The organism is Curvibacter sp. GW821-FHT09D12 (assembly GCF_059416245.1).
Genome location: NZ_JBWKOU010000007.1, coordinates 266,490 through 321,641, shown reverse-complemented (window position 1 = coordinate 321,641; position 55,152 = coordinate 266,490). Strand labels below are relative to the sequence as shown.

The window sequence follows — 55,152 nt, the reverse complement described above, 5'->3', positions numbered from 1 at the left end:
GGGCCAGCATCAGGTAGGTGAGGTTGGCTTCGCGGATCTCGGCAAGCATTTGTTCGCTGGTCATGGTCAAACTCCTTCTGAGGCGCCTCACCCGGGGGCATGAAGCAATGTCGATCTGTTGAAATGGATTGTGAATACCCCCCAATCAAAAATTAAGTCGGCCTCTGCCTGTGCTGCTTGTCTCTTTTGTGTCGGGTGCTTGTCAGGTTTTTTCTGACAGGCTTGTCTCCTGAACCCGGTCCGGGCTGGGGCCCGGCAGGCGTGCGTCAGGCCGCCTGGGAGGCGGTGCCGACGTTGTCGGTGCTGCCTTGCGGTGCCGCGGGCACCGAGTCGGGGGGCTCGGCGGGCAAGGCCGCCACGGCCCGGTTGCGCCCCGCGTGCTTGGCTTCGTACAAGGCGTGGTCGGCCCGGTTGATGACCTGCTCCAGGCTCTCGTGCGGGCCCTGGCGCTGTGCGTACCCGGCTGACAGCGTGAAGTGCAGGGCCTGGCCGCCGGGCAGGCGCACGCTCTGGCGGGCGGCCTCATTCACCAGTTGCTGGGCCACCCGCTGGGCTTCGGCGAGCGTGCAATCCTTCAGCAACAGGCAGAACTCTTCGCCGCCATAGCGTCCGGCCAGGTCGGTCAGTCGGGTGTGCTGGGTGATCAGCCGCCCCAGCTGAGTGAGCGTGGTGTCCCCAGCAGCATGGCCATGGCGGTCGTTGATCTTCTTGAACCAGTCGATGTCCATCATCACCACGCCGAAGCGCTCGCCACCCGGTCCGGCCACATAGGCATGCGCGGCCTCGAAAAAGGCGGTGCGGTTGAGCAGTCCGGTCAGCCCGTCACGGCGGGAGTGGGTCTCCAGTTCGCGCCGCTGGCGTTCATTGACCATGGCCAGAAAGCCCAGCGAGCTGCCCACGGTGAACAAGGCCCCCAGCAGCAGCGACCCCACCTGGGGCAGCATTTGCGAGCTGATCAGCAGGCTGGCGCGCTCACCGGTGATGTTGTAAATGCCGCGCAGCGCCGAGCCGGTTGCCATGGCGGCCAGAATGCCGGCCGCCAGCAGGCCGGCACGGGAGCCGGTGCTGCGATGGCGGCGCCAGATCAACTGGGCGCTGATGGCAAAGTTGCCGCCCAGAGCCAGTGACACCGTGAGGATGGCCACCCCCCGGGGCAGCCAGCCCAGGTACACCGGCATGGTGCCCAGCACCCCCAGCAGGTTGGCCAGCGCCAGGGTGCGCCAGGGGGTGGGCTGTTCGAGCAGGCGCGCGTGCGCATCCACGCAGATCACCGAGCTGAGCAGCACCAGCGTGTTGGCCAGCACAAAGGTCAGGACCAACGGGGCATGGCCGCGCAGGAAGAACAGCATGAACCCCCCGCACAGCGACAGCATGGCCAGCCCCCAACTGCGCAGGCCCATGTCGGCGGCTGGCAGGCCATAGGCCGTGTTCCAGGCGAACACGGCCATGAACAGCGCCAATGCGCCAATCGAGAACACCAGCGTGGGTGTGTCCAACGTCAGGCCGGCGAACAGGTTCAAGAGGCCCCCCGATGCATGGGTCAGTGTGGACCCGGTCTGTCCATGTTTGTAACAGCATCCATCGTGGGGCCGTTTTGACGCGGAAGCCCAAAAACCCCACGCAACGATTGAGAAAAATATTTCAGCGCTGGATCAACCCACGGGCGGGATGGGCTGGCGCATGTCCAGGCCGGCAATCTCGCAGCCGCGGCGGTAATCCTGCAGGTGTTTGCGTGTCCAGGCCTCGGCCTCGGCGGCATCGTGGCGGCGCAGCGCGGCGGTCACCTGCTCGTGCACCTCCAGCAGGCGGGCACCCGACTGGGGCAACTTGGGCGCAATCGCGGCATAGCCCGCCAGCATCAGTTGGCTGATCGGGCCGCGGGCCAGCAGCAGCGCCTGGTTGTGCGTGGCCTGCGCCACGAGGGATTGGAACTCGATGTCGATTTCCACCGGCGAGCCGCCGGCCTGCAGCAGGTCTCGGGTGCGGCGCAGGTTGTCCTCCAGCGCGTCCAGCTCATCGTCGGTGATCTGGGCGGCCGCCAGAGCGGCGCACAGGGGTTCCAGGGCTGAGGCCACCTGCCACACGTCGAGAAAACTCACCTGCCGCATGCGCAGGGCACGTTCGGCGGCCTGCGACAGCGCGCTGTGCTCGGGCGTGGCCGCCAGCAGGCGTTTGCCGTCGCGCCGCAGCAGGCCGTCTTGTTCCAGCTGGCGCAGGGCCTCACGGATGGTGGATCGGTGCACACCGAAGCCCGTGGCCAGCTCGGTCTCGGTAGGCAGGGCATCGCCTTGCTGCAGGGACCCACTCACGATGCGCCGCCTCAGGTCCTCCGAAACCAGTCGGTAGGCGGGTGAGAACTGCAGCTTTTCGATGTCCATGGGCAGGGGTTTGACAAGGCGAATCACGGTGGGGTTGCGCAGTGTAGCCCGTGCTACCGCCCTGGCTGGACGCTGTCCCGGCCGTGACGCTCAGGGTTTCCTCCGGATTGGGCCTTATTGTCCAATTGTCCGACAATGCGACAAAAGGACGGATCATGCCCCCAGAAAACAATGCCAAAAGCCCGCTGTCGCCCGATGGACCTGCTCTGCAGGCCTGGCTCGCACCCCACTGGCCGGCAGCGGCGGCCGGCCTGCAGCTGAGTCGTCTGGCGGGCGGTCAGTCCAACCCCACCTGGCTGCTGACGCCTGCACATGGCGAGCCGCGTGTGCTGCGTGCCAAGCCTGGGCCGCAGGCGGCGCTGCTGCCCTCAGCCCACGCCATCGAGCGCGAGTTCGCGGTCTTGCAGGCCTTGCAGGGCAGCGAGGTGCCGGTGCCCCGGGTGCACCAGTTCTGCGCCGACGAGTCGGTGATCGGTGCCGCCTTCTACCTGATGGCTTTTGTGCCGGGCCGGGTATTCCGCGAGGCCTCGCTGCCGGGTCTCTGCGTGGCGGAGCGTGCGGCCATTCACGACGAGGCCAACCGGGTGCTCGCGGCCTTGCACCGGGTGGACTGGCGGGCCCAGGGCCTGCAGGACTTTGGTCGTACCGAAGGCTACTTTGAGCGCTTGATCGCACGCTGGACGCGTCAGTACCGGGCCAGCCAGACGAACGATCTGCCCGCCATGGAGCGCTTGATCGAATGGCTGCCCGCCCACATCCCCGCTTCGGCGCATGACACCGAGGCGCTGGCCTTGCTGCATGGCGACTACCGCATCGAGAACATGGTGTTCCATCCCAGCGAACCGCGGGTGTTGGCCGTGCTGGACTGGGAGCTGTCCACCCTGGGTCACCCTTTGAGCGATCTGGCCTACCACGCCATGGCCTGGCACCACCCCCCAGGCCCGTTGCAGGGCCTGGCCGGGCTGGATCTGGCGACGCTGGGCGTCCCGAGCGAGCAGGACTTTGTGGCGCGCTACCTCGACCGCATGGGCCGCGACGACCTCGCCGCAGTTCAGGCCGACTGGCCTTTCTACCTCGCCTGCAACCTGTTCCGCCTGGGCGCCATCCTGCAGGGCATTGCCCGCCGCGTGCAAGACGGCACCGCCGCCAGTCCCATCGCGCGGGAGGTGTCGGCCCAGGCCGGGGCCGTGGCCGAACGTGGCTGGCGCCTGGTGGGCGGCTGAGGCCTTCCCTTCTTTTTCTTCCCTCCCCTGAAAGAATCCCATGAACCTGTTCCAGGAACCCGAGAAGACCACCGCGCTGCGCCAGCGCCTGCAGGCCTTCATGAACGAGCACATCCTGCCCAACGAGGCCCAGGTGGCACGCGAAGCCGCGGCCCAGGGCGACTTCACCGGCGAGGGCTGGGGCCACTGCCCCACGGTCGAGCGCCTCAAGGCGATGGCGCGCGCACAAGGCCTGTGGAATCTGTTTCTGCCGCATTCGCCGCGCGCAGCCGAGGGGCTGTCGAATTTTGAATATGCGCCGCTGTGCGAGGTGATGGGCCGGGTGCATTGGGCCAGCGAGGTCTTCAACTGCGCGGCGCCTGACACCGGCAACATGGAGACCCTGGACCGCTATGCCACCGAAGCCCAGAAAGACCGCTGGCTCGAACCCTTGCTGCGCGGCGAAATCCGCTCGGCCTTTTTGATGACCGAGCCCGAGGTGGCTTCGTCAGACGCCACCAATATCCAGTGCGAGATCCGCCGCGAGGGCGAGGACTATGTGATCAACGGGCGCAAGTGGTGGTCCACAGGGGCTGGCAGCCAGCACTGCGAACTGTTCATCGTGATGGGCAAGAGCAACCCCGAGGCGGCGCGCCACCAGCAGCAGTCCATGATCCTGGTGCCGGCCAACAGCCCTGGCGTCAAGGTGGAGCGGGCCCTGTCGGTGTTTGGCTTCAATCATGCTCCCCATGGCCACATGGAGGTCTCGCTGACCGATGTGCGTGTGCCCGTGGCCAACCTGCTGCTGGGCGAGGGGCGTGGCTTCGAAATCGCCCAGGGTCGCCTGGGGCCGGGCCGCATCCACCACTGCATGCGCTCCATCGGTGCGGCCGAGCGGGCCTTTGAACTCATGTGCCAGCGCTTGGCCAGTCGCCATGCCTTTGGCCGTGCCGTGGCCGAACAAGGCGTCTGGCACGAACGCATCGCCGAGGCACGCTGCCTGATCGAGCAGGCCCGACTGCTCACCCTCAAGGCCGCCTGGATGATGGACACGGTGGGCAACAAGGCCGCCCAGGCCGAGATTGCCATGATCAAGATCGTGGCCCCCAGCATGGCCTGCAAGGTCATCGACTGGTCCATCCAGGCCCACGGCGGTGGCGGTGTCTGCGAGGACTTTCCGCTGGCTTTCTCCTATGCCGACCAGCGCACCCTGCGCCTGGCCGACGGCCCCGACGAGGTGCACCGCCAGGCTCTGGCCAAGCTTGAACTGCTGCGCCTGGGCCTGCGCCACAAGCCAGTGCAGACCCCGATCACGCGCGGTTGCTGAGATCTGCCTGACCTCGCTTTCACGACCCATCTGCAAGGAGACAAACCATGAAAAAAATCCATTCCTACACCCGTCGCATGCTGGCCTTCGGTGCCCTGGGCCTGCTGGGGCTCGCACTGGCGGCCCCGGCGCTGGCCCAGCCTGAAGGGCAAGCGGCCCGCATCCTGGTCGGCTTTCCGGCTGGCGGCTCGTTTGACGCCCTGGCCCGCGTGCTGGCTGAAAAGCTCAAGGACGAACTCAAGCGACCTGTGCTGGTCGACAACAAGCCTGGTGCCGGCGGCCGGCTGGCCATGGAGGTGCTGAAGAATGCACCCACCGACGGCAGTGTCGTCATGCTCGGGCCCGATGCCCTGGTGGCGCTCTACCCCTACACCCTGCGCAAACTCAGCTATGACCCGCAGCGTGATCTGCAGCCCATCGGTACGGTGTCGGAGTTTCCCTTTGCCTTGGCCGTGGGCACGGCCCCTGCGGCCAAGACTTTGGCCGAGTACGTGGCCTGGGCGCGCAAGAACCCGGGCCAGGCCAATTACGGCATTCCGGCACGGGGCGCGCCGCACCATTTCTTCGGCATGGTGCTGGGCGAGGCCATCGGCGTGAAGATGGAAGACATCCCGTTCCAGGGCAGCGCTCCGGCCGTGTTGGCCCTGATGGGCGGGCAGATCAGTGCCGACATCGATGTCATGAGCTCGCTGGTCGAGGGCCACCGCGCCGGCAAGATCCGGGTGCTGGCGGTGTCATCCGAGCAGCGCGTGCCCCAGTTGCCCGACGTACCCACCTTTGCCGAGCAGGGCTACCCCACGATTTCGGGCATGGGTTTCAACGGCCTGTATGCCCCGGCCCGCACGTCGGCCGCCGTGGTGACCGCCTGGAGCCAGGCCCTGGCCAAGGTACTGACCCTGCCCGATGTGCGCGAGCGCCTGGCCACCATGGGCTTTCTGCCGGTGGGCAAGTCGCCCGAAGAGCTGGCCAGCCGTGGTGCCGCCTCGGCCAAACGCTGGGAGCCGGTGATCAAGGCCTCGGGATTTCAGGCCGATTGAAAGATTGAACGATTGAATGCCCGGGCCCCAGGCGTTAGCGCGCCTGTCGCGATCCGGCTCAGATCACCTGGAAGCCATGCGTGCCGTCGCGGCCCAGTTGTTCGACCAGGCCGAACTCCCAATCCAGGTAGCCTTGCATGGCTGCGCGGGGCGCATCGGTGCCCTCGTAAGGGCGGCGGTAGCGGTCGATGCGCGGGGCGGCCAGGTGGGTTTCGCCGCTTTCCAGCGGCAGGCCGGCTTCGATCCAGGCCTGGGTGCCGCCATCGAGCAGCGACACGCTCAGGCCTGGGCTCAGGCGGGCGGTTTCGGCCACGGCGTAGGCGGCCAGGGCCGAACTGCCGCAGGTCAGTACCAGGCGTTGCACGCCAGGCACCTGAGCGCGGATCTGGGCCAGCCCCTGGGCGAGTTGCGAGCGCAGCGCCCACCAGGCGCCCGGAATGTGGCGTTTCACGTGGTTGGCGCTGGGGGTGAAGTCGATCACCACCGTGTCGGCCCCTTCGGCAAGCCAGCCCTGCAGCGTGGCCACCGAGGTCAGCGGGATCGGTTGCTCGGGCGGGGGCACGGCGGTTGGCGCCGTCCCGCTCTCGGTCAAAGCCTGGGCGGGCAGCGCGTCGATCACGTGCACCTCCCAGCCCATCTGGGCCAGCCACGAGGCGCTCATGTTGGCGCGCACGCCATCGGTGTCGCTCAGCACGATGCGGGCGCCACGCACCGGGGCCTGGTGGTCGGTCTCTTGCACCAGTTGCCCCCCCGGGGCGCTGCGGAAGCCCGGCAGGTGGCCCCGGGCGAATTCTTCAGGGGTGCGCACATCGAAACGGTAGGTGGTGCGCTGGGTTTCTGCCGCCCATGCAGGCAGATCGGCCAGCGTGGCGCGGCGCACCCCGGCGCGGTCGGCCACGGCCCGGGCCTGGGCGGCGGCGCGGGCTTGTTGTTCGGCGCTCACCTCGGGGGCGCGGCGGGCGGCACCGTGTTCCAGCGTCTGGCCGGCCAGCAGCCAGCCGATGGTGCCGTTGCGCAGGGCGGTGATGCGGTTGGGCAGGCCGGCGTTCACCAGCGACTGGGTGCCGATGATGCTGCGTGTGCGCCCCGCGCAATTGACCACGATGTGGGTGGCCGGGTCGGGGGCCAGGGCCGCGGCGCGCAGCACCAGCTCGGCCCCGGGCACGCTCACCCCGCTGGGGATGCTCATGGTCTGGTACTCGTCGAAGCGGCGCGCATCGAGCACCACCACATTGGCCTGGCTTTCGATCAGGGCCTTGACCTCTTCGGCGGACAGTGAGGGGGTGTGGCGCTTGGCCTCGACCAGCTCACCAAACGATTTGCTGGGCACGTTGACGTCGCGGAACAGCTCGCCGCCTGCGTCACGCCAGCCCTGCAGGCCGCCGGCCAGCAGCGACACCTGGGTGTAGCCCAGGGCCTGCAGGCGGCGTGCGGCCGTGTCGGCCAGGCCCTCGCCGTCATCGAACACCACCACCACGGTGTCGCGGCGCGGAATGCGGGTCCAGGCGTCCAGCTCGATGCGGCCCACCGGCAGGTTGGCGGCCCACAGCGGGTGGGCCTGGGCAAACGGGTCTTCCTCGCGCACATCAAGCAGGGCGATCTCGCGTCCGGCCAGCAGGTGCTCGCGGACTTGGGCGTAGGGGGTTGTGGGCAGGGCAGTGGTCACGGTGTCGTTTCTTCTGGTCGGCGAAGGGGGGCAGAAATTCAAAAATGGCGCGGCGGCAGGCGGTGGGCTCAGCCTTGCAGGCTGGCGCGCACCTCGGCCGAGCGGTCCCACAGATTGGGCAGGCTGCGGTTGCTGTAGCCCGATACAAAGGGCTTCTCGGTACCGTCCTCAAGGAACACCGAGCGCTTCACAGCCCCGATGTTGGCGCCATACACATGGATGCTGATCGACACCTGGTCGGCCAGCACATTGCTGACGCGGTGCACGTCGCCAATGCGGGGGGACACGGCATCGACCTCGCCGGGGTGCAGCTCGTGAGCCTCGCCTGTGGGGCGCCAGTGGCCGCCCGCATCGCGGGCATAGGGTTGCGAGCGTTCCTGGCCGCGCAGCATGCCGATCAGGCCCCATACCGTGTGGTTGTGGATGGGCGTGGCCTGGCCCGGCCCCCATACAAAGCTGACCACCGAGAAGTTCTCGCGGGCATCGGCGTACAGCAGGTACTGCTGGTAGTGCTCGGGGTGGGGTTGGCTCAGCTCGGCGGGCAGCCAGTCGTCATGGGCCACCAGGGCCGCCAGCAGCGTGCCGCCTTCTTGCAGCAGGCGTGCCTCGTCCGGGTGGGTGTCGATCAGGCGGGTGAACTGCTGCACGAAATCGCGCAGGCGCGGCAGCTGGGGCGGGGTGGGGTCTTGGTGGCTCATGGGCTTTGGGAGGGACAGCTGTTGGGGCTGAGGGGCAGCCTGTATTGAAGCGCAAAGCGCCAAAGCGTGCTGGCTGACTTCTTCATAAGCATGGCTGGTTTTCTCATTTCCATGGCGCGAATGATTTCTGTCAAATGCGCTCAACAGCGGAGCCTGCGGCGCATGCCGTGGTCCGCAACGGCCCCAACGCCCTGAACGCCCTGAACGTCCTGCCTCGACAGAAAGCCTCTCATGACCACACCTCATCCATCTTCTGCTTCTTCGATCATCGTGCCATCGCGCCGGCGCCTGTTGCGCTCGGTGGGGGCCCTGGGACTGTCGGCCGTGGCCGGCGTGGGGGCCTGCCAGGTGCTGGCCGCCGGCAAGCGCCGCCCGATCAAGCTGGCCTGGAACGCCAACGCGGTCTGCCTGGCCCCGGTGCCCGTGGCCATCACCCGCGGCATCTTCGAGAAAAACGGGCTGGATGTCGAGCTCATCAATTACACCGGCTCGACCGACCAACTGCTGGAGTCGATCGCCACCTCCAAGGCCGATGCTGGCGTGGGCATGATCCACCGCTGGATCAAACCACTGGAGTCGGGTTTTGACGTCAAGTTAGTCAGCAGCTCGCACGGCGGCTGCACCCGCCTGGTGGGCTATGGCCCGGCCGGCGTCACCAGCCTGCAAAAGCTCAAGGGCAAGACCATCGCGGTGTCGGACCTGAACAGCCCAGGCAAGAACTTCTTCTCGGTGCTGTTCACCAAGGCCGGCATCGACCCCGAAAAGGAGGTGACCTGGCGCCAGTTCCCGGGCGACCTGCTGGGCGTGGCGGTGGAAAAGGGCGAGGCCCACGCGATCGCCGACGGCGACCCGAACCTGTTCATCATCGAGCGCAAGACCAAGGGCCTGATCGAGCTGGCCACCAACCTCAGTGGCGAGTACGCCGACAAGACCTGCTGCGTGCTGGGGGTCAGCGGCAAGCTGGCGCGCGAAGACCGCCCCACCGCCGCCGCGCTGGCCCGCTCGATCAACGAGGCCTCCGACTTTGTGGCCAGCAACCCCAATGAAGCCGCCAAGATCTACAGCCCCTACTCCAAGGTGTCGGTGGAAGACCTGCGCACCGTGCTGGGCACGCTGACCCACAAGCACCACCCCAGCGGCGTGGCGCTGAAGAAAGAGATCGAGTTCTTTGCACGCGACTTCAAGCTGGTGGGGGTGCTCAAGCCCAGCACCGACCCGGTGCGCTTTGCCGAGTTCGTGCACGCCGACGTGCTGTCCTGAGGAGGCGTGTCATGAACAGCACCGTGCATTCCCCCCCGGCTTCGGCCGCGCTGCCGCTGCGGCGCGAGGCGGCCGCGCCCTCGGCCTGGTGGGCCACCGGCCTGGCCGCCGCCGTGGCCTGGGCGGCCCTGGGCGCGCTCACCCTGGGGTGGCCGAACAAGCAGGTTGGCTTCAGCGACTGGAACTACACCGCCGAGTTCGGCTGGGTCAGCCTGGGGCTGGCCGCCGCGCTGGCCGTGCTGAGCCTGGGTGGCCCGTTGGCCGCGCCGGTGGTGCAGCGCCTGCGCGGCTTCGGCCCCTGGCTCACGGTGCTGGGCCTGGGTTTTCTGGCCTGGGAGCTGGTCACGGCCAAGCTGGGCTGGTTGCCCACGCCGTTCTTTGCGCCGCCGCAAAGCCTCGCCGAGGTGTACGTCAGCGATTGGCGCCGCCTGGGTGACAGTGCGGCCAACTCGCTGATCCTGCTGGGCGTGGGCATCGGCTCGGGGGCGGCGGTGGGCTTTGTGGTGGGCGTGCTGATGGGCTGGTCGCGCCGGGCGCATTACTGGATTCACCCGGTGCTGCGCGTGCTGGGCCCGATCCCGACCACCGCGCTGCTGCCGATCTCGTTTTATTTCTTCCCCTCCAGTTGGTCCACCGCGGTGTTCCTGATCGCCATGGGCACGGGCTTTCCGGTCGCCATCCTGACCTGGTCGGGCGTCGCCACGGTGAACCGCCAGTTCTATGACGTGGCGCGCACCTTGGGGGCCTCCAACGCCTTTCTGGTGTTCCGGGTGGCCATTCCGGCGGCCATGCCGCAGGTGTTTGTGGGCCTGTTCATGGGCCTGGGCCATGCGTTTGCCACCCTGGTGGTGGCCGAGATGCTGGGCGTCAAATCGGGCCTGGGCTGGTACCTCACCTGGGCCCAGGGCTGGGCCAGCTACCCCAATATGTACGGGGCGCTGTTGGTGATGGCCCTGCTGTTCTCGGGCCTGATCACCTTGCTGTTCACCGTGCGCGACCGCGTGCTGTCGTGGCAGAAGGGGGTGGTGCAATGGTGAGCCCATCAAATGCCGTCCGCCAGCCGCAGGCGGGCGCGTCCAACGGTGCGGACATCCGCATCGAGCAGGTCAGCCATCAGTTTGACGGACCGGCCGGTACGCTGCCGGTGGTCGATGGCGTGAGCCTGCACATCCGCCCCGGTGAATTCGTGGCCCTGCTCGGTCCCAGTGGCTGCGGCAAGTCCACCCTGCTGCGTCTGGTGGCGGGGCTGGAGCCGCCGAGCGCGGGGCAGATCCTGCACGATGGTGAGCCGGTCGCCCGGCCTGACCCGTCGCGCATCGTGGTGTTCCAGGACCCCACGCTGTTCCCCTGGCGCACTGTGCGCGACAACGTGGCCCTGGGCCCGCAGGCGCGCGGCACGCTGGCGGCGCTGCAGCCGCGTGTCGAGGCCGCGCTCAAGCTGGTGGGCCTGCAAGACTTCGCCAAGGCCTACCCGCACCAACTCTCGGGCGGCATGGCCCAGCGCGTGGCGCTGGCGCGTGCCATCGTCAACGACCCCAGCCTGCTGGTGCTCGACGAGCCCCTGGGCAAGCTCGACTCGCTGACCCGCCTGACCATGCAGACTGAGCTGCTGGCGCTGTGGCAGCGCCAGGGCTTCTCGGCCCTGCTGGTCACGCACGACGTGGAAGAGGCCTTCTTTTTGGCTCAGCGCGTGATCGTGCTGTCCGACCGGCCCTCGCGCATCGTGGCCGAGCTGGTCAATGAGTTGCCCTACCCGCGCCACCGCGGTGACCCACGCCTGGCCGAACTGCGCCACCAGGCCCTGGCCCACCTGGGCCTGGACGCGAGCTGGTGAGGGCTGTGCTTGGGGCCGGGCTGAGCGCGTGATCGACTGGACCCCCACGCCCGAGCAGGTCAACACCGTGCTCGGCGTCTTGTACGAGGCGCAGGATGCCCTGCGCCGTCTGTGGTTTGCCCTGGGCCTGAGCGACAGCCTGGCCGGGCAGCCGGTGTGGCCCTGGGCACAGCGGCTGCATGGCGAACTGATGGTGTTTGAGCCTGGGCAGGCGCGCCGCCTGTTGCTGTGCGCGGCGGCCCTGGCAATCGCATTGCCCTTGACTGGACTGGCGGTCTTTTGGCGGCGCGCCCGCTGGCCCGCGTGGGCCGCTGCGGTGGCCTTGCTGGCGGCGGCCCCCTGGGGCGTGTTCGGCCTGTTGGCCGGGCCGGCAACGCCCAGCAGTTTCCATGTCAGTGACAGCGGCTTCAGCGCCCAGGCCATCGTGCGCGGCCAGACCGTGTACCAGCGGCATTGCCAGCGCTGCCATGCGGCGGATGGCGGCGGTGAGGGGCCCGATGCGCCCGCTTTGCCCATGTGGCCCCCGCGGCTCAACGGCAGTCTGCTGTGGCAGCGCCTGGAGGGGGAGCTGTGGTGGCGAGTGCGCCACGGCCTGCAAGACCGCGATGGCCAGACCACCATGCCCGGCTTTGCCGACGCCTTGAGTGAGGCCGACACCTGGAACGTGCTCGATTTTCTGCAGGCCCAGGCCTCAGGCCAGACCCTGGCCCGCGAAGGGCGTTGGGAGCTGCCGGTGCGCCTGCCCGATGCCCGGGTGCGTTGCGGTGTCGCAAGCGAGCTACGCAGTCTTCGTGGCATGCAAGGGCAGCGCTTGCTGGTGGCCGCTTCGCCCGGCACACCGCTGGTGCTGGACCCGCGCGTGCTGGGCATCGGGCAGGGCAGCGGTCTGGCCGAGGCCGGCACCGATTGCCGCCTCGTGGAGGCCGATGCGGCCGACTTCCGCCAGGCCCTGGCCCTGGTGTTGGGCCAGCCCGTCGCTCGCCTGCAGGGCCAGCAGGTGCTGGTGGACCGGCAAGGCTGGTTGCGTGCCCGGGCCCTGCCGGGCCAGAGCTGGTCGGCCGCCGATCTGGTGTGCCGATCTGAGAAGACCGTGGCCACAGCCCCGGCAGCGCCAGCCCTGGCCGATCCGCTCGGTGCGCTGGTGGCCGCCATGGACGCCGACCCGGTCGCTCCGCGCCGCGGGGGCATCCCGCACTGAGCTGGTGGGGCGGACATGCCGAAAGCGCATGTCCTCACGCGTTTTGCTTCGTTGTGGCGGGGGCGGGGGCGGCCTATCGTGAAGCCATCCGCGAAGCCCTTCACCGTTCTTCCAACCCAGGAGCCCCCCATGAGTGTCCAGTTCATCGGCATGATCCAGCCGCACGAAGTTTCTGAAACCTTCCCCCGCCGTGGCCCGGTGATCGACCGCGACTTTGTGCGCGTGTTCGCCCAGGCCCATGAGCACGCCGGCTTTGACCGCATCCTGGTGCCGGCGCATGCCACCAGCCCCGACAACCTGCTGGCGGTCACCTACGCGGCCTCGGTCACCCAGCGCATCAAGTTCTTGCTGGCGCACCGCCCGGGTCTGCAGCAACCCACCGTCACGGCGCGCCAACTGGCCACGCTGGACCAGTACACCGACGGCCGCGTGGCCGTGCACTACATCACCGGCGGCTCGGACGAAGACCAGCGCCGCGACGGCGACTTCCTGGGCCACGACGACCGCTATGCCCGCACCGACGAGTACCTGAGCGTGCTGCGCCAGATCTGGACCGCCGACAAGCCCCTGAACCACGAAGGCCGCTTCTACCGCATCGAGGGCGGCTGGTCCGAGGTCAAGCCCCTGCAGCAGCCGCACCTGCCGATCTATTTCGGTGGCGCCTCCGAGGCCGCACTGCAAGTGGCCGGCAAGCACGCCAGCGTCTATGCGCTGTGGGGCGAGTCGCTGGCCCAGGCCGGTGATCTGGTGCGCCGCGTGCGGGCCTCTGCCGCCCAGCACGGGCGCGACATCGGCTTCAGCATCTCGTTCCGCCCCATCCTGGGCCGCACCGAGGACGAGGCCTGGGCCCGCGCCGAACGCATTCTGGAAGACACGCGCCGCGTGCGCTCGCTGCAGGGCTTTGCCCGCGGCGGCCCCTTGCAAAGCGAGGGGGCGCGTCGCCTGTTGGCCGATGCGGCCCAGGGCGACCGGGTGGACGAGCGCCTGTGGACGGCGATTGCCCGCGAGACCGGCGGCCGCTCCAACACCACGGCCCTGGTGGGCACGCCCGAACAGGTGGCCGACGCCTTGCTCAAGTATTACGACCTGGGCATCAGCACTTTCCTGATCCGCGGCTTCGACCCCTTGCTGGACGCCATCGACTACGGCCGTGAACTGCTGCCCCTGGTGCGCCAGAAAGTGGCTGAGCGCGAGGCCGCCGCCGCAGCCCAAGCCCAACTCAAAGCCGCCTGAAAGAAAGTCTCCGATGTCTGCTGTTCTGCAAACCCCTTCGCTCACCCTGGTGCGCAACCCCCACCCGCAACGCAAGGACTGGTTTGATGAAACCCCGGCCCGTCCGACGGTTGAGGCCGAGCGCCGCCACCGCAAGGAACGCCTGGCCGTGGCTTTCCGCCTGTTCGCCCGCTTTGGCTTCGACCACGGCCTGGCCGGCCACATCACGGCGCGCGACCCCGAGCTGAGCGACCATTTCTGGGTCAACCCCCTGGGCCTGCATTTCTCGCAGATCAAGGTGTCGGATCTGCTGCTGGTGAACTCGCAAGGTGAGATCGTGGTGGGCCAGGGCCCGCTCAACCGGGCCGCCTTTGCCATCCACGCCGCGCTGCACGAGGCGCGCCCTGACATCGTCGCTGCCGCCCACACCCATTCCACCTACGGCAAGGCCTGGTCGACCCTGGGCCGTGAGCTGGACCCGCTGACCCAGGACGGCTGCGCCTTCTACCAGGACCACGCCCTGTTCGACACCTTCAGCGGTGTGGTGCTGGAGACCGACGAGGGCTTTCGCATCGGCAAGGCCCTGGGCCAGCGCAAGGCCGTGATCCTGAAGAACCACGGCATTTTGACGGCCGGCCCCTCGGTCGAGTCGGCCGCCTGGTGGTACATCGCGCTGGACAACGCCTGCCACACCCAACTGTTGGCCGAGGCCGCCGGCAAGCCGCAGCCGATCCCGCACGAGGTGGCCTTGCTGACCCACAGCCAGGTCGGCCGCCCGGGCGGCGCCGAGTTCTCGTTCAAGGGCTTCTACGACATCATCGTGCGCGAGCAACCCGAGGTGCTGCAGTGAACGCCCCGCTGAGCTGGGGCCAGACCGCACGCGCCCTGGCCGTCGAATTCGCGGTCCGAGCGCCGGCCCATGACCGGGATGGCAGCTTTCCGTTCCGCAACTTCGACGATCTGCACGCGGCCGGCCTGCTGACCCTGGCCGCGCCGGTGGCCTACGGCGGGCAGGGCGCCAGCCTGGGTCAGCTCACCGATGTGGTGGGCGCCGTGGCGCACGGCGACCCGGCCACGGCCCTGGTGCTGACCATGCAGTACATGCAGCACCGTGGCATGGGCCGGCGCCACAAGCCCTGGCCCGAAGCCCTGGCGCGCCGGGTGGTACAGGATTCGCTGCAGCGTGTGAGCCTGGCCAACGCCTTGCGTGTCGAGCCCGAGTTGGGCACACCGGCGCGCGGCGGCCTGCCGGCCACCATCGCCCGGCGTCAGCCCGATGGCCGCTGGCGCCTGTCGGGTCGCAAGATCTACTCCACCGGGGCGCCCATCCTCAGCTGGTACTTGGTGTGGGCCCGCACCGATGACGAGCAGCCCCTCACGGGGGCTTTCCTGGTGCCGGCTGACCTGCCCGGCACCCGCATCGAGAACACCTGGGATCACCTGGGCCTGCGCGCCAGCGGCAGCCACGACATCGTGTTTGAAGACGTGCTGTTGCCCGCGGACGCACCGCTGGAGCTGCGAGCCCCGACCGACTGGGGCCAGGGCGACCTGTTGATGCAAGCTGAAATGGCCGCCTTTTTTGCCGCTTTGTACACCGGCGTGGCCCGTGCCGCCCGCGACTGGGTGGTGGGTTTTCTGCACGACCGCCAACCCAGCAGCCTGGGTGCGGCGCTGGCCACCTTGCCAAGAGTGCAAGAGCACCTGGGCCAGATCGAAGCCTTGCTCACCGTGAACCAACGCCTGATCGACAGTTTGGTGACCGACCTGGAGGCCGGCCTGGAGCCCAGCTTTGCCGACAGCGGCATCGTCAAGTCGGTCACCACGCACAACGCCCTGCAGGCCGTGCAACAGGCGGTGGCCCTGAGCAGCAACCACGGGCTGGCACGGCGCAACCCGCTGGAGCGCCACCTGCGCGACGCGCAGTGCGGCGTGGTGCACACCCCGCAGGACGACAGCGTGCACATCGCGGCGGGCCGACGCGCGCTGGGGCTTTGACGCCTTTCGGCGCAGCCTCGGCGCTGCCCGCGAACGCCCCGGCCGGGCCCCGTGAGGGGCCTGGCTTTTGGCGCTGGCAGGGTGCCTTTGCATCCTCGTTTTGGGGATAAGGTGCTGCCCAAATATTCGTTTTCTGCCGTGGGCAACCGGCGAAGAATCGCGTCCTTTTCAGACCCTCTTGAAACTGTCGAGGCCATCGAAGCGCTCGACGGGACCCAACCCCCAGGACGCATCCGCCATGAACTTCCAGCAACTCCGATCGGTGCGAGAGGCCGTGCGACGCGGCTTCAACCTCACCGAGGTGGCCCAGACCTTGAACACCTCGCAACCTGGCGTGAGCCGACAGATCCGTGAACTGGAGGACGAACTCGGCATTGAGCTCTTCGTGCGGGTCGGCAAGCGCCTGACCGGGCTGACCGAGCCCGGCAGCCATGTGCTGCCCATCATCGAGCGCATCCTGCTCAACAGCCACAACCTGCGCAAGGCGGGGCAGGAGTACGTGGCCCCGCGCAGCGGCCAACTGTCGGTGGCGGCCACGCACTCGCAGGCCCGCTATGCCTTGCCCAGGGCGGTCAAGCAGTTCTCGCAGCATTTCCCCGAGATCCGCCTGCACCTGCACCAGGGCACGCCCCAGCAGGTGGCTGCCATGCTGTTGGCGGGTGAGGCCGATGTAGGCATTGCCACCGAGGCGCTGGCCCAGTTCGACGGGCTGGTGGCCTTGCCCTGCTACCGCTGGAGCCACTCACTGGTGGTCCCGCCCGGACACGAGCTGCTGCGGCACGACGGCCCGGTGACGCTGAGCCGCCTGGCCGAGTTTCCGCTGATCACCTACGACACCGGCTACACCGGCCGCTCGCACATCGACGAGGCCTTTGCCCACCACCAGGTGCAGCCCGAGATCGCGCTGACCGCCATGGACGCCGACGTCATCAAGACCTACGCCGAGCTGGGCATGGGGGTGGGCATCGTGGCCAGCATGGCCTTCGACCCGCTGCGCGACAAGGGCTTGCGTGCGCTGGATGCCAGCCACCTGTTCGGCTTCAACCTGACCCGGCTCGCCGTGCGGGCCGGCACCTACCTGCGCTCTTACGAAGAGTCGTTCATCGAGGCCTTTGCCCCCAGCCTGACGGCCGGCGTGGTGCGCATGGCCCTCGACGAAGGCCGGGCGCCCGCCCGCCTGGCTGCCACGGCACCGCCGCCGCCACCACCGCCACCCCCGCCCGAGCCCTGGCCCTTGCTGGGCAAAGCCTCGCCCGCAGCGCCGGTGCCGGCGACCCGACCGGCGCTGGTGGTCTGAAGAACGGCTGCGGTCCCTGTGTGCCCGGCACATATCGATCACCGCAAATCTTCGTTGGCATGGGGCACCGTGGCGCCTACGGTGTCGCAACCCTTCCCGCATTCATTCTCCGAAAGGCTTTTCATGACAACACGACAACTCAAATTCGGCTTTGTGCTGCATGGCGTGGGCGCCGGCTGGGGCGACTGGCGCCACGAGGCCGCACTGGCCGACGGCAGCGTCAACTTCAAGTTCTATGCCGAGCAGGCCCAACTGGCCGAGCAGGGGCGCTTTGAGTTCCTGTTCGTGGCCGACAGCGTGCACATCACCGAGCGCTCCAGCCCGCACTACCTGAACCGCTTCGAGCCGCTGACCATCCTGTCGGCCCTGGCGGCCGTCACCTCCAAGATCGGCCTGGTGGCCACCGTCACGGCCAGCTACAGCGAGCCCTACACCGTGGCCCGCCAGTTCGCCTCGTTGGACCACATCAGCGGTGGACGTGCTGGCTGGAACGTGGTCACCTCGTGGCTCGATGGCAGTGCGCGCAACTACAGCCAGGCCGAGCACTATGCGCACGACGTGCGCTACCGCCTGGCCAGCGAGCACCTCGATGTGGTGCAAGGCCTGTGGGACAGCTGGGAAGACGACGCCCTGGTGCGCAACAAGGCCACCGGCCAGTTCTTTGACTCGGCCAAGCTGCACCGGCTGGACCACCAGGGTGAGTTCTTCCAGGTTGAGGGGCCGCTCAACATTGCCCGTTCGCGCCAGGGCCAGCCGGTGATCTTCCAGGCCGGCGCCTCCGAGGATGGCAAGAACTTCGCAGCCCAGCGCGCCGATGCGATCTTCTTCCATGCCGACCAGCTGGAAGACGCCCAGGCCTACTACCGCGACGTCAAGGCCCGGGTGGCTGCGACCGGGCGTGACCCGGCCCAGGTCTTCCTGCTGCCGGGCATCCGGCCCATCGTGGGCCGCACCGCGGAGGAGGCCGAGGCCAAGTACCAGATCGCCGCCTCGCTGGTGCCGATCGAGAACGCCTTGGCCGCCCTGGCCCGGCCCTTCAATGACCACGACTTTTCGGTCTACCCGCTCGACCAGCCCTTTCCGGACCTCGGGGACATCGGCAAGAACAGCCAGCAGGCCGCCAGCGACCGCATCAAGCAGGTGGCGCGTGAGCGGGGGTGGACGCTGCGCCAGGTGGCCCAGTGGCATGCGGCGCCCAAGCGCACTTTTGTAGGCACGGCCGAGCAGGTGGCCGACGAGATCCAGCGCTGGTTCGAGAACGAGGGCGCCGATGGCTTCAATTTCTTCGAAGCCCTGCCCAACACCTCGCTGAAGGATTTCGTGTCGCTGGTGGTGCCGATCCTGCAGGCGCGCGGCATTTACCGCACCGACTACCCGCACGACACCTTCCGCGCCCACCTGGGCCTGCCGGTGCCGGCCAACCGCTACACCGTGGCGCGTGAACAGGCCCAGAAGGTCGCTGAGCCCGTGCACGAAGCGGCCGGCGAGGCGGTGGTGGCCTGATGGGCGCGCCAAGCCTTGAGCGCCTGGTGGTGCTGAACCCGCTGGGCGCGGCGGTGGGCGAGCGCATTGCCGCCGTCGACCCGCGCCTGGTGGTCATCAACGACCGCGAGGCCCCCGGCTGGGCCCGGGCCCACGAGGTGGATGTGCTGCTGACCGCGCCCGGCCACGGCTGGCGCCAGGCGCCAGCGCAGGCCCCGGCCGGCTGGCCGGGCACGCTGCGCTGGGTGCACACCGCCTCGGTGGGGGTGGACTTTTTTCCGCCCTGGCTGCTGCAGGTGCCCCAGGTGAGCTGCGCGCGCGGCGTGGCTGCGGCCCCGATTGCCGACTATGTGCTGTCGGCCCTGCTGGCACACAACCAGCCCTGGGCGGATCGGCGCGTCCAAAGCCCCGAGGCCTGGCGGCGCGAGTTCGAGCGTGCCGAGGCCCAGCCGCTGCGCCTGCTGGCCGGCCAGCACCTGGGCCTGCTGGGCTTTGGCGCCATCGGCCAGGCCGTGGCCCGGCGGGCGCTGGCCTTTGGCATGCAGGTCACGGCGCTGCGCCGCAGTGCGGCCCCCTTGGGCGAGCCGGGCGTGGCCCAGGCCCGCTCGCTGCCCGAACTGCTGGCCCAGGTGGACCACCTGGTGCTGGCGCTGCCGATCACGGCCGAGTCGCGCCATGTGATCAACGCCGAGGCCCTGGCCCATGCCCGGCCCGGCTTGCACCTGGTGAACATCGCCCGCGGCGCGCTGGTCGATCAGCAGGCCTTGCTGCAGGCCCTGGACAGCGGTCGCCTGGGCGCCGCCACCCTGGACGTGACCGACCCCGAGCCGCTGCCGGTCGGCCACCCGCTCTATATCCACCCTGGGGTGCGGTTGACGCCGCACATCTCATGGGCGTCGGGCGAGGTGCAGACCGCCACGGCCGACAAGTTCATTGACCAGCTCCAGCGCTACTTCAAGGGTGAGCCCCTGGCTGATCTGGTCGATGCCCAGCGTGGCTACTGAGCGCCCGCCTTACCGTTCTTTTTCCCCACTCCCAAACCATGAACAAAATCGACGCTTCGCTTTCCCGCCGCCACCTGCTGGGTGCCGCCCTCACCGCACCCGCCTGGCTGCAAGCCGGCCTGGCCCAGGCCGCCGGTCCGGCCCCAGCGGTGGACCCGGCCGAACTCTCCAAGGTGACCTTGCGCATCGGCACCTACAAGGGCAATTGGCGGGCCCTGCTGGTGGCGGCCAAGCTGACCGACACCCCTTACAAGATCGAATGGCGCGAGCTGAACAACGGCGTGCTGCACATCGAGGCCCTGAACGGCGACGCGTTGGACCTGGGCTCGGGCAGCGAGATCCCGGCGCTGTTCGCGGCGCGCCAGAAGGCGCAGGTGCGCTTTGTGGCCGTGGTGCGCGAAGACCTGAACAACCAGGTCACGCTGGCCCGCAAGGACACCGCCATCCGCAGCATCGCCGACCTCAAGGGCAAGCGGGTGGGTTATGTGCGTGCCACCACCGCGCACTACTTTCTGAGCAAGCAGCTGGCCGAGGCCGGCCTGAGCTTCTCGGACATCCAGGCCATCAACCTGAGCCCGGCAGACGGCCTGTCGGCCTTTGACCGGGGCGACCTCGATGCCTGGGCCATCTATGGCTACAACGGCCAGATCGCCCGCCTCAAGTACGGGGCGCGGGTGCTCAAGACCGGGGTGGGCTACCTGACGGGCAACTTCCCCATCTACGCCAACCCCAAGTCGATCAGCCAGCCTGCCACCCAGGCCGCCATCAGTGACTACCTGCTGCGCCTGCGCCGCGCCTACCTGTGGGCCAACCAGAACTACCTGGAGTACGCGCGTGTGATCTCTGAAGAGACCCGCATCCCGGTGGGCGACCTGATCGAGCTGTGGAACAACCGCAGCACCGATTTCGATCTGCGTGCGGTGTCGGACAGTGTGGTGAAGGGGCACCAGGAAGTGGCCGACACCTTCCAGAAGCTGGGCGTGCTGGACGGCCCGGCCGAGGTGGCCCCGCTGTGGGACCGCCGCTTCGACAAGCTGTTCAAGGTCTGACGCCCGGGGCTGCGGCCCCTGGCCCCATGAAAAAAAGCCGACCCGGGCGTCTGTCCGGGTCGGCTTTGTCTTGGGCGGCTTGGTATCAGCCGCGGCCGCTGCTCAGGCGCCGCACCACCGCGATGAAGCGGTCCACCTCTTCACAGGTGTTGTAGAACGCCAGCGAGGGCCGCACCGTGGCCTCCACGCCAAAGCGGCGCAGGATGGGCTGGGCACAGTGGTGGCCCGAGCGCACGGCAATGCCTTCTTCGTTCAGGGCCCGGCCCACCTCTTCGGTGGTGTAGCCCTTGAGCACAAAGGACAGCACGCTGGCCTTGTCGGCCGCGGTGCCGATCAGGCGCACCCCGGGGAGAGGGGCCAGCAGGTGGGTGGCATAGGCCAGCAGGTCGTGCTCGTAGCGCGCGATGTTGTCCAGGCCGATGCGCTGCACATAGTCGAGGGCGGCACCCAGGCCCACCGCGTCAGCGATGTTGCCGGTGCCAGCCTCGAACTTGTTGGGCGGCGGCTCGAACACCGTGCGCTCAAAGGTCACGTCGGCGATCATGTTGCCGCCCCCTTGCCAGGGCGGCATGGTGTCGAGCAACTCGCGCCGGCCGTAGACCACGCCAATGCCGGTGGGGCCAAAGATCTTGTGCCCGGAGAACACAAAGAAATCGGCCCCGATCTCCTGCACATTGACGCGCAGGTGGCTGACCGACTGGGCCCCGTCCACCAGGGCGCGGGCCCCGGCCGCGTGGGCCATGGCCACGATCTCGCGCACCGGCACCACCGTGCCCAGCGCGTTCGAGACCTGGGTCACGGCCACGATCTTGGTGCGCGGGTTCAGCAGCTTGCGGTACTCGTCGAGCAACACCTGGCCGGTGTCGTCCACCGGGATCACGCGGATGCGTGCGCCTTTTTGCGCCGCCAGCTGTTGCCAGGGCACGATGTTGGCGTGGTGCTCCAGGTGGGAGACGATGATCTCGTCGCCTTCGCCCACGTTCTGCACGCCCCAGGTCTTGGCCACCAGGTTGATGGCCTCGGTGGCGCCGCGCACAAAGATCACCTCGTTCACCGACTGGGCGCCGATGAAGGCACGCACCTTTTCGCGCGCACTTTCGTAGGCGTCGGTGGCGCGGGCGGCCAGCTCGTGTGCGGCCCGGTGGATGTTGGAGTTCTCGTGGGCGTAGAAGTAGGCCAGGCGGTCGATCACCGACTGCGGCTTGTGCGTGGTGGCCGCGTTGTCGAACCACACCAGTTGCTTGCCGTTGACGCGCTCCTGCAGGATCGGGAAGTCGCGGCGCACCGCGTTCACGTCCAGCCCCGCCGGCCGTTGTGCGGCCTGCTGGTGGGGCAGGGCAGTACTCGGGCCGGCCACGCTGTCGCCCGCGCTGGGCACGAAGTAGTAGCTGGAGCCCGGGCCTGCCGCAGAGGTGGCCTGGGATCCCGCTGGGCCCTTGCTGCTCAGCAGGGCGCGCAGCTCGTCGGCCCCGGGCAGGCCGAAGGACTGGGCGCTCACGCGGTCGTCCCGCGGGGCGGCCGCCGCCGGGCCGGTGCTCGGGTAGCCACTGGCTTCGCCGAGGAAGTAGTACGGCGTGGATGGCGTCGAATGGGGTTGGGCACTTGGCGCCGCAGCCACCTGGGGCACGCCCAACGCCTGGCCGCCCAGGCGGCTGTCCAGCGCTGGCGCGGCCACCACGGCGCTGTCGGGCAGGCCGTTGGGCGCGGCCGCATGCGGCTGCAGCGAGGGCGCGGAGGCCCCCAGCGACAGCACGCTTTGCGGGTTGTTGGGCGCCACATTGGCCCCTGGCGCCAGCGTGCCGGGCAATTGGGGGCCTTGCGTCAGCGGGCCGGTGGAGCTGCCGCCGGGCAGCACATTCGCCGGCGCCGGCACGCCCCCCAGGGCCTGCGGCGGCGCGGGCTTGGGCAGCCCACCGGGCAGGGCCGAGAAGAACTCGCCGGCCAGGCGCGTCAGCGTCGCCACATCAGGCAGGCCCGGCGGCGCCGAGCCGCCCGGCAGTGCGAGCTCACTTGTAGGTGTCAGGGTAGTCATGGAACTTGCCGATCTCAACGTCTTCCAGAACCGCCAGGGCGTCTTCCGACTGCACCACCAGCGAGCAGTACAGGCTGATCAGGTAGCTGGCGATGGCGCTGCGGTTGATGCCCATGAAGCGCACCGACAGGCCCGGGCTTTGCTCGCCGGCCAGGCCGGGCTGGTAGACGCCGACCACGCCCTGGCGCTTGTCGCCCACGCGCAGCAGCAGGATCTTGGTCTTGCCGTCGGCCACCGGGACCTTGTCGCTGGGGATCAGCGGGATGCCGCGCCAGGTCAGGAACTGCGAGCCGAACAGGCTCACCGTCGGCGGCGGCACGCCACGGCGGGTGCATTCGCGGCCGAAGGCGGCGATGGCCAGCGGGTGGGTCAGGAAGAAGGCGGGCTCTTTCCAGACCTTGGTGATCAGCTCGTCGAGATCGTCCGGGGTGGGGGCGCCGGTCAGAGGGTAGATGATCTGCGAGGGCGCGACATTGGCCAGCAGACCGTAGTCGGGGTTGCTGATCAGTTCGCTTTCCTGCTTCTCCTTGATCGTCTCGATGGTCAGACGCAGCTGTTCCTTGATCTGGTCGTGCGGGCTGCTGTAGAGGTCGCTGACGCGGGTGTGCACGTCAAGCACGGTGGAGACTGCGTTCAGGAAGTACTCGCGCGGGGCGTCTTCGTAGTCGACGAAGGTCTGCGGCAGTTCCGATTCATCGCGCTTGGCGCAGGCCACCAGCACGTCTTCGGGGTTCTTGACCTTGTTGAGTCGGTAGATGCCGGCTTCGACAGGCACCCATTGCAGCAGGTGCGTCAGCCAGCGGGGGCTGATGGTGGACAGGACCGGAACGGTCTTGGTGGCATTGGCCAGTTGCCGTGCAGCGCTGTCGCTGAGGGCTGCCTGGGCGTTTTGGTGTTCCGACATGGAAGACTCCGCAGTGGTTGAAAAGAGAAAAAAGGTCAGCGGGCAGTGTCTGGCGGGGCGGAGCGGCGTTCAACAGGCTATAGCCGTCAAGCGCAGACCGTTGATCAGCCGTTGTTGCGACAGGCGTTCGGTCTGTGCCAGCAGGTTGCTGGGGCTTTGCCCCAGCGCACGGGCCAGTTTGTCGAGCGTGATCAGCGAGGGCACGGCCTGGCCGCGCTCCAGCTCGCCCACATAGCTGCGGTTGAGGTCGGCGCTCTCGGCCAGGCGCTCCTGCGACCAGCCCAGTCGCTCGCGCTGCTGGCGCACGGTCAGGCCGAACAGCTCGGGCAGGCGGGCGCTCATGACGCCGCTCCGGCTGGCGCATGTTGCGAGCGGGCCTGGGTGATGTGCGTGCCCGGCGCCAGGTCGTGCGTCAGCCACACATTGCCCCCGACGCTGGCACCGCGGCCCAGGGTGACGCGGCCCAGCACGGTGGCGCCGGCATAGATCACCACCTCGTCTTCGACGATGGGGTGGCGCGGCAGGCCTTTCTGGGGGTTGCCCTGCTCATCGGTGGGGAAGCTCTTGGCCCCCAGCGTGACGGCCTGGTAGATGCGCACGCGCTCGCCGATGACGGCGGTCTCGCCAATCACCACGCCCGTGCCGTGATCGATGAAGAAGCCCGGCCCGATGCGGGCGCCGGGGTGGATGTCGATGCCGGTCTCGCTGTGCGCCAGCTCGGCCACGATGCGCGCCAACAGGGGCACGCCCAGCTCGTAAAGCCGATGCGCCACGCGGTGGTGGATCATGGCCTGGATGCCGGGGTAGCACAGCAGCACCTCGTCCACGCTGCGCGCGGCTGGGTCGCCTGCGTAGGCGGCCAGCACATCGCTGTCGAGCAGCTCACGGAGCTGCGGCAACGAGTGGGCGAAGTCGCGCACGATCCGTTCGGCACGCAGGTCCAGCGTGGCCGCCTCGACCAAGGGCTGGTGCTTGTGTGCGTAGCGCAACTCCAGTTGCACCTGGGTCAGCAGCGATTGCAGCACGGTGTCCAGCGTGTGGCCCACGTAGAAATCCTCACCCTCCTGACGCAGGTCCGGCGGGCCCAGGCGCATCGGGAACAAGGCGCCGCGCAGCAGGTCCAGGATCTGGGTCAGCGCCTCACGCGAGGGCAGCTCGCGGCCGCCAGGCTCGTTGGAGCGCTGCTGCGATTCGCGCCAGCGCCGTCGCGCCTCGGCCAGCTCACGCACCACCTGGTGCACGTCAAAGGGGGACGGGCGCACTTCAGGCGCGTCCGTCGTGTGGGGCAGGGGCAGGGCATGCAAGGTCATGGGGGAGCGCGCTCAGGGCAAGAAAAGAAAAGGGGGCGGGCTCAGTCCTGCACCCAGGGCAGGCCGCGGAAGCGCCAGCCGTCGCTGCCACCGCGGTGCTGGGCGGCGTCGATCTCGCCTTCAAAGCCTTCGAGCACATTGAAGACGGCCGTGAAGCCGGCCTTGGCCGCGGCTTCGGCCGCCAGGGCCGAGCGTTTGCCGCTGCGGCACAGCAGCAGCACCGGGGCGTGCTTGGGCACCTTGGCCTCCAACTCGCGGGTGAAGCGGGGGTTGCGCGTCAGCGCGGTACCGGTGGCCCAGGCCACGTGCAGGCTGCCCGGCACATGGCCGACAAACTTGCGCTCTTCGGTCGAACGCACGTCCACCAGGGCGGCGTCGCCGGCTTCAAACAGGGCCCAGGCCTGTTGGGGCGTGACCCCACCCGCATAGGGCAGGCCGGCCGCCGCCGCCGCGGCACGTGCCGCTTTCAGGGCTTCGGGAAGGGTGTTTTCGACAGGGGTGGCAACAGACATCTTGAAAGCCTTTCTGGGTCTTATCGAGGCCGCGTCGCGGGGATTCGGCGGCTGACAAGCACTCTAAGAAAGGGCTTTCAATACTCAAACGAATGATTTCTCTCTTTCTAATGAGGGAAATGTCTTAGCGGTGTCGAGGTGTGGGTTCTGTGACAGCGCCGCACGGTGACCCGCTCCAGGTTGGAGAACACCAGGCTTTCGACCCCCAGGCCGATGACGGGCAAGGTCTTCAATAGGGGGGCGAGGGGGGCGCAGTTCGCGCCCGAACTGGGGTGATACCGTGACGATTTTCAGGCCGATCGGCTACGGCCAAAGACTGTGCTCGTGTTCAGGCGGCCCACGCCGAATAAGCCCTATTTGCATCCCAAATGAAAGGATGCTGAGCCCTTGCTTCGGCGCGTGTTAAAGCTGACTCATTTGCCGGCCAGCCCCATGGCACCGGCCGTCGCCCGGTGGGTGTGTTGGGCCCCGGAGGAAACAGCATGGAGTTGATAATGATTAATCATTAATTGGTCAATTCGGGAGGGCGACGGACTCCTGCAAGAGTCTGTTGATTTGCTATGAAAAAGAACGCACAAGCCTATTTCTTAATGCTTGGGGTTGTTGCTAATGCATTGTGGGCGACGGCATTCATAATTCCTCATGGATTATTATATTTTTCGTCGGAAGTCATAACGATATCTAGGTATATTGTTTATGGCGTAATTTCGATTGTTGTTTTTCTTTTGTCAAGCACTAGTGCTGATCAGATGTCTTGGCGGGTTTTTTGTTTTGCGAACCTGATTTCATTTTGTGGTAATGTTGGTTATTATTATTTTTTGACGACGAGCATACAGAAGATTGGCTTTTTGGTTCCAGCGCTGGTTATTGGAGTGCTGCCGGTTTCAGTTATTTTGATTTCTTGTGTCCAATACGGAAAAATGCGTGTGTCCGGATTGCTGCCAGGAATCGCTGTCATGGTGTGCGGTATTGTTCTTGTTAACTGGGCGACATTAAGAGGGGGAGCTCTTCAATTGAGTCAAGGGGATTATCTTCTTGGGGTTGGTGCATCTCTGGTGGCATTGGCATTTTTAACATTTTATTTTTTGCTTAATGTGCGGTTTTTGAAGATGAATCCTTGCATGTCTTCAATTCAATGGACATCTCTGCTTGGAATCTGCTCGTTGTTGCATAGTTTGATATTCGCAGGAGTTAAGTATTGCTCGGGTGACGGGCGTGAGCTATTGGGGTTTTTTCAAGCTCCCGCAGACAGGTTGGTGGCGCTTGCTTTTGGGGCATTTTTTTTAGGCGTATTTGTGTCTTATGTGGCTGTGTGGGCCTGGAATATCTCATCTCGTCATATTTCGGAAGTCGCGGGTGGTCGAATTTTGTGCCTTGAAGCAGTTTTTGCGTTGGTGTACGGATATTGGGTGGATTCTCGTTTGCCAAACTTGCCGGAAGTCTCCGGTGCAGTTTTAATGATTGCTGGTGGATATTTTGTGCAACGTCAGGAGGAACAGCAGAAGCGTCAAGACGAGATGATTCAGGTGTCAAAATCTTGATGATGAAAGACCGGCTTGTTCGCTACTTTTTTCCCACAGACCAACCGGTGAGTCGTGTTTTTTCAGGCTTAAGTTGAGCCTTTGCCAATGAATTGAAATTGACGTTGAACTGGTTCCGAAGTTGGGCGGTGAGGTTCTCCATCAGAGCCAGCAACGCGCAGAAGCGCTTGGCCCCTTGCCCGTCGTCGGCCGTCAAAACGTCGGCGATCTTGGGCAAAGGCATGCGACGGTCGATGGTCGGAACTTGATGCTTTCAACCTCACCGTTATCGTGGTGTGGCCAAATTCAGATCGGGAGATACCCAAACCATGACCCTCACTCTTTATGTCGATGCCCAGTTCGCAAGCCCCTATGCGATGTCTGCCTATGTCGCACTGCATGAGAAGGGCCTTGATTTTGAGTTGCTGACCTTGGATCTTGCCAAGGCCCACAACCGCACTGCGCATGACGCTGCAGCCTCGCTGACGCAGAGGGTACCAACGCTAGTTGATGGGGACTTCACCCTTTCCGAGTCGTCTGCAATCACGGAGTACGTGGACGAAGTGTTCCCTGGCCAAGGCCTGTATCCCGCGTTGCCGCGACTGCGTTCCCGGGCGCGCCAGGTGCAGGCCTGGTTGCGCAGCGACCTGCTGCCCATCAGGCAGGAGCGTTCGACTGAAGTTGTGTTTTATGGGCGAAAGGGTGCCGCACTTTCCCCTGCTGCCGTTGATGCGTCAGAGAAGTTGTTCCTGTTGGCTGACACTCTTCTCGAACCGGGCGCTGATCACTTGTTTGGGGCTTGGTGCATTGCGGACGTCGATTTGTCGCTCATGCTCAACCGTTTGGTTCTTCATGGTGATCCGGTGCCGGGGCGGCTGGCGGACTATGCGGCGCGCCAGTTTGAGCGGCCATCGATCGCTCGTTGGTTGGCGCAGGATCGACCGCCCCTCAGCGCTGCACCCCCCAGCGCCGCACGGTGACCCGCTCCAGGTTGGAGAACACCAGGCTTTCGACCCCCAGGCCGATGACGATGACCAGGGCCAGGCCGGCGAAGACCTTGTCGGTGTAGAGCTCGTTGCGGTTCTGGAAGATGTACCAGCCCAGGCCGCCCTGGCCCGAGGTGGCGCCGAACACCAGCTCGGCCGCGATCAGGGTGCGCCAGGCAAAGGCCCAGCCGATCTTGAGGCCCGACAGGATGGCCGGCAGGGCGGCCGGGATCAGGATCTGCAGCACGTAGCGGATGCCGCTGAGGCCGTAGTTGCGGCCGGCCATGCGCAAGGTCTCGGGCACGGCCTGAAAGCCGGCGTAGGTGTTGAGGGCCAGTGGCCACAGCACCGAGTGGATCAGCACGAACACCAGGCTGCCCTGGCCCAGGCCGAACCACAGCAGGGCCAGCGGCAGCAGGGCGATGGCGGGCAGGGGGTTGAACATGGCGGTCAGGGTGGCCAGCAGATCGCGCCCGAATTGGGTGGACACGGCCAGGGTGGTCAGGCCCAGGGCCAGGGCCATGCCCGCCAGGTAGCCCTTGAGCAGCACCGCGAGCGAGATCTGGGTGCGCTGCAGCAGCTCGCCGCTGAGCAGGCCGTCGGCCAGGGCGCGGGCGGTGGCGCCAAAGGTGGGCAGCAGCAGGTCGTTGTCCTGCCAGCGGGCCAGCAGTTCCCACAGCCCGGCCAGCAAGAGCAGGATCAGGCCACGGCGCAGGCCGGGCTGTTGCCAGGCGCGGCTGGCCAGCGGCAGGGGGTGCGCCAGCGGAATGTCGTCCAGCGGGGGCAGGGTGCGTTCGTATTCGGGGCGCACCGGCGGTGTCGGCCATGAGGTCGGTGAGGCGCTCATGCGGCGTTTCTCCAGGGGGTGGCCGGATGGCTGTTTGACGGGGCGGCCTTGGGCGGGCTCTCTTCGAACAACAGGTGGTGGATGCGTTGGGCCGCGGCCTGGAAGCTCGGGCTGCCGGCGCTGTGCAGGTCCCATTCGTGGCTGTTGATCTCGGCGCGCACCCGGCCCGGGTGGGGCGACAGCAGGCCGATGCGGTTGCCCACCACCAGGGCCTCTTCGATGGAGTGGGTGACAAACACCAGGGTGAAACGCAGCGCCTCCCACAGGGCCAGCAGTTCCTCTTGCATCTTGCGCCGGGTCAGGGCGTCGAGGGCGGCGAAGGGTTCGTCCATCAGCAGCACCTGGGGTTGCATGGCCAGGGCACGGGCAATCGCCACGCGCTGCTTCATGCCGCCCGAGAGCTGGTGTGGGTAGGCCTGGGCAAAGGCGGCCAGGCCCACCTTGTCGAGCACGTCGAGGGCGCGTTCGCGCGCCTCGGCCCGGCCCAGGCGGCGCGAGGCCCGCAAGGGGAACATCACATTGGCCAGCACGGTCTTCCAGGGCGGCAGCTGGTCGAACTCCTGGAACACCACCATGCGGTCGGGGCCCGGGCCGCGCACGGGCTGACCTTTCAGTCGGATCTCACCCTCGCTGGGCGGGATGAACCCGGCAATCGCCTTGAGCAGGCTGGACTTGCCGCAGCCCGAGGCTCCCAGCAGCACGAAGCGGTCGCCCTGGTGCACGTCCAGGCTGATGCGGTGGGTGGCGCGCACCACGCGTTGCGGGCTGCGGTAGTCGAGGCTGACGCCGTCGAGCTGCAACAGGGGTACGGGGTGCAGTGGAGAAGCTTGGCTGGCCATGGCGAACCTGGCCTCAACTGCCCGACTGGGCTGGGCTGCCGTCGAAGAAGTAGTCCTTCACCGTGGCCGGCTTGTTCTTGATCGCGCCGACCCGGTGCATGAACTGGCCCAGGCCCAGGGTGTTTTGCGGCGCGGTCTTGAACTGCACCTCGGGGTTGCGGATGATCTTCAGCAACAGATCGCGGTCGGTTTTGGCGTGTGTGACCTTGAGGTAGATGTCGGCCGCCTTGTCGGGGTTGGCGCTGATGAACTGGGCCGCCTCGTCCAGGGCCGCGACCAGGGCCTTGTAGGTCTTGGGGCTGTCCTTGTAGAACTTCTCGGTGGCGTACAGCACGGTGGCCGAGGAGGGGCCGCCTTGCACGTCGTAGCTTTTGAGCAGCACGCGGGCCTGGGGGTTGCCGGCCAGCTCCTGCTCCTGGAAGGGCGGGTTGCCGAAGTGGGCGGTGATTTCGGTGCCGCCCTTGAGGATGGCTGCGGCCGCCTCGGGGTGGGGCAGGGCCACGCTGAGCTTGTCGAGCCGGTCGAACTCGGCGTCTCCCCACTTCTTGGCCGCGGCCATCTGCAGGATGCGCGACTGCACCGACACGCCCACCGCCGGCAGGGCGATGCGGTCCAGGCCGGTGAAGTCGGCGATGCTGTTGACCTTGGGGTTGTTGGTGACCAGGTAGTAGGGGAAGTTGCCCAGCGAGGCCACGCCGCGCACGTTCTGTTTGCCGCGGGTGCGGTCCCACAGCGTGAACAGTGGGCCGACGCCGGCACCGGCCACCTCGATCGAGCCCGACAGCAGGGCATCGTTGACGGCGGCGCCGCCCGACAGCTTGATGAACTCGACCTGGATGTCGATGCCGGCAGCCTTGCCGTGCTTTTCGATCAGCTTCTGGTCTTGCGCGACGTTGAGCAGCAGGTAGACGATGCCGAATTGCTCGGCAATGCGCAACTGGCCTTCGGCGGCCTGGGCCTGCAAGGGGGCCAGACTGCTCATTAGGAGGGCAGTGCTGCTGGCCAGGGCGGCGGCACGCAGGGCCAGGCGACGGGAGAGTGTTTGTTTCATGGCGAGGATGGGCTGGGGGGCGTCAGAAGGCAACATCGCCTTCGATGGTCACGCGGTAAAGCTTGCGGCGCAGGTGGTCCGGGGTGCCGGCGGCCAGGTGCAGCACCGAGCGGTTGTCCCAGAACACCAGGTCGTGCGGCTGCCACCGATGGCGGTACTGGAACTGCGGCTGCACGCAGTGGGCAAACAACTCGGCCAGCAGGGCGCGGCTTTCGTCTTCGGGCACACCCAGGATGCGGGTGGTGAAGTGCTCGCTGACAAACAGCGCCTTGCGCCCCGACTCGGGGTGGGTGCGCACGACGGGCTGCGCCACGGGCTTGACCTGGGCCACCTGCTCGGGGCTCAGGTTGGGGCGCCAGGGGCTGCGCGCTTGCAGCTCGGCATAGCGGGCCAGGTAGTGGTGCTCGGCCTTCAGGGGCGCGATGGTTTTCTTCAGCTCGGCGCTCAGGCTGTCCCAGGCCAGGTGCTGGTTGGCGAACAGGGTGTCGCCGCCGTCGGCGGGCAGCTCGTGCGCATGCAGCAGCGAGCCGAGGCTGGGCTTTTCCTTGTACGACAGGTCGGAGTGCCAGAACACGCCCGCGTCCCCGAGGCCGATGGGTTTGCCGTTTTCGAGGATGTTCGAGACGATCAACACCTCGGGGTGGCCCGGCAGCGCAAAGGTGCTGAGCACATGGATCTGCAGCGGGCCGAAGCGCCCGCTGAAGGCCACATGCTGTTCAGGCGTCAGAGTGGCCTGGTCGCGGAACACCAGTACATGGTGGTCGAGGTGGGCCTGGTGGATGCGACGGAAATCCTCGGTGTTGACCGGGCGCGACAGGTCCAGGCCGATGACCTCGGCACCGAGTGGGCCGTCAAAGGGGCGGATGTCGAAGGACTGCGCCGGTTCTGTGGCAGCAGCAGCAAAGTGGGGGGCAAGCGTGGCGGACATGGTTCGGGGCTCTTGGTTGGGCGCCTCTGGCCGGGCCAGGGGTGCGATCGCTGGGACCGGGGGCTTCAGGCCGGGCTGGCCTCGGCCAGGGCCGCGTTCTGGGGGGCTGCAGCAGCCTGGCGAGCCAGGGCAGCCGGGTGCGCCGGCCGGGGCAGGCCCAGGTGCTCGCGCAGGGTGCGGCCGGTGTAGTCGGTGCGGAACAGGCCGCGGCGGCGCAGCTCGGGCAGCACCCCTTCGATGAAGTCGCTGAGGCCGTGGGGCAGGGTGGGGCCCATCACGTTGAAGCCGTCGGCGGCGCCGGTCTGGAACCAGTGCTCCAGCTGATCGGCGATCTGCGCGGGCGTGCCCACCAGGGTCCAGTGGCCACGGGCCGAGATCACCTTCTGATAGAGCTGGCGCAGGCTGAGGTTCTCGCGCCGGGCCATGGCGCTGAACAGGTCTTGCCGGCTTTGCCAGCCCTCGGTGCGTGGCAGCGCGGGCAGCGGGCCGTCCAGCGGATAGCCTGACAGGTCCACCCCGCCCAGGAAGGCCGACAGCAGGCCCAGGCCTTGAGCGGGGTCGATCAGCGACTGCAGGGCTTCGTATTTTTCTTGCGCCTCGGCCTCGCTGCGGCCCACGAAGGTCGACACGCCGGGCAGGATCTTCAGGGCATCCGGAGTGCGTCCGAAGGCTGGCAGCCGGGCCTTGAGGCCCTGGTAGAAGGCGCGGGCCTCCTCCACGGTCTGTTGGGCGGTGAAGACCAGCTCAGCGGTTTCGGCGGCCAGGTTCTGGCCGTCTTCCGACGAGCCGGCCTGGACCATCACCGGGTAGCCCTGGATGGGGCGCGGCGTCTGCAGGGCCCCATGCACCGAGTAGTGCGTGCCCTCGTGGCGCACGCGGTGCAGCTTGGCTGGGTCGAAGAATTGGCCGGCCTGGGCGTCGAAGCGGAAGGCGTCGTCTTCCCAGCTGTCCCACAGGCCTTGGGCCACTTTCACGTATTCATGGGCGCGCTGGTAGCGGCTGGCGTGGTCGGCCTGCTGATCCAGGCCGAAGTTGCGGGCTTCGAAGTCGGAGCCCGAGGTGACCAGGTTCCAGCCCGACCGGCCTTCGCTGAGGCGGTCCAGGGTGGCAAATTTGCGGGCCAGGTGGTAGGGCGGCAGGTAGCTGGTCGAAACCGTGGCCACCAGGCCGATGCGCTCGGTGGCGCCGGCCAGGGCGGTCAGCAGCTGCAGCGGCTCCAGCATGTAGGGCAGGGCGTTGCGCGCCAGCAGGTGGGCCGGCGCATCGGACAGGCCCACGTTGTCGGCGCAGAAGATGGCGTCGAACTTGGCGGCCTCGGCCTGGCGGGCCAGGCGCTGGTAGTGCGCCAGGCTGGCGGCGCCGGCCGGATCGACGTCCGGATGGCGCCAGGCCGCCAGATGGTGGCCCACCCCGAACAGGAAGGCCCCCAGGTGCATTTGGCGAGGGGATGGGCTCATGACGGGGTGGCTTTCTACTTGTCAGCGCAGGCCGGAGATCAGAGCTTGGCGATCGACACTTCGGTCGACTTCACCAGGGCCACGACCTCGGAGCCGAGGGTCAGGCCCAGGTCGTCGACCGAGCGGGTGGTGATGACGGAGGTGACGATGCCCCAGGGGGTTTCAACGTCGATTTCGGACACGACATCACCGCGGATGATTTCGCGGACCTTGCCCTTGAACTGGTTGCGGACGTTGATGGCTTGGATGGACATGGTGGATCTCTTTCAGTGGTTGGAAGTCAGAAGCAAAGGGACATGCAAAGGGGAGTGCGCTGGCGGGTCGTCAGCTCAGCGCGGCGAATAGATCTGGTCGAACGAGCCGCCGTCGGCAAAGTGGGCCTTGTCGGCCGTGGCCCAGCCGCCAAAGGCCTCGTCGATGGTGAACAGCTTGAGCGGCGGGAACTGCGAGGCGTACTTGGCCTTGGCCTTGGCGTCGGTGGGGCGGTAGAAGTTGCGGCCGGCGATGTCCTGGCCTTCTTCGGAGTACAGGTAGCTCAGGTAGGCCTCGGCCACCTTGCGGGTGCCTTTCTTGTCGACGTTCTTGTCGACCACGGCCACCGAAGGCTCGGCCAGGATGCTGATCGAGGGGGCCACGATCTGGAACTTCTCGGCACCGAACTCCTTCAGCGCCAGGAAGGCCTCGTTCTCCCAGGCCAGCAGCACGTCGCCCACGCCGCGTTGCACAAAGGTGATGGTCGAGCCGCGGGCGCCGGTGTCCAGCACCGGCACGTTCTTGTAGAGCTTGCCGACGAATTCCTTGGCCTTGGCGTCGCCGCCGTACTGGCGCTTGGCGTACTCCCAGGCGGCCAGGTAGTTCCAGCGGGCGCCGCCCGAGGTCTTGGGGTTGGGGGTGATCACGGCCACGCCGGGTTTGATCAGGTCGTCCCAATCCTTGATGCCCTTGGGGTTGCCCTTGCGCACCAGGAACACGATGGTCGAGGTGTAGGGCGAGCTGTTGTGCGGCAGGCGCTTGACCCAGTCCTTGGCGATCAGGCCGCCGTGGTTGGCCACGGCATCCACGTCGCCGCCCAGGCCCAGCGTGACCACGTCGGCATCGATGCCGTCGATCACCGAGCGGGCCTGCTTGCCCGAGCCACCATGCGACTGCTTGACCGACACGTCCTGGCCGGCCTTGGCCTTCCAGTACTTGGCGAAGGCGGCGTTGTACTCCACATACAACTCGCGCGTCGGGTCGTAGGACACATTGAGCAGGTTCACGGTCTGGGCGGCGGCCGGCAAGGCCGTCAGGGTGCCCGCGGCCAGCACGGCGGCGGCGAGCAGGGGAACGCGGAAGAAAGAGCGGCGGCTGGACATGGTGGAGGCTCCGATCGAATGGGGGTTGGGTTGTTTTGGTGACTGGCCTTGATTCTGAAAACCCCCGATCCAAACGTGAACGAATAAGAACAATGGTTCTTATGCGGTTTTGTAGTTAACGAAGAGGAGCGGTCTTTTGGGCGATCTGGTCGGTTGATCATCACGATTCAAGTTGTGCTCGCAACCATCAGGGCAATCACCTAGTTGCATGCGCAACTAAATGGCTTAAATTTCAGCCTGTCGTTTGATCCAGGGCAGAACGCCGTGGGCGCGAACGGCAAGACCCAGCTTTCCCCACCCACACAAGAGACTGACCATGCACCTGCCCCACCCAACCCTGCGCCGACGCGCCTGGCTGCTTCTGGCCCTGGCCGGCGTGGCCACGCCCGCACTGGCGGCCGACCCCTATCCCTCCAAGCCCATCGAGTGGGTGGTGCCTTATCCGGCTGGTGGCGGCACCGACGTGGTGGCCCGCACCCTGGCCGAGGCCATGGGCAAGGCGCTGGGGCAGCCCATCATCATCAACAACAAGCCCGGCGCGGCCACCAACATCGGGGCCGAGTACGTGGCCCATGCCAAGGCCGACGGCCACGTGCTGCTGTCGGCCGACACGGCCACCCTGGCAGCCAACCCCTTTCTGTACACCAAGCTGGCCTACAACGCCGAAAAAGACTTCGCCCCCATCGGCCTGACGGTGCGCTTTCCGATGATCCTGGTGGTCAATCCCCAGGTGCCGGTCAAGACCCTGGCCGAGTTCAAGGCCTGGGCCAAGGCCCAGAACGGCGCCAACTACGCCACCCCGGGCGCCGGCAGCCCGCACCACCTGGCCACCGAGCTGTTCCGGGCCCAGGCGGGCCTGCAGCTCACCCATGTGCCCTACCGCGGCGCTGCCCCGGCGGTGCAGGACGTGGTGGCCGGCCAGGTGCCGTTCATGTTTGTTGACACGGCCAGCGGCTACCAGTTCATTGCCGCCGGCAAGCTGCGCCCGATCGGCGTGGCCAGCCCGCGACGGGTGCCCAATTTCGAGACCATCCCCACGCTGCAGGAGCAGGGGCTCAAGGGCTTCGAGGCCTACGCCTGGCAGGGCCTGGTGGCCCCGGCGGGCACGCCGCCCGAGGTGATCGCCAAGCTCAACAGCGCCTTGCTCGGCGCCCTGGGCTCGACCGCCATCAAGGCCCGCCTGCAGACCCTGGGGCTGGAGTCCATTCCCGGCACGCCACGGCAGATGGCCGACTACGCCGCCGCCGAGCGCGCCAAGTGGGGCCAGGTCATCCAGACCAGCGGCATCAAGCTGGATTGAGCCGCCTGCCCGCCCTTTCCTTTTTCTGAGCACTGACATCACCATGCACCAGCCCACCACCGAAGCCCGGCCCTCGATCTATTACCCCTACCAGGTGTTTGCCCCCTGGCTGCAGTCGGCCCACCCGCCCCAGGCGCGCCAGCGCGTGGTGATCGCGGGCTCGGGCCCGGCCGGCATGGTGGCGGCGCTGGAGCTGGCCCGCCATGGCGTGCCCAGCGTGGTGCTGGAGAGCGAGCTGCAGGTGTCGCAGGGCAGCCGGGCCATCGTGTTCACGCGCCGTTCGATGGAGATCCTGCAGCAGGTCGGGGTGGCCCACCGCATGAGCGAGCAGGGCCTGCCCTGGCGCTTCGGCAACTCGTACTACCGGGGCCAACGCGTGTTCCGCATGGAAGCGCCGCACGACAGCGACGACCGCTTCTTTCCCATGCTCAACATCCAGCAGCAGTACATGGAGGAGTACCTGCTGGACGCCTGCGCGGCCCAGCCCCTGATTGATTTCCGCTGGGGCAACAAGCTGGTGCAGATCACCCAGGAAGAGGGCGTGGCCCACCTGCAGATCGACACGCCCGAGGGCCCCTATGTCCTGGACACCGACTGGCTGGTGGCAGCCGACGGCGGGCGCTCCGAGATCCGCACCGCCCTGGGCCTGAAGATGGAAGGGGCCTCGTACGAGGGCTTCTTCGTGATCGCCGACATCCGCATCGACCTGCCCCTGCCCACCGAGCGCCTGGCCTTCTTTGACCCCGAGTGGAACCCCGGCAACACCATCCTGATGCACCGCGAGCCGCACGGCATCTGGCGCGTCGACTACCAATTGCCCCCGGGCGAAACGCCCGAGCAGGCGCTGCGGCCCGAGTCGCTCAAGGCCCGCATCGATGCGCAACTGGCCATGATCGGCCACGCCGGCACGCCCTGGGAGATGGACTGGAGCTCGGTCTACTCGGCCCGCACCCTCACGCTGCCCGACTACGTGCACGGGCGCGTGCTGTTCACCGGCGACGCGGCCCACCTGCTGCCCATCTTCGGGGTGCGCGGCGCCAACACGGCGTTCCAGGATTCCCAGGCCCTGGGCTGGCAACTGGGCCTGGTGGTCAAGGGCCTGGCCGGCGAGAAACTGCTGGCCAATTACAGCGCCGAGCGCGTGGGCGCCGCCCGCGAGATCATCGACGAGGCGGGCAAGAGCACCCGCTTCATGACCCCGCCCAGCCGCGGCTTCCGCCTGCTGCGCGACGCCGTGCTGTCGCTGTCGCTGAGCCAGGATTTTGTGCGCCCGCTCTACCACTGGCGCACCTCACGCCCGCACGAGTACAGCGCGTCGGCGCTCAACAGCATGGGCGACGACAACGCCCTGTTCACCGCCGGCCCGGCGCACGGCGCCCCGCCGCGCAACATCCGCCTCTCGGCCGATGATTTTCTGCTTGACCACCTGGGGGGCGGTTTTGACCTGCTGTACTTCACCGAAGCCCCGGCCCTGCCCGAGGCCCTGCAGCAGGTGGTGGCCACCGCCCGGGCCCGGGGTGTGCCCCTGAAGGTGATCGCCGTGGGCGCCACGGGCCCGGTGGCCGGTGCTGACCTCTGTCTGCCCGATGCCGACGGCCACTTCCGCCAGGGCTATGGCGTGCCCGCCAGTGGCGCCGCCTACCTGCTGCGCCCCGACCAGCACGTGTGCGCCCGCTGGCTCACGCTGGACGCCCACCGCCTGCAGGCCGCCCTGCACACCGCCCTGCCGCAATGAACCCACCCAAGATCGCTGCCATGACCGCCCAATCCACCCAACCCGACATCCTCTCACTGCCCGGCCTGGAAGACGTCTACGACGCCCTGGCCACCGCCATCGACCAGGCCGGCCCCGACAAGGCCGAGCTGTTCCTGGTCAAGCTGGCGCTGCTGAACGCGCAGCGGCTGGGCAGCGCCAGCCTGGTGCGCGAGCACATTGAGGCGGCGTTGAGGGATCTTTGAGGCTCGGTGCCGGTGGAGGGGGGATTCGCCAGAAGGCCTCTGGATTGGGGTAACAATCGCTGGCAACAGCACTGGAGCAGGGTGTGGCCAGGCCATTGGTTGCCTCATGCTCTCAGCCTGAACCGAATCGAAACGGGACATTGACGATGACAAGCACCCAACAACGCGCCGAACTCCAGTGCCGCAACTGGCAAATTGCCAACGACGTGTGTGGCGCCGTCGACGGCTGGGATTCCAAGCATGTCATTTTGGTCAAAATCGAAAACAGGGGAGCAAATGGATGAGTGATCAACCCACCTCTCTGATGCCCACGCCCACAGGCTATGTTGACTGGCTGAGCGAGCTGAAAATCAAAATCCACAGCGCTCAGCAACGGGCCACGCTGGCGGTCAATCGCGAACTGGTTCTGCTGTACTGGCAAATCGGCTGCGACATACTGAGCAAGCAACATGAGCAAGGCTGGGGGGCGAAGGTGATTGAGCGTCTGGCGCATGATCTGCACAGCGCCTTCCCTGACATGAAAGGGTTTTCGCCGCGCAACCTCAAATACATGCGCGCCTTTGCCCAAGCTTGGCCCGACACCGAATTTGTGCAAGCGGTGCTTGCACAATTGCCCTGGTACCACCAATTGGCGCTGCTGGACAAGCTATCCCACCCTGACGCGCGTCGCTGGTACGCCGCCAAGGCCATCGAGCACAACTGGTCTCGAAATGTGCTGGTGATGCAAATCGAAACCCGCTTGCTGGAGCGCAGCGGCTCAGCCGTGACCAACTTCGAAGTGAGCCTGCCCAAACCACAGTCCGATCTGGCGCGCGAATCACTGAAGGACCCCTACCGCTTCGACTTTCTGGGCTTGACCGACGAGGCGCAAGAGCACGAGGTGGAGCATGCGCTGACCCAACATGTCACCGAATTCCTGCTGGAATTAGGGGCGGGCTTTGCTTTTGTCGGGCGGCAGGTTTTGCTGGATGTCGGCGGCGACGAGTTTTTCATCGATCTGCTGTTCTACCACCTGAAGTTGCGCTGTTATGTCGTGATTGAACTCAAGGGCGGCAAGTTCAAGCCGGAGCACCTTGGGCAACTGGGCTTTTACATGACGGCGATAGACCGGCAGGTGAAGCATGATCTCGACAACCCCACCATTGGCTTGTTGCTGTGCAAAAGCAAAAACAAGGTGGTTGCCGAATACGCCTTGGGCGATAAAAGCCAACCGATGGGCATCGCCGAATACAAGCTGATCGAATCGCTCCCTGATCCACTCAGAACCAATTTGCCCAGCATCGAACAGATTGAGCGCGAATTGCAAGGCGGTGAGGCCTGATCGGTGTGGTTTTTTGAGGGAGCCGCCGGCACCCTCTCACCCCAAATACGCCATCCCCCGTATCTGCGGCCCGATGTCGTCGAGAAAGGCCTGGGCCAGGGGGGACAGTGATCGGCCGCGGCGGGTGAAGACCTCGAAGCTGCGGCGCACCTCGGGCTGGCGCAGCGGCTGCATGTTCAGGCCATACAGCGAGACCAGCGGCGCGGCGTACGGGATGCACAGCGCCACGCCCAGACCGGCCTGCACCATCGACAAGGCCGTGGACATGTAGGCCACCTCGGTGCTCGGCGCAAACTGGAAGTCGGGGTCGGCGGCCCGCAGGTCCTGGGCCAGGCGCTCGGTGAACTGGCCTTGCAGGCCGATCACGGGGTAGGGCTTGAGATCGGCCCAGCGCAGGCTGGCTTTCTGGGCCAGCGGGTGGCCGGGCGGAAAGACGGCCATGAAGGGCCCGTCAAACAGGTGGGCCGAGGTGATGTCGGAGTTGGGCTCGCGTTCGGGGCCGATGCCGATGTCGACCTCGCCCGAGAACACCCGCGCCATCACATCCTCGACCGGCACGTCCACCAGCTTCACCGAGCCCCCCGGGTGATCGGCCTGGAAGCGGGCGATCAGCTCGGGCATCAGGGTGGAGGCCAGCAACTGCGACACCGCCACCCGCACCACCCCTTTCTTGTTGGTGGTGTCATCCACGGCGCGGTGCAGTACCTCGTCCAGGTCATGCAGCACGGTTGCCAGCATCGGGCTGAGGCGCTCGCCAGCCTCGGTGAGGTGCACGCGGCGTGTGCTGCGGTCGATCAAACGCACGCCCATCGACTGCTCCAGTTCCTTCACCAGGCCCGACAAGGCTGATTGCGAGATGTACAGGCTTTCGGCCGCCAGGGTGAAGCTGCCGGTGCGCGCCACCGCCAGAAAGGCCCGCAACTGCCGCAAGGTCACATTCATCGGATTAACCTATAAATTGATCGAATAAAACGGCTTGCATGATAGTTGGTGATCCAGTCCAATGGCGTTGCCCCGGGCCTCATGGCGAGTGCCCGACGACAAAACCCCCGACGATCATCGCCAGACACAACGCTCACGGAGACCTCACCATGTTGGTTCAAAAAGTTCACCACGTCGCCTACCGCTGCATCGATGCCAAGCAAACCGTGCAGTGGTACGAAAAGCACCTGGACATGAAGTTCGTGCTCGCCATCGCCGAGAACGAAGTGCCCTCGACCAAGGCCCCTGATCCCTACATGCACATCTTCCTGGACGCGGGCAACGGCAATGTGCTGGCCTTCTTCGAGCTGCCCAGCCAGCCCCCCATGGACCGTGACCGCAACACCCCGGCCTGGGTGCAGCATCTGGCCCTCAAGGTCGATTCGGTGGACACCCTGATCGCCACCAAGGCCCGCCTGGAGGCCGCCGGCATCGAGGTGATCGGCCCCACCGACCACACCATCTTCAAGTCGATCTACTTCTTCGACCCCAATGGCCACCGCCTGGAACTGGCCGCCGACACCGGTACCCCCGAGATGATGAAGAAGCTCGACGAAGTGAAGTGGGAGATGATCGAAGAATGGTCGCAGACCAAGCGCGCGCCCAAGCACGCCGCCTGGATGCACGACGGCAGCATGAGCCAGGCCTGAAGACCTGGGCGCTGGCCATCCCTGCTCTCCGACCCCACCCACCCGCACCCGCCCCAGGCGAACCTGCACTGAACGATGACCCTTCTCAACGAAACCCATGACCCGGCCCTGCGCAGCTGGGTCGCCTCGGCCCAGGTGGCCGGGACCGATTTTCCGATCCAGAACCTGCCCTTTGCCGTGTTCCGTCGCACCGGGCGCCAGGAGGCCTGGCGCGGTGGCGTGGCCATTGGCGACCAGATTGTCGATCTGGCGGCGCTGGCTGCCAGCGGCGTGTTCCAAGGTGCGGCCGCCCAGGCCTTGCAGGCCGCTGCCCAGGACAAACTCAACGCCCTGATGGCCCTGGGTGCCCCGGCCTGGAGCGCGCTGCGCCTGGCCCTGTCGCGTGCGCTGCGCGAAGGCGCACCCGAGCAGGCTGCGCTGCAGCCGGCCCTGGTGCCCCAGTCCGAGGCCGAATACGACGTGCCCGCCCGCATCGGCGACTACACCGACTTCTACACCTCGGTGCACCACGCCACCAACATCGGCAAGCAATTCCGCCCGGACAACCCGTTGCTGCCCAACTACAAGTGGGTGCCCATCGGCTACCACGGCCGGGTGTCGAGCATCGGTGTCTCGGGTCAGGCCTTCCCGCGTCCCAAGGGGCAGACGATGGCGCCCGGCGCCACCGAGCCCGGCTTCGGGCCCTGCAAGCGGCTCGACATCGAGCTGGAGCTGGGCATCTTCGTGGGCGCCGGCAACCCCCAGGGCGAACCGGTGGCCATGGGCCAGGCCGAGCAGCACGTGTTTGGCATCTGCCTGCTCAACGACTGGTCGGCGCGCGACATCCAGGCCTGGGAGTACCAGCCGCTGGGCCCCTTCCTGTCGAAGAACTTCGCCACCACGATCTCGCCGTGGATCGTCACCCTGGAGGCCCTGGCCCCTTACCGGGTGGCCTTCACGCGGCCCGAAGGGGATCCGCAGCCGCTGCCTTACCTGGATTCGGCCCCCAACCGCGAGCAAGGCGCCTTCGACATCCAGCTGGAGGTCGGCCTGCAGACTCCGCGCCTGCGCGAGGCCGCCCAGGCCGTGGCCGTGATCTGCCGCACCAGCTACCGCCATGCCTACTGGACCGTGGCCCAGATGGTGGCGCACCACACTGTCAATGGCTGCAACCTGCAGCCGGGCGACCTGTTTGGCAGTGGCACCCTGTCGGGCCCCACGCTGGACCAGGCCGGTGCACTGATCGAGCTGACCCAGGGCGGCAAGAACCCGGTGCAACTGCCCAATGGCGAGCAGCGCGTGTACCTGGAAGACGGCGATGCCGTGGTGCTGCGTGGCTGGTGCGAGAAGGCGGGTGCAGCGCGCATCGGCTTCGGCGAGTGCGTGGGCACGGTGCTGCCGGCCCGGGCCTGAGCCTGGGCCCTGGCCTGGGCTTTGGCCGCCACAGAGCGCCAAAGGGCGCCTTTCTGCGTGAACTTGTGCGCATGGCGGCCCGTTTCCTTCGCGTGGCTGGGGGTGGTTTCTGAGGGGGCCTTCCTAGAATCGGTAACAGATGCCCGGGCTTCCGCCCCGGGCCTGGTTCCGATTGATGTTGACCCGTTTGCGATCCCTGACCTGGCGATGGGCCACCCTGGCGATGGCCCTGTCGGCTTGTGCCACGCCGGCCCCCGCCCAGGTCAACCCTGAGGCGGCCCCGGCCGGCCCGGTTTCACCGACGGCCCGCCCGCCGGCCTTGCCCGAGCTGCTGCTGGGCATTCTTCACTACACCCGTTGGCCTCAGCCCCTGGCCAGCCACCGCCTGTGCCTCAACGAGGTCGATGCCGACTCGGTGGCCCTGGCGCGTGAGTTGGATGCCCTGGGCGCCCAGGCCCTGCCCCCGGTGCACAGCAGCTTGCGCAGCCTGCGCGCCGAGCTGGCCGACAGCCTGCTCGACTGCCAGGCCATCTACTTTGGCGCCCTGCCGGTGCGCGGTCTGCAGCCGCTGTTGCTGCGCCTGAACCGCCACCCCATCCTGACTCTGGGGCTGGGCGACGACTTCTGCTCCTATGGCGGCAAGTTCTGCCTGTTGCAGGGGCCGCAGGGCTGGCAGATCAAGGCCAACCTCGATGCGATCGCTTATGGCGGCCTGCGGGTCAATGCCCGGCTGTTGCAACTGACCGTCAGACCGACAGGGGGGCGACCATGAGCCAACCCCTGCCAACCCCCCGCAGCAGGCCGTTGCGCTCAGGTCGTCGCCCAGTGCGCAGCGTGGCCCGCCTGGTGCGCCTGGGGCAGTGGCGCAGCGCCGGTGTGGCCCTTGCTTGTGCCGGGCTGTTCATGAGTGCGGCCAGTTTGTATTCGCTGCAGCAATACGCCCGGCATGCCCTGGTCATGGCTGCCCATTCCCTGGCCTTTGCGGGCGAACCCGCGATCCGCTTTCGTGATCTTGAAGCGTTGCGTGAGCTGGCCGAGCAACTGGCCGAACGCGAGCAACTGGCCTCGGTCACGGTGCTCGATGCGCGCGGGCAGCGCCTGCTGCAGGTGGAGCGCCCCGGGCTGGGCGCCTTCGACGGCCTGGCGCGTCGGGTGGCCGCCGTGTTTCTGCCCCAGCCGGTGACGGCCCCGGTGGAGGGCGGTGGGCCCGGCGCGGGCGGGCTGGGCGAAGTGCAGCTGCGCTCGGATGGCCGCGTTCTGCTCGCTGACCTGGGTTGGCTGCTGCTCGCCTTGCTGGGTTGCGTGGCCGTGACAGCGCTGGCGGTGTGGGCGGTGTCGCGCCGCCTCACCGCCTTGATTGTGCAGCCCCTGCGGGCCATGGTGGAGCTGACCCGGGCGGTGCGGGCCAGCCGAAGTTTCGAGCGCCGGGCGGCGCCCACCTCGGTGCTGGAGCTCAATGCCCTGGCCGACGATTTCAACGCGCTGCTGGTTGAACTGCAGCGACAGCAGCGGCGCATCGCTGCGCGCCACAACGATCTGCGCCGCAGCAATGAATCGCTGCGCCACGCCAGCCAGCACGACGTGCTCACCGGGCTGCCCAATCGCAGCCACCTGTTTGAACACCTGGCGGCCGTGTTCGAGCGCTGCCAGCGTCAGGGTGGCCAGGCTGCGGTGTTGTTCATCGACGTGGACCGGTTCAAGCAGGTCAACGACACCCTGGGCCATGCGGTGGGCGATGCGCTGCTGGTCGAGCTGGCGCAACGCCTGCAGTCGGCCGTGCGCGAGTCCGATTTCGTGGCCCGCCACGGTGGCGACGAGTTTTTGGCGGTGCTGTTCCCGGTTGGGGACGAGGCGGAGGTGCGCCTGTGCGTGGACCGGCTGCGCGGCGCCCTGGCCCAGCCGCTTCAGCTGGACAACGGCCTCACCCTGCCTTTGAGTGTGAGCATCGGCGTGGCCCTGTTCCCGGCCCAGGGCACCAGCGTGGACGAGCTGGTGCGCGCCGCCGATGCCGCCATGTACCGAGACAAGGTGCGTCCCTCCGTGGCGCATGACCGGGCCATGCCCCAAGCCGAGCCGGCGTCACCATGACGCTGGCCCCCTGCCTGATCTGACTGGAGACCCCCATGACCTTGGCTGGCCAATCCAACCCGCCGATCCGATGCCCTGCCACCCTGTCCTTGGGGCTGGTCACTGCCCTGGTCGGCTTGTCGAGCCTGCTGGCCGGCTGTGCCGGCCCCACGCCCGCCTTGGGTCCGCCGGTGGCCGTGGCGGCCCCTGAGGCCCGCGAGACGGCGCTGCGCGAACTGGGCTTCCGGCCCACCGAGCAGGGCTGGGAGCTGGACCTGGCCGGGCGTGTGGTGTTCCCGGTGAACGACGCGTCGTTGTCCGCTGACGCCCTGGCTGCCATTGAGCGCTTGGCCCGCACGCTGCGCGGGCTGGGCATCATCCGGCTGGCGATCGAGGGGCACACCGACAACCAGGGTGCGGCGGCCTACAACCAGCGCCTGTCCGAGCGGCGCGCCCAGGTGGTGGCCCAGGCCTTTGTGGAGCGCGGCTTCGAACCGGCCCAGGTGCGGCACCAGGGCTTCGGCTTCAGCCGCCCGATCGAGGACAACCGCAGCGAGGCCGGGCGCCAGCAGAACCGCCGCGTCACCATCATCGTGAGCTCACTCTGAGCGGTATCGGCCTGAGGCGCGCCCGGCGCGTCACGTGGGTGCCATGCTAGGCCCGTTCGTCGGTTTTCCGGGTGGACAATGGACGGGTGCCGGGCAGCAGGCCCGGGCCATTCAAGGAGAGTCCGCATGAGCGAATCCGTGTCTGCACCGGCCACGGCCACAGTGCCCCTCAGCCCCAGCCTCAAGCTGCGGCGCCTGGCCATCGACACCTACCGCGAGAACGTCGCCTACCTCCACCGCGACTGCGAGGTCTACCGCGCCGAGGGTTTTCAGGCCCTGTCCAAGGTCGAGGTGCGCACCAACGGGCGGCGCATCCTGGCCACCCTCAACGTGGTGGACGACCCCGGGCTGGTGGGCTGCGGCGAGGTGGGCCTGTCGCAGGATGCCTTTGCCCAGTTGGGCGTCGAGGACGGGCACCCGGCCACGGTGTCGCAGGCCGAACCGCCCGAGTCGATCCCGGCGCTGTTCCGCAAGTTGGACGGCGAGCGCCTGGGGCAGGCCGATTTCGACGCCATCATCCGTGACATCGCCCAGCACCGGTATTCCAAGATCGAGTTGACCGCCTTCGTGGTGGCCAGCAACCGCAGCGAACTGGACCGCGAAGAGGTCTATTTCCTGACCGAAGCCATGGTCAAGACCGGGCGCCGGCTCGACTGGCGCCAGCCCGTGGTGGTGGACAAGCATTGCATCGGCGGCATTCCGGGCAACCGCACCTCGATGCTGGTGGTGCCCATCGTGGCGGCCTACGGGCTGGTGTTTCCCAAGACCTCGTCACGAGCCATCACCTCGCCCGCGGGCACGGCCGACACCATGGAGGTGCTGGCCCGGGTCGAGCTGCCCTTCGATCGCCTGACCGACATCGTGCGCCAGCACCACGGCTGCCTGGCCTGGGGCGGCACGGCCGACCTGTCGCCGGCCGATGATGTGCTGATCTCGGTCGAGCGGCCGCTGTCCATCGACTCGCCAGGGCAGATGGTGGCCTCCATCCTGTCCAAGAAGATCGCCGCCGGGGCCACCCATCTGGTGCTGGACATCCCCATCGGCCCCACCGCCAAGGTACGCTCCATGCCCGAGGCGCAGCGCCTGCGCCGCCTGTTTGAGTACGTGGCCACCCGCATGCGCCTGTCGCTGGACGTGGTCATCACCGACGGGCGTCAGCCCATCGGCCGCGGCATCGGGCCGGTGCTGGAGGCGCGCGACGTGATGCAGGTGCTGCAGAACGACCCCGAGGCCCCGCAGGACCTGCGCCAGAAATCGCTGCGCCTGGCCGGCCGGCTGATCGAATGCCACCCCGACGTGCGCGGGGGCGAGGGCTATGCGATTGCGCGTGACATCCTGGAGTCCGGCCGCGCCCTGGCCCAGATGAACGCCATCATCGAGGCCCAGGGCGCCTGCGCCTTCGACTACCAGAACCCCCCTTTGGGGGCGCTGAGCTTTGAGGCTCGGGCCACGGAGGCGGGTGTGGTCACCAGCATCGACAACCTGCAGATTGCGCGCATCGCCCGCCTGGCCGGGGCACCTCATGTGCAGGGGGCCGGGGTGGACCTGATGCGCCAACTGGGTGATCCGGTGGCGCCGGGCGACCTGATGTACCGGGTGCACGCGGGCTTTGGTGCCGACCTGGAGTTTGCCCGTCAGGCCTGCCAGCGCGGCCATGGCTACCAGATCGGTGCGGTGGAGGCCGTGCCTCATGTCTTTGTTGAATCCTGAGGACCCGACCATGCCCTTTGCAGAAGACACCCCGGTGCTGCTTTGTTTTGACGATGAACAGGACGTGGCCCGCCGCGCTGCCGAGGCCGCCGGCCTGCCGCTTGCGGTGGTGGAGCGCCACCGCTTTCCGGACGGCGAGTGGCGCTTGCGCCTGCCGCCCGCCCTGCCGCCACGGGTGGTGGTGTGGCGTTCGCTGCACCAGCCCAACGAAAAGTTGGTCGAGCTGCTGCTGCTGGCCGACACCGCACGCCAGCTCGGGGCCCGGCACCTGTGCCTGGTGGCCCCCTACCTCGCCTACATGCGCCAGGACATCGCCTTCCAGCCGGGTGAGGCCGTCAGCCAGCGCATCGTGGGCCGCTTTCTGGCCGGCCTGTTCGATGCCCTGATCACGGTCGACCCGCACCTGCACCGGGTCGCCACGCTGCAAGAGGCTGTGCCGCTGGCCGATGCCATCGTGCTCAGTGGCGCCCCCTTGCTGGGGGCCTGGATCGCCTCGCAGCGCCAGGACGTGCTGCTGCTGGGCCCCGATGAAGAATCGCTGCAATGGGTGAGCAGCGCAGCCCAGGCCCACGGCTGGGCCCATGCGGTGTGCCGCAAGCTGCGCCACGGCGACCGGCATGTCGAGATCGCGCTGCCCGCGGGGCTGGCGCCGGCGTTGGCCGGGCGGGCGGTGGTGTTGATGGACGACGTGGCCAGCTCGGGCCAGACCCTGATCGAGGCCACCCGACTGCTGCTGGCGGCCGGCGCCCAATCGGTGGATGTGGCCGTCACCCATGCGCTGTTTGCCGGCGACGCGCTGCAGCGCCTGCAGGCCGCCGGCGTGGGCCAGGTCTGGAGCACCGACTGCATTGCCCACCCGAGCAACGCCGTCTCGGTGGTGGGCGCGGTGGCCCAGGCCCTGGCCGGGCTTTATCAGCGCCTGGACCTGGTGCCACGCGATGATGGACAGAGGGTCATTTCTGAGACCTGAACCGACGAACGGCGCTTATCATGGGGCTCAAACCCCCGGCAGACCGGCCTGGGGTCCTTCGGACCGGGAACCCGATGCTGCAGCAACTGAAAACCTTTGGCGAAATTCTCGATGGTCTGGAGATCGCCATGTGCGTCTTCGACGATCAGGACCGGGCCCTGGCCTGGAATCGCTGCTTCTTTCGCTTCTTTCCGGAGCACGATGGGCAGGTGCACGAGGGAGAGCACTACAGCCTCAACCTGCGGCGTTTCTACAGCGGGCGCCTGAGCCCGCAAGAACTCTGCGGCATCGAGCACTACATCGAGGCAGGCATTGCGCGCCACCAGCAACAGAACCAACCGTATGAGTTTGAGCACCTGGGGCGGCACCTGCGGGTGTCGTCGCTGCCGGTGCCCGGGGTGGGGCGCATGCGCCTGTGGCGCAGCGAAGCACCTTTGGCCCCTCAGGCGGCCGCGCCGGAGGGATCGCCCGCCGTGCTCCCGGTCGGCGGGCCTGTGCTGCTGGACAAGGTGCCTGATGCCTTGATGGTGTGTGGGCTGGATGGCGGGCGCATCGAGTGGGTCAATGAATCATTTGTCCTGATGTATGGCTTGCGTGATCGACATTCGGCCCTGGGCAGCGGTTTCGAGCAGGTGTTCGAGGCGGCCTGGCAGCAGGATCTGGCGCTCAACACGTCCCAGCACGAACTGTATGCCGCCGGCCTGCAGGTGCTGAAGGACCACTTGCGTTTTTCGGGGGCGCCGTTTGAGCTGCCCTTGCCGGGCAACCGCTTTTGCCGTGTGATTGCCCGCCCCACCGGGGGCGGCGAGGCTTTTTATGCCCACGTCGACATCACCGAGATCAAGCGCCAGCAACAGCGCCTGGAAGCGGCTGAGCGCCTGGCGCGCGAGCGCGAGCAGCAACTGCGTCACAAGTCGGTGCTGCTGGAGGCCACTGTCGAGAACCTGGACCAGGGCATTGCCCTGATTGGCGCCGACGGCATGATCGAGTTGTGCAATCTGAATTTCCTGGACTTGCTTGAGCTGCCCCGGCAGTGGATGGGGCAGCGCATGAGCCTGTCCGAGGTGCTGGACTACCAGCGTGCCCATCATGAGTTTGAGGGGGCGCCTGACAGGGTGCAGCAGTATGTCCAGGCGGGCGGGCGTTCGCCTCATCTGCCACGCTATGAGCGCCGGCGCGCCAATGGCCGGGTGATCGAGGTGCGCAACCTTCCGATTGAGGACGGCGGCCTGTTGCGCACCGTGACCGACATCACCCAGCGCAAGCTCGACGAGGAACGCATCCGCTTTGCCGCCCACCATGATGCGCTGACCGGCCTGATCAACCGGGCCATGTTCATGGAGTGCCTGGAGGCCGAGGTCTCGTTGGCCCGTCGCACCGGCGTGGGCTGCGCGGTGCTTTACCTGGATCTGGATGGGTTCAAGCCCATCAATGACCAATACGGTCATGCGGTGGGAGACCTGGTGCTGGTCGGGGTGGCCAAGGCCCTGAACTCGATCGCCCGCGAGGCCGACTTTGTGGCCCGCCTGGGGGGCGATGAATTTGCCGTGCTGCAGCGCGGGGTGCAAAGCCGCGAGCAGGCGCGCCAGTTGGTGCAACGGGTGCACCAGGCCCTGAGCCAGCCGATCAGCGTGGAATCGCGGGCCTTCCAGGTGGGGGCCTCGATCGGCGTGGCCCTGTGCCCCGACGATGCCGACCAGGCCGATGCCTTGCTGCGCCAGGCCGATCTGGCGATGTACGCCCGCAAGAAGGCACAGGCCCGCCCCCCTGGTTGAGGGGGCGGCCCGGCCCTTTCTCAACCCTGCTTGAAGGGCAGTTCGCGCACGGGCTTGCCGCTGAGTCGGGCCACGGCATTGGCAAAGGCCGGGGCCAGCGGTGGCAGGCCCGGCTCGCCCATGCCGGTGGGGGCGTCGTCGCTGAGCACGGTGTGCACGGCGATCTGCGGCATGGCGGTGATGCGGGGCACGGCGTAGTCACCGAAGTTGCTCTGCTCGACCTGGCCGTCCTTCAGGGTGATGGCGGCGCCGGGCAGGCACATCGACAGGCCCATCAGCGCGCCGCCCTGTACCTGGGCTTCCAGGCTGCGTGGGTTGATCACCCGGTTGCAGTGCACGCCGGCCGTCACCTTGTGCAGCGTGGGCACGCCCTTTTTCAGCGAGGCTTCGACCACATAGGCCACCACCGAGTTGAACGACTCGTGCACCGCCACACCCCAGGCGCGACCCGGGGCCAGCTTCTTCTTGCCGTAGCCTGACTTCTCGACCGCCAGTTGCAGCGCGGCCTTGTGGCGCGGGTGTTGCTCGCCGATCAGCTTCATGCGGTAGGCCACGGGGTCTTGCCGGGTGGTGCGGGCGATCTCGTCGATCAGTGTTTCCATCACGAAGGCGGTGTGGGTCGAGCCCACACTGCGCCACCACAGCACCGGCACATTCACCTTGGGGTGTTGCACGGTCAGGCGCATCGGGATCTCGTAGGGCTCCTTCATGCCTTCCACAGCGGTGCCGTCGATGCCGTTCTTGACCATCATGGGCTCGAAGGGCGAGCCTGCCAGGATCGACTGGCCCACGATCACGTGGTCCCAGGCCTGGATGCGGCCCTGGCCGTCAAAGCCGATGCGTGCAGTGTGCAGGTGCATGGGGCGGTAGTACCCGCCCTTGACGTCGTCCTCGCGGCTCCACAGCAGGCGCACCGGCGCGCTGATGCCTGCAGCCAGGGCGGCCTTGGCCACCTGGGCGGCTTCCACCACATAGTCGCTGCTGGGGATGGCGCGGCGCCCGAAGCCGCCTCCGGCCATCTGCACGTGCACCTGCACGTTCTGCGGCGGCAGGCCCAGCACGGTGGCCGCGGCCATGCCGTCCAGGCCCGGCATCTGGGTGCCCACCCACAGTTCGGCTTTGCCCGCTTCAACGCGCACGGTGCAGTTCAGCGGCTCCATGGGCGCGTGGGCCAGGTAAGGAAAGATGAACTCAGCGCTGATCTGGTGCGGTGCCTTGTCCAGGGCCGACACGTCGGCATCGAAGCGGCGCGGGCCGGGCTGCGTGGCCAGGGCTCGGTACTGCGCCAACTGGCGCACGCTGTCCACCTTTTCGACGGCACTGCTGTCCCATTCCAGCTTGAGGGCGTCACGGCCCTGCTTGGCGGCCCAGTAGCCTTCGGCCAGCACGGCCACGGCTTCGCCACCGCGGTCTGCCGGGATGCGCAGCACCGCCTTCACGCCCTTGATGGCGCGGGCGGCGCTGTCGTCCACCGACTGGAGTCGGGCACCAAACACCGGCGGGTGGGCCACCACGGCGGTCAGCAGGCCGGGCAGGCGCACATCGATGCCATAGTCCTGGTGGCCGCTGGATTTGGCCGCTGCATCGAGCCGGCCCGTGGGCTGGCCGATCAGCTGGAAGTCTTTTGGGTCTTTCAGCGTCACTCGGGTGGGCACCGGCAGGGCCATGGCGGCCTCGGCCAGTTCGCCGTAGCCCAGTTGCTGGCCGGCCGGGCCGATCACCTGGCCGTTTCGCGTGCGCAGGCCGGTTGGCTCGACCTTCCAGCGGGCTGCTGCGGCCTGCACCAGCATGGCGCGGGCGCGGGCCCCCAACTCGCGGTACTGGGTGTACGAGTGCGCGATCGAGCCCGAGCCGCCCGTGATGTGCAGGCCGAACAAGGGGTCGACATACGCCGGGTCATTGCTGCCGTGAACGCTCTTCACCTTGGACCAGTCGGCGTCCAGCTCTTCGGCCAGGATCATGGGCAGCGAGGTCTGCACGCCCTGGCCGAAGTCCAGCCGGTTGATGGTGATGGTGGTGCTGCCGTCGGCCCCGATGTGCAGGAAGGCCGAGGGCTGTTGCGTGGGCTTGAGCGTGGCCGGCTGGGCCGCGTCCTGGGCCAGGGTGCCCAAGGGGAAGGCGCCGAGCGCAAAGCCGCTCAGGGCGCCCAGTTTCAGAAAGCTGCGGCGCGGCAGGCCGCCGGCCGCAGGGGCGCTGGCGCTTTGCTCGCGTTGCATCAGGGCCTGCAGGTGGCGGGGCAGTTCGAAGGTGGCTGGGTCGAAGTTCATGAGGTGCTCCTTCTGGGAATCAGGCCAGGGCCTTGGCGGCGTCGGTGATGGCGGCACGGATGCGCGCGTAGGTGCCGCAGCGGCAGATGTTGCCCGCCATGGCCGTGTCGATCTCGGCCTCGCTGGGCAGCTTGCCGCGCGGCAGGGTTTTGAGGAAGGCGGTGGCCGACATGATCTGCCCGCTCTGGCAGTAGCCGCACTGGGCCACGTCATGCTTCACCCAGGCCTGATGCACGGCCTGGCCCACCTTGTCGCTGCCGCCGGTGACGGCTTCGATGGTGGTGATCTTCTGGCCACTGGCCGCCGACACCGGCGTCACGCACGAGCGGATCGCCTGGCCATTCAGGTGCACGGTGCAGGCACCGCACAGGGCCGCGCCACAGCCGAACTTGGTGCCGGTCATGCCCAGGGTGTCGCGAAGGGTCCAGAGAATGGGGGTGGACGGGTCCACATCAACCTCGTGGTTCTGTCCGTTGATGTTCAGGGTGCTCATGGGGTGGGTCCTATTTGGGTGAATATTTATTCGGTTAAAGGGCGGATTTGGCTGGTGAATTCAGGGGTGGAGGGTCAGGCCTTGATGCCGTCCCAGCACAGCCCGAAGGCCATGCCGAGTTGCTCGGGGGTGTGGTTCAGGCTGCCGTTGCGCAGCAATTGGGCGGTTTCGCGCACCGAGCCGGCAAAGCTGCTGATCAGCAGCGGGGTGGGTACGTCCTTGAGGATCTGCTGCGCCTTGGCGTTGTCGATCAGGTCGATCCAGCCCTTGATCAGTTGGGCTGACAGCTGTCGGCTGGCCTCGCTGAACCAGGGGGAGTTGTAGTACTGCTCCAGGAAAACCACCTGGGCCGAATGGGCCAGCCGGTGTTCCAGCCAGTTGTCCCACATGCGGCGAAAGCGTTGTCGGAAGGGGACCGACGGGTCGTCGCCCTGCATCAGGCTGGCGGCGGTCTGGCGCTTGGCCTGCTCGTACAGGCCCACCATCAATTCTTCCTTGGACTTGAAGTAGACATACAGCGTGCCGGTGGCCAACCCGGCCTCACGGGCAATGGCGGCCATGGTCAGGCCGCTCAGCCCGGTCTGCTCGACCAGGGTGAAGGTGGCCTCGGCGATGGCGCGCAGCTTTTCTTCGTCCTTGGGTTTCATGTCGGCGGATCATAGACGAATATAAATTCATCTTTCAAGACCAAGGCTATTCAGCTCTTTGACAAGCGGAAGGCCGGTGGGGTCGAGTGGCTTGATAAGTTTTTTGAATGTGTCAATTTCGCAGGATTATCAAGCTGATATTCGGAGTTAATCCGTCAATAATCCCGGCAAATTGCTTGATATGCGTGAAATACCCATGGAAAACGCTCACGTTTTGCGCTATTTTTCAAATGTGGGTCGCGGCTTCAACCTAGAATTTCGGCCTGCTCCAATCAAGAAGGTACCCCCATGGTGCAACTCTCCAGACGCCAGTTCATGAAAGTGACTGGTTCGACTCTGGCGGGCTCCAGCCTGGCCCTGATGGGTTTCTCACCCACCACAGCCTTGGCGGAAGTCCGTCAGTACAAATTGGCGGCCACCACCGTCACCCGTCAGACCTGCACCTACTGTTCGGTGGGTTGCGGCATCCTCATGCATTCACTGGGCGATGGCGCCAAGAACGCCAAGCTGTCGGTGATCCACGTCGAAGGCGATCCGGACCACCCGGTGAACCGTGGCACCCTGTGCCCCAAGGGCGCCAGCCTGCTCGACTTCGTGCACAGCCCGAACCGCCTCAAGTACCCCGAGTACCGGGCACCGGGCTCCAATGAGTGGAAACGCCTGTCGTGGGACGACGCGCTGACCCGCATCAGCAAGCTGCTCAAGGAAGACCGCGACGCCAACTTCGTCGAAAAGACCGACGATGGGCTGACCGTGAACCGCTGGCTCACCACCGGCATGCTGGCCGCCTCGGCCGCCAGCAACGAAGCCGGTTACATCACGCACAAAGTGGCCCGCAGCTGGGGCCTTCTTGCACTCGACAACCAAGCACGTGTCTGACACGGCCCGACGGTGGCAGGTCTTGCCCCGACGTTTGGCCGTGGAGCGATGACGAACCATTGGGTCGACATCAAGAACGCGGACGTTATTTTGATCATGGGCGGCAATGCCGCTGAAGCCCACCCCTGCGGCTTCAAATGGGTGACCGAGGCCAAGGCGCACAACAAGGCGCACTTGATGGTGGTCGACCCGCGCTTCAATCGCTCGGCTTCGATTGCCGACTTCTATGCCCCCATCCGTTCGGGCAGCGATCTGGTGTTCCTGGGTGCAGTGATCAATTACCTGCTCACCAACGACAAGATCCACCACGAGTACGTCAAGAACTACACCGACTTCAGTTTTGTCGTGCGTGAAGATTTCGCCTTCGACGATGGCATCTTCTCGGGCTACAACCCTGAAAAGCGCAGCTACGACAAGGCCAGCTGGGACTACGAGATCGGCCACGATGGCTACGTGGTGACCGACCCCACGCTGCAACACCCGCGCTGCGTGTACCAGTGGTTGAAAAAGCACTATGCCGAGTACACCCCTGAAAAAGTGGAGAAGGTGTGTGGCACGCCCAAAGCCAAGTTCCTGCACGTGTGCGAGAAGCTGGCGTCGACGGCGCAGGCCGGGCGTGCGGCCACCATCCTGTACGCCCTCGGCTGGACCCAGCATTCCACCGGCGCACAGATCCTGCGCACCGGCGCCATGGTGCAACTGCTGCTGGGCAACATCGGCATCGCCGGTGGGGGCATGAACGCGCTGCGCGGCCACTCCAACATCCAGGGCCTGACCGACCTGGGCATTCTGTCGGCCAGCCTGCCGGGCTACCTGACCATGCCTGGCCAGGCCGAGCAGGACTACGCCAAATACATCGCTGCGCGCACCCAGATGCCGCTGCGCCCGGGGCAGATGAGCTACTGGCAGAACTATCCCAAGTTCCACGTCAGCCTCATGAAGTCCTGGTGGGGGCCGGCGGCCACGGCCGAGAACAACTGGGCCTACGACTACCTGCCCAAGCTCGACAAGCAGTACGACATGCTGCAGATCTTCGAGCTGATGAACCAGGGCAAGGTCAACGGCTACATCGCCCAGGGCTTCAACCCGCTGGCGGCGCTGTCCAACAAGGACCGCGTGCGCAACGGCCTGTCCAAGCTGAAGTTCCTGGTGGTGATGGACCCGCTGGCCACCGAGACCGCCGACTTCTGGAAAAACCACGGCGAGTACAACGATGTGGACAGCGCCTCGATCCAGACCGAGGTGTTCCGCCTGCCGACCACCTGCTTTGCCGAAGAAGAAGGCTCGGTGGTCAGTTCTTCGCGCGTGTTGCAGTGGCACTGGAAGGCGGCCGAGCCGCCGGGCGAGGCCAAGACCGACATCTACATCATGTCGCAGCTGCACCTGCGCCTGAAGGCCCTTTACAAAGCCGAGGGGGGCAAGTTCCCCGATCCGATCGCCAACCTGTGGTGGCCTTACGCCGACCCCGAGGAGCCGCGTCCGGAAGAGGTGGCCAAAGAGTCCAACGGCCGTGCCCTGGTGCAACTGACCGACCCCAAGGACCCGACCAAGGTGATCCGCAAGGCCGGTGAGCAGCTCAGTGGCTTCGGTGAATTGCGCGACGACGGCAGCACGCAAAGTGGCTGCTGGATCTGGGCGGGTTCCTGGACCTCGGCAGGCAACCAGATGGCCCGGCGTGACAACGCTGACCCGACCGGCATCGGCAACACGCTGAACTGGGCCTGGGCCTGGCCGGCGAATCGCCGGGTGTTGT

The 55,152-nt window shown here is 67.0% G+C and carries 50 protein-coding genes (1 of these 50 cut by a window edge); 29 read left to right on the top strand and 21 right to left on the bottom strand.

Annotation, left to right across the window (positions count from 1 at the left end; all coding sequences use genetic code 11):
- Positions 1–266 precede the first annotated feature (266 nt).
- Positions 267–1,520, bottom strand: a complete 1,254-nt coding sequence (locus AC07PT_RS14355; protein ID WP_492349899.1) for a GGDEF domain-containing protein — start codon at positions 1,518–1,520, stop codon at positions 267–269.
- Positions 1,521–1,652: 132 nt separating this feature from the next.
- Positions 1,653–2,405, bottom strand: coding sequence for a FadR/GntR family transcriptional regulator (locus AC07PT_RS14350; protein ID WP_492349898.1), 753 nt, complete (start codon positions 2,403–2,405; stop codon positions 1,653–1,655).
- A 128-nt stretch (positions 2,406–2,533) separates the two neighbouring features.
- Between AC07PT_RS14350 and AC07PT_RS14345 the strand changes: the two genes are divergently transcribed.
- The 3 genes from AC07PT_RS14345 to AC07PT_RS14335 are packed head-to-tail and all read left to right on the top strand — an operon-like array spanning position 2,534 to position 5,944.
- The gene (locus AC07PT_RS14345; RefSeq protein ID WP_492349897.1) at positions 2,534–3,601 is read left to right on the top strand and encodes a phosphotransferase family protein; all 1,068 of its coding nucleotides are present in this window, start codon (positions 2,534–2,536) and stop codon (positions 3,599–3,601) included.
- A 40-nt stretch (positions 3,602–3,641) separates the two neighbouring features.
- Positions 3,642–4,907 carry an acyl-CoA dehydrogenase family protein gene (locus AC07PT_RS14340; RefSeq protein WP_492349896.1) on the top strand — a complete coding sequence of 422 codons (1,266 nt, stop codon included), beginning with the start codon at positions 3,642–3,644 and terminating at the stop codon, positions 4,905–4,907.
- Between the two features lie 47 nt (positions 4,908–4,954).
- Positions 4,955–5,944: a Bug family tripartite tricarboxylate transporter substrate binding protein gene (locus AC07PT_RS14335; RefSeq protein ID WP_492349895.1), complete on the top strand. Its 990-nt coding sequence runs from the start codon at positions 4,955–4,957 to the stop codon at positions 5,942–5,944.
- Between the two features lie 58 nt (positions 5,945–6,002).
- Here AC07PT_RS14335 and AC07PT_RS14330 read toward each other — a convergent pair whose 3' ends face one another.
- A complete protein-coding gene (locus AC07PT_RS14330; protein WP_494657036.1) occupies positions 6,003–7,610 on the bottom strand; it encodes a rhodanese-related sulfurtransferase in 1,608 nt (535 codons plus the stop codon).
- Between the two features lie 68 nt (positions 7,611–7,678).
- Positions 7,679–8,308, bottom strand: coding sequence for a cysteine dioxygenase family protein (locus tag AC07PT_RS14325; RefSeq protein WP_494657035.1), 630 nt, complete (start codon positions 8,306–8,308; stop codon positions 7,679–7,681).
- A gap of 231 nt (positions 8,309–8,539) precedes the next feature.
- Here AC07PT_RS14325 and AC07PT_RS14320 point away from each other — a divergent pair, with 231 nt between their 5' ends.
- The 11 genes from AC07PT_RS14320 to AC07PT_RS14270 all read left to right on the top strand — a co-directional run bounded on the left by AC07PT_RS14320 (position 8,540) and on the right by AC07PT_RS14270 (position 20,639).
- Positions 8,540–9,568 carry an ABC transporter substrate-binding protein gene (locus AC07PT_RS14320; RefSeq protein WP_494657034.1) on the top strand — a complete coding sequence of 343 codons (1,029 nt, stop codon included), beginning with the start codon at positions 8,540–8,542 and terminating at the stop codon, positions 9,566–9,568.
- 11 nt (positions 9,569–9,579) lie between these two features.
- Positions 9,580–10,605, top strand: coding sequence for an ABC transporter permease (locus AC07PT_RS14315; protein WP_494657033.1), 1,026 nt, complete (start codon positions 9,580–9,582; stop codon positions 10,603–10,605).
- On the top strand, positions 10,599–11,402 hold the full coding sequence (locus tag AC07PT_RS14310; RefSeq protein WP_494657032.1) for an ABC transporter ATP-binding protein: 804 nt from the start codon (positions 10,599–10,601) through the stop codon (positions 11,400–11,402). The genes AC07PT_RS14315 and AC07PT_RS14310 overlap by 7 nt, the downstream gene beginning before the upstream one ends.
- Positions 11,308–12,600 carry a c-type cytochrome gene (locus tag AC07PT_RS14305; protein WP_494657031.1) on the top strand — a complete coding sequence of 431 codons (1,293 nt, stop codon included), beginning with the start codon at positions 11,308–11,310 and terminating at the stop codon, positions 12,598–12,600. The genes AC07PT_RS14310 and AC07PT_RS14305 overlap by 95 nt, the downstream gene beginning before the upstream one ends.
- 129 nt (positions 12,601–12,729) lie before the next feature.
- On the top strand, positions 12,730–13,833 hold the full coding sequence (locus AC07PT_RS14300) for an LLM class flavin-dependent oxidoreductase (protein WP_494657030.1): 1,104 nt from the start codon (positions 12,730–12,732) through the stop codon (positions 13,831–13,833).
- A gap of 13 nt (positions 13,834–13,846) precedes the next feature.
- Positions 13,847–14,662, top strand: a complete 816-nt coding sequence (locus tag AC07PT_RS14295; protein WP_494657029.1) for a class II aldolase/adducin family protein — start codon at positions 13,847–13,849, stop codon at positions 14,660–14,662.
- Entirely contained in the window at positions 14,659–15,807 is a 1,149-nt protein-coding gene (locus AC07PT_RS14290) for an acyl-CoA dehydrogenase family protein (protein ID WP_494657028.1), read from the top strand. The genes AC07PT_RS14295 and AC07PT_RS14290 overlap by 4 nt, the downstream gene beginning before the upstream one ends.
- A 238-nt stretch (positions 15,808–16,045) precedes the next feature.
- Entirely contained in the window at positions 16,046–17,104 is a 1,059-nt protein-coding gene (locus AC07PT_RS14285; protein WP_494657026.1) for a CysB family HTH-type transcriptional regulator, read from the top strand.
- Positions 17,105–17,227: 123 nt separating this feature from the next.
- Complete coding sequence (locus tag AC07PT_RS14280) at positions 17,228–18,607, top strand: LLM class flavin-dependent oxidoreductase (RefSeq protein WP_492349887.1); 1,380 nt, start codon at positions 17,228–17,230, stop codon at positions 18,605–18,607.
- On the top strand, positions 18,607–19,590 hold the full coding sequence (locus tag AC07PT_RS14275) for an NAD(P)-dependent oxidoreductase (protein ID WP_494657025.1): 984 nt from the start codon (positions 18,607–18,609) through the stop codon (positions 19,588–19,590). Before AC07PT_RS14280 ends, AC07PT_RS14275 begins: the two co-directional genes overlap by 1 nt.
- Before the next feature lie 38 nt (positions 19,591–19,628).
- Positions 19,629–20,639 (top strand): ABC transporter substrate-binding protein, encoded by a 1,011-nt coding sequence (locus tag AC07PT_RS14270; RefSeq protein ID WP_492349885.1) that lies wholly within the window; start codon positions 19,629–19,631, stop codon positions 20,637–20,639.
- An 85-nt stretch (positions 20,640–20,724) separates the two neighbouring features.
- On the opposite strand, the gene AC07PT_RS14265 is transcribed toward AC07PT_RS14270, so the two are convergent.
- The 5 genes from AC07PT_RS14265 to AC07PT_RS14245 form a co-directional block, all read right to left on the bottom strand.
- Positions 20,725–22,671, bottom strand: coding sequence for a family 2A encapsulin nanocompartment cargo protein cysteine desulfurase (locus tag AC07PT_RS14265; protein WP_494657024.1), 1,947 nt, complete (start codon positions 22,669–22,671; stop codon positions 20,725–20,727).
- Positions 22,646–23,575 (bottom strand): family 2A encapsulin nanocompartment shell protein, encoded by a 930-nt coding sequence (locus tag AC07PT_RS14260; protein ID WP_492349883.1) that lies wholly within the window; start codon positions 23,573–23,575, stop codon positions 22,646–22,648. Before AC07PT_RS14260 ends, AC07PT_RS14265 begins: the two co-directional genes overlap by 26 nt.
- A 69-nt stretch (positions 23,576–23,644) precedes the next feature.
- Positions 23,645–23,917, bottom strand: a complete 273-nt coding sequence (locus AC07PT_RS14255) for a helix-turn-helix domain-containing protein (RefSeq protein WP_494657023.1) — start codon at positions 23,915–23,917, stop codon at positions 23,645–23,647.
- Positions 23,914–24,885 (bottom strand): serine O-acetyltransferase EpsC, encoded by a 972-nt coding sequence (gene epsC / locus AC07PT_RS14250; RefSeq protein WP_494657022.1) that lies wholly within the window; start codon positions 24,883–24,885, stop codon positions 23,914–23,916. Before epsC ends, AC07PT_RS14255 begins: the two co-directional genes overlap by 4 nt.
- A 41-nt stretch (positions 24,886–24,926) precedes the next feature.
- Positions 24,927–25,397 (bottom strand): rhodanese-like domain-containing protein, encoded by a 471-nt coding sequence (locus AC07PT_RS14245; RefSeq protein ID WP_492349880.1) that lies wholly within the window; start codon positions 25,395–25,397, stop codon positions 24,927–24,929.
- Positions 25,398–25,957: 560 nt separating this feature from the next.
- On the opposite strand from AC07PT_RS14245, the gene AC07PT_RS14240 reads away from it, so the two are divergent.
- Positions 25,958–26,938, top strand: coding sequence for a DMT family transporter (locus AC07PT_RS14240; RefSeq protein WP_494657021.1), 981 nt, complete (start codon positions 25,958–25,960; stop codon positions 26,936–26,938).
- Between the two features lie 22 nt (positions 26,939–26,960).
- Here the strand turns inward: AC07PT_RS14240 and AC07PT_RS14235 are convergent, their stop codons facing one another.
- Positions 26,961–27,161 carry a hypothetical protein gene (locus AC07PT_RS14235; RefSeq protein WP_494657020.1) on the bottom strand — a complete coding sequence of 67 codons (201 nt, stop codon included), beginning with the start codon at positions 27,159–27,161 and terminating at the stop codon, positions 26,961–26,963.
- 85 nt (positions 27,162–27,246) lie between these two features.
- Between AC07PT_RS14235 and yfcF the strand changes: the two genes are divergently transcribed.
- A complete protein-coding gene (gene yfcF, locus AC07PT_RS14230; RefSeq protein ID WP_494657019.1) occupies positions 27,247–27,897 on the top strand; it encodes a glutathione transferase in 651 nt (216 codons plus the stop codon).
- On the opposite strand, the gene AC07PT_RS14225 is transcribed toward yfcF, so the two are convergent.
- The 7 genes from AC07PT_RS14225 to AC07PT_RS14195 all read right to left on the bottom strand — a co-directional run bounded on the left by AC07PT_RS14225 (position 27,866) and on the right by AC07PT_RS14195 (position 34,380).
- The gene (locus AC07PT_RS14225; protein ID WP_494657018.1) at positions 27,866–28,750 is read right to left on the bottom strand and encodes an ABC transporter permease; all 885 of its coding nucleotides are present in this window, start codon (positions 28,748–28,750) and stop codon (positions 27,866–27,868) included. The two genes, yfcF and AC07PT_RS14225, sit on opposite strands and share 32 nt — an antisense overlap.
- Positions 28,747–29,589, bottom strand: a complete 843-nt coding sequence (locus tag AC07PT_RS14220) for an ABC transporter ATP-binding protein (protein WP_494657017.1) — start codon at positions 29,587–29,589, stop codon at positions 28,747–28,749. Before AC07PT_RS14220 ends, AC07PT_RS14225 begins: the two co-directional genes overlap by 4 nt.
- Before the next feature lie 13 nt (positions 29,590–29,602).
- Complete coding sequence (locus tag AC07PT_RS14215; RefSeq protein WP_494657016.1) at positions 29,603–30,640, bottom strand: ABC transporter substrate-binding protein; 1,038 nt, start codon at positions 30,638–30,640, stop codon at positions 29,603–29,605.
- A gap of 22 nt (positions 30,641–30,662) precedes the next feature.
- Positions 30,663–31,568: a TauD/TfdA dioxygenase family protein gene (locus tag AC07PT_RS14210; protein WP_494657014.1), complete on the bottom strand. Its 906-nt coding sequence runs from the start codon at positions 31,566–31,568 to the stop codon at positions 30,663–30,665.
- Between the two features lie 65 nt (positions 31,569–31,633).
- Positions 31,634–33,025 (bottom strand): LLM class flavin-dependent oxidoreductase, encoded by a 1,392-nt coding sequence (locus tag AC07PT_RS14205; RefSeq protein WP_494657013.1) that lies wholly within the window; start codon positions 33,023–33,025, stop codon positions 31,634–31,636.
- A 38-nt stretch (positions 33,026–33,063) separates the two neighbouring features.
- The gene (locus AC07PT_RS14200; RefSeq protein ID WP_492349874.1) at positions 33,064–33,279 is read right to left on the bottom strand and encodes a TOBE domain-containing protein; all 216 of its coding nucleotides are present in this window, start codon (positions 33,277–33,279) and stop codon (positions 33,064–33,066) included.
- A gap of 75 nt (positions 33,280–33,354) precedes the next feature.
- Entirely contained in the window at positions 33,355–34,380 is a 1,026-nt protein-coding gene (locus AC07PT_RS14195; RefSeq protein WP_494657012.1) for a sulfate ABC transporter substrate-binding protein, read from the bottom strand.
- 316 nt (positions 34,381–34,696) lie between these two features.
- On the opposite strand from AC07PT_RS14195, the gene AC07PT_RS14190 reads away from it, so the two are divergent.
- From AC07PT_RS14190 to AC07PT_RS14175, 4 genes are all read left to right on the top strand, one after another.
- Complete coding sequence (locus AC07PT_RS14190) at positions 34,697–35,680, top strand: Bug family tripartite tricarboxylate transporter substrate binding protein (protein ID WP_494657011.1); 984 nt, start codon at positions 34,697–34,699, stop codon at positions 35,678–35,680.
- Positions 35,681–35,723: 43 nt separating this feature from the next.
- Complete coding sequence (locus tag AC07PT_RS14185; RefSeq protein WP_494657010.1) at positions 35,724–37,415, top strand: FAD-dependent monooxygenase; 1,692 nt, start codon at positions 35,724–35,726, stop codon at positions 37,413–37,415.
- Positions 37,416–37,435: 20 nt separating this feature from the next.
- The gene (locus tag AC07PT_RS14180) at positions 37,436–37,639 is read left to right on the top strand and encodes a DUF2783 domain-containing protein (RefSeq protein ID WP_492349870.1); all 204 of its coding nucleotides are present in this window, start codon (positions 37,436–37,438) and stop codon (positions 37,637–37,639) included.
- Between the two features lie 280 nt (positions 37,640–37,919).
- Entirely contained in the window at positions 37,920–38,960 is a 1,041-nt protein-coding gene (locus tag AC07PT_RS14175; protein ID WP_494657041.1) for a PDDEXK nuclease domain-containing protein, read from the top strand.
- Between the two features lie 36 nt (positions 38,961–38,996).
- Here AC07PT_RS14175 and AC07PT_RS14170 read toward each other — a convergent pair whose 3' ends face one another.
- The gene (locus tag AC07PT_RS14170; protein WP_492349869.1) at positions 38,997–39,902 is read right to left on the bottom strand and encodes a LysR family transcriptional regulator; all 906 of its coding nucleotides are present in this window, start codon (positions 39,900–39,902) and stop codon (positions 38,997–38,999) included.
- 149 nt (positions 39,903–40,051) lie between these two features.
- Between AC07PT_RS14170 and AC07PT_RS14165 the strand changes: the two genes are divergently transcribed.
- The 8 genes from AC07PT_RS14165 to AC07PT_RS14130 all read left to right on the top strand — a co-directional run bounded on the left by AC07PT_RS14165 (position 40,052) and on the right by AC07PT_RS14130 (position 49,113).
- Positions 40,052–40,591, top strand: coding sequence for a VOC family protein (locus tag AC07PT_RS14165; protein ID WP_492349868.1), 540 nt, complete (start codon positions 40,052–40,054; stop codon positions 40,589–40,591).
- Positions 40,592–40,666: 75 nt separating this feature from the next.
- Positions 40,667–41,983: a fumarylacetoacetase gene (gene fahA / locus AC07PT_RS14160; protein ID WP_492349867.1), complete on the top strand. Its 1,317-nt coding sequence runs from the start codon at positions 40,667–40,669 to the stop codon at positions 41,981–41,983.
- Between the two features lie 175 nt (positions 41,984–42,158).
- Positions 42,159–42,755, top strand: a complete 597-nt coding sequence (locus AC07PT_RS14155) for a YfiR family protein (protein ID WP_492349866.1) — start codon at positions 42,159–42,161, stop codon at positions 42,753–42,755.
- Entirely contained in the window at positions 42,752–44,071 is a 1,320-nt protein-coding gene (gene dgcN, locus AC07PT_RS14150) for a diguanylate cyclase DgcN/YfiN (RefSeq protein ID WP_492349865.1), read from the top strand. The genes AC07PT_RS14155 and dgcN overlap by 4 nt, the downstream gene beginning before the upstream one ends.
- A gap of 35 nt (positions 44,072–44,106) precedes the next feature.
- The gene (gene yfiB / locus AC07PT_RS14145) at positions 44,107–44,658 is read left to right on the top strand and encodes an outer membrane lipoprotein YfiB (protein ID WP_494657009.1); all 552 of its coding nucleotides are present in this window, start codon (positions 44,107–44,109) and stop codon (positions 44,656–44,658) included.
- A gap of 126 nt (positions 44,659–44,784) precedes the next feature.
- On the top strand, positions 44,785–46,368 hold the full coding sequence (locus tag AC07PT_RS14140) for a thymidine phosphorylase family protein (RefSeq protein WP_494657008.1): 1,584 nt from the start codon (positions 44,785–44,787) through the stop codon (positions 46,366–46,368).
- Positions 46,349–47,338, top strand: a complete 990-nt coding sequence (locus AC07PT_RS14135) for a ribose-phosphate pyrophosphokinase (protein ID WP_492349862.1) — start codon at positions 46,349–46,351, stop codon at positions 47,336–47,338. The genes AC07PT_RS14140 and AC07PT_RS14135 overlap by 20 nt, the downstream gene beginning before the upstream one ends.
- Before the next feature lie 74 nt (positions 47,339–47,412).
- On the top strand, positions 47,413–49,113 hold the full coding sequence (locus AC07PT_RS14130) for a diguanylate cyclase domain-containing protein (protein WP_492349861.1): 1,701 nt from the start codon (positions 47,413–47,415) through the stop codon (positions 49,111–49,113).
- A gap of 20 nt (positions 49,114–49,133) precedes the next feature.
- Here the strand turns inward: AC07PT_RS14130 and AC07PT_RS14125 are convergent, their stop codons facing one another.
- From AC07PT_RS14125 to AC07PT_RS14115, 3 genes are all read right to left on the bottom strand, one after another.
- Entirely contained in the window at positions 49,134–51,380 is a 2,247-nt protein-coding gene (locus tag AC07PT_RS14125) for a xanthine dehydrogenase family protein molybdopterin-binding subunit (RefSeq protein WP_492349860.1), read from the bottom strand.
- A gap of 19 nt (positions 51,381–51,399) precedes the next feature.
- A complete protein-coding gene (locus tag AC07PT_RS14120) occupies positions 51,400–51,873 on the bottom strand; it encodes a (2Fe-2S)-binding protein (protein ID WP_494657007.1) in 474 nt (157 codons plus the stop codon).
- Between the two features lie 74 nt (positions 51,874–51,947).
- On the bottom strand, positions 51,948–52,520 hold the full coding sequence (locus AC07PT_RS14115; RefSeq protein ID WP_494657006.1) for a TetR/AcrR family transcriptional regulator: 573 nt from the start codon (positions 52,518–52,520) through the stop codon (positions 51,948–51,950).
- Between the two features lie 288 nt (positions 52,521–52,808).
- Between AC07PT_RS14115 and fdnG the strand changes: the two genes are divergently transcribed.
- Positions 52,809–55,152, top strand: the 5' portion of a protein-coding gene (gene fdnG, locus AC07PT_RS14110; RefSeq protein WP_494657005.1) for a formate dehydrogenase-N subunit alpha. It continues 725 nt past the right edge of the window; 2,344 of the gene's 3,069 nt are visible here — the first part of the coding sequence; it begins with the start codon at positions 52,809–52,811; its stop codon lies off the right edge, out of view.

Coding starts and splice junctions, on each gene's coding strand:
- AC07PT_RS14180 (WP_492349870.1), top strand. CDS start 37,436: ATGACCGCCCAATCCACCCAACCCGACATCCTCTCACTGCCCGGCCTG.
- AC07PT_RS14270 (WP_492349885.1), top strand. CDS start 19,629: ATGAACAAAATCGACGCTTCGCTTTCCCGCCGCCACCTGCTGGGTGCC.
- AC07PT_RS14345 (WP_492349897.1), top strand. CDS start 2,534: ATGCCCCCAGAAAACAATGCCAAAAGCCCGCTGTCGCCCGATGGACCT.
- AC07PT_RS14125 (WP_492349860.1), bottom strand. CDS start 51,380: ATGAACTTCGACCCAGCCACCTTCGAACTGCCCCGCCACCTGCAGGCC.
- AC07PT_RS14275 (WP_494657025.1), top strand. CDS start 18,607: ATGGGCGCGCCAAGCCTTGAGCGCCTGGTGGTGCTGAACCCGCTGGGC.
- AC07PT_RS14235 (WP_494657020.1), bottom strand. CDS start 27,161: ATGCCTTTGCCCAAGATCGCCGACGTTTTGACGGCCGACGACGGGCAA.
- epsC (WP_494657022.1), bottom strand. CDS start 24,885: ATGACCTTGCATGCCCTGCCCCTGCCCCACACGACGGACGCGCCTGAA.
- AC07PT_RS14305 (WP_494657031.1), top strand. CDS start 11,308: ATGAGTTGCCCTACCCGCGCCACCGCGGTGACCCACGCCTGGCCGAAC.
- AC07PT_RS14215 (WP_494657016.1), bottom strand. CDS start 30,640: ATGAAACAAACACTCTCCCGTCGCCTGGCCCTGCGTGCCGCCGCCCTG.
- AC07PT_RS14320 (WP_494657034.1), top strand. CDS start 8,540: ATGACCACACCTCATCCATCTTCTGCTTCTTCGATCATCGTGCCATCG.
- AC07PT_RS14190 (WP_494657011.1), top strand. CDS start 34,697: ATGCACCTGCCCCACCCAACCCTGCGCCGACGCGCCTGGCTGCTTCTG.
- AC07PT_RS14185 (WP_494657010.1), top strand. CDS start 35,724: ATGCACCAGCCCACCACCGAAGCCCGGCCCTCGATCTATTACCCCTAC.
- AC07PT_RS14295 (WP_494657029.1), top strand. CDS start 13,847: ATGTCTGCTGTTCTGCAAACCCCTTCGCTCACCCTGGTGCGCAACCCC.
- AC07PT_RS14130 (WP_492349861.1), top strand. CDS start 47,413: ATGCTGCAGCAACTGAAAACCTTTGGCGAAATTCTCGATGGTCTGGAG.
- AC07PT_RS14175 (WP_494657041.1), top strand. CDS start 37,920: ATGAGTGATCAACCCACCTCTCTGATGCCCACGCCCACAGGCTATGTT.
- AC07PT_RS14285 (WP_494657026.1), top strand. CDS start 16,046: ATGAACTTCCAGCAACTCCGATCGGTGCGAGAGGCCGTGCGACGCGGC.
- AC07PT_RS14315 (WP_494657033.1), top strand. CDS start 9,580: ATGAACAGCACCGTGCATTCCCCCCCGGCTTCGGCCGCGCTGCCGCTG.
- AC07PT_RS14240 (WP_494657021.1), top strand. CDS start 25,958: ATGAAAAAGAACGCACAAGCCTATTTCTTAATGCTTGGGGTTGTTGCT.
- yfiB (WP_494657009.1), top strand. CDS start 44,107: ATGACCTTGGCTGGCCAATCCAACCCGCCGATCCGATGCCCTGCCACC.
- AC07PT_RS14300 (WP_494657030.1), top strand. CDS start 12,730: ATGAGTGTCCAGTTCATCGGCATGATCCAGCCGCACGAAGTTTCTGAA.
- AC07PT_RS14245 (WP_492349880.1), bottom strand. CDS start 25,397: ATGTCTGTTGCCACCCCTGTCGAAAACACCCTTCCCGAAGCCCTGAAA.
- AC07PT_RS14155 (WP_492349866.1), top strand. CDS start 42,159: ATGTTGACCCGTTTGCGATCCCTGACCTGGCGATGGGCCACCCTGGCG.
- AC07PT_RS14325 (WP_494657035.1), bottom strand. CDS start 8,308: ATGAGCCACCAAGACCCCACCCCGCCCCAGCTGCCGCGCCTGCGCGAT.
- AC07PT_RS14310 (WP_494657032.1), top strand. CDS start 10,599: ATGGTGAGCCCATCAAATGCCGTCCGCCAGCCGCAGGCGGGCGCGTCC.
- AC07PT_RS14340 (WP_492349896.1), top strand. CDS start 3,642: ATGAACCTGTTCCAGGAACCCGAGAAGACCACCGCGCTGCGCCAGCGC.
- AC07PT_RS14115 (WP_494657006.1), bottom strand. CDS start 52,520: ATGAAACCCAAGGACGAAGAAAAGCTGCGCGCCATCGCCGAGGCCACC.
- AC07PT_RS14195 (WP_494657012.1), bottom strand. CDS start 34,380: ATGTCCAGCCGCCGCTCTTTCTTCCGCGTTCCCCTGCTCGCCGCCGCC.
- AC07PT_RS14220 (WP_494657017.1), bottom strand. CDS start 29,589: ATGGCCAGCCAAGCTTCTCCACTGCACCCCGTACCCCTGTTGCAGCTC.
- AC07PT_RS14210 (WP_494657014.1), bottom strand. CDS start 31,568: ATGTCCGCCACGCTTGCCCCCCACTTTGCTGCTGCTGCCACAGAACCG.
- AC07PT_RS14280 (WP_492349887.1), top strand. CDS start 17,228: ATGACAACACGACAACTCAAATTCGGCTTTGTGCTGCATGGCGTGGGC.
- AC07PT_RS14200 (WP_492349874.1), bottom strand. CDS start 33,279: ATGTCCATCCAAGCCATCAACGTCCGCAACCAGTTCAAGGGCAAGGTC.
- AC07PT_RS14140 (WP_494657008.1), top strand. CDS start 44,785: ATGAGCGAATCCGTGTCTGCACCGGCCACGGCCACAGTGCCCCTCAGC.
- AC07PT_RS14225 (WP_494657018.1), bottom strand. CDS start 28,750: ATGAGCGCCTCACCGACCTCATGGCCGACACCGCCGGTGCGCCCCGAA.
- AC07PT_RS14120 (WP_494657007.1), bottom strand. CDS start 51,873: ATGAGCACCCTGAACATCAACGGACAGAACCACGAGGTTGATGTGGAC.
- dgcN (WP_492349865.1), top strand. CDS start 42,752: ATGAGCCAACCCCTGCCAACCCCCCGCAGCAGGCCGTTGCGCTCAGGT.
- yfcF (WP_494657019.1), top strand. CDS start 27,247: ATGACCCTCACTCTTTATGTCGATGCCCAGTTCGCAAGCCCCTATGCG.
- AC07PT_RS14165 (WP_492349868.1), top strand. CDS start 40,052: ATGTTGGTTCAAAAAGTTCACCACGTCGCCTACCGCTGCATCGATGCC.
- AC07PT_RS14170 (WP_492349869.1), bottom strand. CDS start 39,902: ATGAATGTGACCTTGCGGCAGTTGCGGGCCTTTCTGGCGGTGGCGCGC.
- AC07PT_RS14255 (WP_494657023.1), bottom strand. CDS start 23,917: ATGAGCGCCCGCCTGCCCGAGCTGTTCGGCCTGACCGTGCGCCAGCAG.
- AC07PT_RS14260 (WP_492349883.1), bottom strand. CDS start 23,575: ATGTCGGAACACCAAAACGCCCAGGCAGCCCTCAGCGACAGCGCTGCA.
- AC07PT_RS14135 (WP_492349862.1), top strand. CDS start 46,349: ATGTCTTTGTTGAATCCTGAGGACCCGACCATGCCCTTTGCAGAAGAC.
- AC07PT_RS14335 (WP_492349895.1), top strand. CDS start 4,955: ATGAAAAAAATCCATTCCTACACCCGTCGCATGCTGGCCTTCGGTGCC.
- AC07PT_RS14265 (WP_494657024.1), bottom strand. CDS start 22,671: ATGACTACCCTGACACCTACAAGTGAGCTCGCACTGCCGGGCGGCTCG.
- AC07PT_RS14205 (WP_494657013.1), bottom strand. CDS start 33,025: ATGAGCCCATCCCCTCGCCAAATGCACCTGGGGGCCTTCCTGTTCGGG.
- fahA (WP_492349867.1), top strand. CDS start 40,667: ATGACCCTTCTCAACGAAACCCATGACCCGGCCCTGCGCAGCTGGGTC.